Here is a 57,671-nt window from a genome sequence, read left to right on the forward strand (position 1 = left end):
CATAATGCTAGATCTATGCACCTTGTACATTTGGGTGATTTCATTGATTGAATAGGTTCCAATCTCACATGCATTCAAGATTTCTAATTTATCCTCCGCAGAGTAAGTTCTTTTAGGCGAAAAAAATACGCCCCTTTAAAGTAGCAGATTTTATTTTTAAATCTGTCTACCTAAAGGGGAGCATATCAGTATTTCTCGGCGGGTTTAATGATTTTTTGAAGTTATTTCTGTAGAAACAACTCCAGTCTTGAAAATGCTTCATTTAGGGAGTCTTGAGAGCAGGCATAAGAAATTCTTACAAAGCCTTCACCATTCGGATCGAAGGCTGTTCCAGGCACCATTCCAACTCTTGCTTCCTCGGCTGCTTTTACCGCAAAGTCAAATGAGCTTAATGAGGAGGGAATACCCGCAAGAAAATAAAATGCCCCATCTGGTTCGATGGTACGAAAACCAAGGCGGCGGAGATGCTGTCCAGTGATGGCTCTTCTCTTTGCATATTCTTCTCTCATTGGGAATGCATCATTGATTCCCGCTGTATAGGCAGCAAAAGCGGCCATCTGAGACACAGATGAAGCACAGGACACATTATATTGATGCACCTTGATGCATTCCTTAGCAAGCCATTCTGGGGCTAATAATACACCGATACGCCATCCTGTCATGGCATGTGATTTAGACAGTCCGTTGATGACGATGGTCCGATCTTTAATCATCGTCCCGATTGAAACATGTGGTTGATCATAAACAAGCTCACTGTATATTTCATCTGCTATCACGATCAAATCATGTTGAACGGCAAGATCTGCTATCGCTTGAAGCTCCGTTTTATCAAGGCTTACTCCAGTTGGATTTGATGGATACGGCAAAATAATACAGCTGGTAGCTGGTGTTAAATGATCTCTTAGCAAATCCGCAGTAAGCTTAAAATTTAAATTTGTTGTATTGACAAACACAGCCTTGGCCCCACACTGTGAAATAATGGGAGCATAGCCTGGATAGACAGGACTGGGCAGTAATACCTCATCACCTGGATTCAAAACGGTACGAAGAGCAGTATCAATTGCCTGAGATGCGCCATTTGTGACGATGATTTCGTTTGCAGGATTGTATTCAAGCTCATACTTTATCTTCATAAAATGACTGATGGCTTCTCTCAATTCCAAAAAGCCTGCATTATGAGTGTAGGAAGTATAATTATTTTGAATCGCTTGAATGGCTGCTTTTTTTATATGCTCAGGTGTTGCGAAGTCTGGTTGTCCGATCGTCAGTGAAATCATATCGTCAATACCTTGAATTCGGTTGAAAAATTGGCGGATTCCTGAAAGCTGAAGCTGTTTCACTTCATTATTGATTTTAGGTGTCAAAACCGTTCCCTCCATTTCTTATATAAAGGCTATTTTAGCACTTCATTAAGTGAAAGGGCACTTGAAAATCATAAGAAATAATACAATATGGTTAAAAAGAATTAAAATAGGATATATCAATTATACATATTCATTGAGAGAGGACGACCATTTATGATCAGGACGTTAGCCTTGCAGCATGATGGGCATATTGTACAGAACGTGCCTTTACGGGACATAGCGAAAAATGGGTACCACTGGTATTGGATTGATTTTGATGAGCCGACTAAACGTGAGGAAAAAGAGCTTACACGATTTTTTCGTTTTCATCCGCTTGCAGTAGAGGATTGTTTAGAAAATAGTCACCAGCGTCCTAAAATGGATAATTACGGTCATTACATATTTTTATTAGTGCACGCATTAAATAAAGGAACTTTTGATCCGCTGGAACTTGATCTGTTTGTAAATGAGCGCATGCTCGTTACTTTTCATTACAATTCTCTTGTTAGTGTGAATCAGGTATGGAATATAATAGGTGCAGGAGGACAAACTATTCGCTACGATGATCCTGTATCGATTGTTCATATGATTATCGATACAATTGTAGACGAGTACTTTCCTTTTGTTTATGAAATCGAGGATCGTCTAAACCAGATCGAAGAAAAAACAGATGAAAATTCATCGCGAAGTTTAATGGATGAGCTGTTTGATGTGCGTCATGATATGCAAAAATTACGACGATCTCTCATGCCGATGAGAGATCTATTATACCGCGTGCTTAATTCAAATAGAATTTCGTTTGCAAAAGAACAGCAGCATTATTTTCAAGATGTCTATGACCATGTCATGAAGCTAGTAGAGATGCTTGAATCATATAGAGAATTTTCCTCAGATGTGCGTGACAACTATATTTCAATTAGTTCAGATAAAATGAACAATATTATGATGACACTTACGGTAATAACGACGATTTTTATGCCGCTTACGTTTATTGCAGGGCTGTATGGAATGAATTTTATCTATATGCCGGAGCTGCGCCACCCCTATGCCTACTTTATTGTACTGGCTATTATGGCAGCAATTGCCTTCACGATGTTTATGGTGTTTAAAAAAATTGGCTGGCTGACATTCTCCCGTTCAAAAAAGAAAAAAAGAAGACGTATTTTTCTTTCTAAAAAGTTCATGAAATGATGAAAGTCCCATAGTTGGGGCTTTTTTGTTAATGTATTGTAAAAGAGAAGGAAAAAGGTGTTAGAAAATGGAATACCTATGGCATATGGAGGTGTTATCATGCAAAGTCAACCAGTGCAAAATCATCACATGCCAAGAAGTGGATGGAAGCTATACATGTCTTTACCTATTCTTTCTTGGGCTTTTTACGATTTCGCGAATACTATCTTTTCATCCAACATTAATACTGTCTTCTTTCCATTTTATTTAAATGAAACGGTTGGCGGAAGTGAAGTCATGAATCAAGTAGCAAGTACGTTTATTTCCTATGCCAACGCATTTGCCAGTTTTTTATTAGTGATCTTTTCACCGCTCTATGGTGTTTGGATTGATCAGACTGCTCAAAAGAAAAAGTATATCGTATGGTTTGCATCGATTTCAATCGCAGGAACCTTTTTAATGGGGTTCTTCGCAACAATGAAAAGCAATGCAGAAATGTTTGGTCTTCCGCTCAGTTTATTGCTTGTGGTGGTAATGTTTGTCGTAGCCAAATTCTTCTTTAACAGCAGTTTAGTATTTTATGACACGATGATGAGCGATTTGGGTACAAAGGAAGAAATGCCGCTTATTTCAGGGTTTGGGGTAGCGGTAGGATACCTTGGAACCATCGTTGGTCTGTCTGTTTATTTGATCATTCAGGAAGGCAGTTCAGAACAGGCATTTATTCCAACAGCCATTTTATATTTGTTGTTTTCACTGCCATTATTCTTCTTTATAAAAGATCCGCCTAAGAAGATTATCGTAACGAAAAAGCACGGCTTTTTTTCAGGATATAAAGAAATATACGCTACGTTTAAAGATATGAAATCTCATAAAAATGTTTTTACTTTTATGATTGCTTATTTCTTTTTAAACGATGCGATCGCAACTACAATTGCCATGATGGCCATTTATGCCACAGCAGTTGTTGGGTTTGGTACGGGAGAATTTATTCTTCTTTATTTAATTTCTACTATTACAGCTGTATTGGGTTCTTTTATTTTTGGTTATATTACGAAACGGATTGGATCTAAAAAAGCTGTCTCCATTGTAGCCATTATACTGATTATTGCTTTAATTATTGCAGTGCTAGCAACTGCTCAGTGGATGTTTTGGATCGCTGGCAGCTTGATTGGTGTTGCTTTGGGATCGATGTGGGTGACATCAAGAACGCTCATTGTTGAACTGACTCCTGAGGAAAAACGAGGCCAGTTTTTTGGATTATTTGCCTTTTCTGGTAAAGTGTCGTCGATAATCGGCCCCCTTATTTACGGGACAATTACCTATAACTTAGCTAGCTATGGAAATATAGCCAGCAGGATCGCCCTATCTTCATTGATCATAATGACTGTAATTGGTCTAATTATTCATTTACGGGTTAAGCAGCCTGTTATTTCATAAATGTTAACAATAGCAGATACCGATAATTAGCAATTCTGCTATCCGACCGCTTAAAGTCTGACCTCTGCTTTTTCATATGTTGTCTCTTCGATAGGTTTCAGCATACATTAACACATAGCATACTATGTTGTTCTTCATAATTTGAAGAGTATGAGTTGAGCTTAAGGAGGTTGTACAGCATGAAATTAAGAGAAGAAATGCCGGAGCTTGATGGTGCCGTGAACTGGTTAAATCGGAAAGTCACTAAAAATGAACTTGTAGGTGAAAAACCAACTCTTTTTCATTTTTGGTCGGTTAGTTGTCATTTATGTAAAAAGGCATTGTTAGATATCAATAAATTACGTGATGACTATAGAGAGGAATTAAATGTAGTGGCGGTTCACATGCCGCGTATAAAGAGCGATCATGATATCAATGTAATTAAACAAACTTCATGTGATCATGACATTACTCAGCCAATCTATCTCGACGGCAAGTTTATACTAACAGATGCTTTCGGAACTCGAACTGTACCAGCCTATTATATATTTGATAGAAACGGCCAGCTACGCCATTTTCAAGCAGGTGGAAATGGAATGAAGATGCTTCAAACAAGGCTGAGAAGAATATTGGGGAAGGGGTAGAAGCTGGAGGGGACCTTTTGATTAAAATAGCTAATATCATGATAACTATTTAACAGAATGAAAGTTAACCAGCTGTTCTCGAACAGCTGGTTAACTTTTTGTTGTTCATTGCCGATAGTAAGAATAATGATGATTGCTTGCTATTAAATATGAAGAAATCTGAAAGGGTGATTCAAATGCATGAACATAAGGGAATATTGCTTGAAAGTGGTACAAATGAACTTGAAATTGTAGAATTCGAAATAAATGGTAGTTTTTACGGAATAAATGTTATTAAGGTAAAGGAGATTATTCAGCCGATCCCTGTTACAGTAATTCCGCACTCACATTCTAACGTTGAAGGGATTATTCACTTGCGTGGAGAGGTTCTTCCAGTAGTTGATATTAGAAAAGTACTTGGAGCCCCAATTAAAAATGAATCATTTCAAGAAAAATACATAGTAGCGGAATTTAATAAGCTAAAGGTCGTCTTTCATGTAGACAATGTATCTCAAATTCACCGTATTTCCTGGGAGCAAATTGAAAAGCCTTCAGAGCTATATCAGGGAGGAGACAGCCCAGTTGTTGGGGTGGTGAAGCGGGAGAACAATATGCTGTTACTGTTGGATTTTGAACGGATTATCCTTGAGATTAGTCCTGATTCAGGGATCAATGTAGGGAGGTTAAAAAAACTTGGGCAAAGGGAACGCTCTTCAAAAAAATTGATGGTTGCAGAAGACTCACCGCTCCTTCGGAAACTGCTGCTCGATACATTGACAGAGGCTGGATTTGAGCAGGTAGAGTTTTTTGAGAATGGATTCGATGCTTACGCCTATCTTGAAAATATTGTTCAGTCTAATAGGAGTGAAAAGATCGGTGAGCATGTACACCTTTTAATCACAGACATTGAAATGCCAAAAATGGACGGACATCATCTTACACGCAAAGTGAAAGAGCACGCTCAATTAAACAGCCTTCCTATTATCATTTTTTCATCACTAATCACAGATGATTTAAAGCATAAAGGTGAAAAAGTAGGAGCGGATGATCAAATTAGCAAGCCGGAAATTGCAGAACTTGTTCAAAGCATCGATCGGCTCGCCCTTTAAAAAAAGCTATGTTAAAGTCCATTGTTGATTTTAGCAGAGCGTTGATTGGAGCGTCTGCAGTGGAAATCAACAGACACGGTTAACAAAGCCATAAAAAAAAGAGGCTGCTGTTAATACTGATAAGTATTAATCGCAAGCCTCTTAATTTTTATTCCCCTAATCTTTTGAAAATGGGTTTTTGATAGGTTTTTTTCTTGTGTGGGGATTGTTCGGTGGTTATTTCTTTTAATCCCGTATAGGATTGCAGGATTGTTTTAGCTTCGCGAAGACCCATTCGTGTTTTTGGGTTTCTCATTGCTTCTATCATTTTGCCGAGATGTGGAAGATGGGTAAAATCTTCTTTTTGAGGTGGGATATGAAATAAATACTCTCCGCATTTTATTAATACATCTGAACGCTGTTGGCTAAGGCCTGGATTGTTGGAAAACTGCAGACCGATTTTTTTCGCTTTTCCTTCGTTAACCAGCTGTATAAGGGCTTCTTTTTTCAATTGATAAAGAAATTTAGGATTAGAAGCAGTTTTAGCGTGACGATTCACGGTGAAAATTGCCTGTGATAGAGAAGACAAGTGCTCTTGTATCTGTTCCTGATCAGACAATTCAATCACTCCTTTTCTCCATATAATATAAAGTGTAAGTAAATTATAGTCGCTTCAAGCAAATTTGAAAAGGAAAGCCCAATTTTTCATCAAAATTATATTAGTAGTAGAGATTATTTACATAGATTATAATTAAATTACAGTATATTCAGAACTTGGAGATGGGATAATGAAACAAAAAACGGCAGTAATAGATATAGGCTCAAATACTATACGACTTGTCATTTATGACTATGAGCAAGACAAAGGAATGAAAGAAATTGAAAACATTAAGACTGCTGCAAGACTTAGAACCTATTTAGATGCAAATGGAGTGATGGAAAGAGAAGGAATTGAAACGCTGATAACCACCTTACATGCTTTTAAAGAAATTATCGAATATCATCATTTAACTGATATACGAATAGCTGCCACAGCAGCTATTCGCCAGGCAAAGAACCAGCTGGAAATTGTTAAGGAGGTTGAAGAGACAACTGGGTTTCGTGTTACTATTTTGTCAGAAAATGAAGAAGCTTATTATGGTTATCTCGCTGTTGTGCATACTACACCGATCGATTCAGCCGTTACAGTTGATATTGGAGGGGGAAGCACAGAGGTTACTTATTTTGAAAACAAACAGTTAAAATACTCACATAGTTTTGCGTTTGGGGTAGTATCATTGAAAAAAGACTTTATGTCAGGCGAAAAGATGACGGCAGAAGAAAAACAAAATCTTTCGCGTTTTCTTGTTCAGCAATTTTACTTACTACCCTGGTTGAAAAACAAAAATGTGCCAATTATTGCAATAGGGGGGAGTGCGCGAAATATCGCACTTATTGATCAGCATGTTCGTAACTACCCAATTGCAGGCGTTCATCAATATTGGATGACAAGGGAAGCTCTTTTCACTATCAAAGACGAGCTTATTACGATGAACAGAAGTCAGCTAGAAAAGCTTGACGGTTTATCCAGTGATCGAATTGATATTATTGCACCTTCAGCAGAAGTATTTTGTCAGCTGTATGATGTTGTTCAAGCTAAAGGTTTTATGTTTAGCCGAAAAGGCTTGCGAGATGGTTTAATGTTAAAAGAATTAATGAGCCAGTTTGATGCCCCTCTTGATCGAGAGCATGTTTTTCAAAATAGTTTAAAAGAATTATCATTTGAATATTCCGTGGATAAGGAAAGTGCAGAGCAGATGATGTACATCGCTTTGGAGCTTTATGAGCAATTGTCAGAGCTCGGTTTCTTTGATTACAGGGAGGACTTGCTGCTTCTTTTGAAGCGAGGTGCCTACTTGTATTATTTAGGTGAATATATCGACTCCGATTCTGTCAGTCAGCACACCTTTTATTTGATTGCTAACCGTTCAATCGATGGGGTGCTGCATAGAGACCGCATTAAAATTGCTGCCCTTGCTTCTTTTAAGAATAAATCAACGTTAAAGCAGTTTTTGGTACCTTTTACAAGCTGGTTTACAAAAGAAGAAATGCAGCAAATGCGTGAACTTGGAGCACTCCTGAAATTTGCATACAGCTTAAACAGCTCCAAACGAGATATTGTTAAACAACTTGAGGTTGGGAAAAATGATTCTGGATTAACGATTACTGTCTATGCAACAGGTAATACATTGGCAGAGGAATACCAAGCTGAAAAACAAAAGAAACATTTAGAAAAAAGCATTAAAACGACAATTGACCTAGTTTTTATAGATATTCATTAAAACACGGCCTAATTATTCTTTTATAATCTACTAAATAGAAATATCCAAATAATAGCAATAATTATTAAATGATAAGGATGTGTATTTATGTTGCCGCCTTTGATTGGTGATCGTTTAGATTTACCGAACAATTATAATAATCGGGAGCTAAGCTGGCTTGCTTTTAATGAACGGGTATTATACGAATCGCTGGATAATTCAAACCCGCTGTTGGAAAAGTTGAAGTTTTTAGCGATCTTTAGTTCGAATTTGGACGAGTTTTTCATGGTTCGGGTTGCCGGTCTAAAAGATCAGGTGAAGGCAGGCTTTAATAAACCCGAAAACAAAGCAGGAATGACCCCAAAAGAGCAGTTGGAGGAAATTTCAAAATATAATCACCAACTGGTAGAACTTCAGGATGAGACTTTTCTTACTAAACTTCTTCCGGAGCTTGAACGTGAAAGAATCTTTTTTAAGGAAATGGGCGAATTAACGGAAGACCAGCTCATTTATTTAGAAAGGTTTTTTGATGACCAGGTGTTTCCTGTCTTGACTCCAATGGCAGTTGATGCATACAGACCTTTTCCAATGATGTTAAATAAAAGTCTTAATTTAATTATTCGTTTAGAAAATATTGACATAGTCGAGGACGAACATATCGTGAAGGTTGCCTTAGTACAGGTGCCAGCCGTATTAAATAGGTTTATCCGTATTCCTTCTGAAAAGACGGATACATTTGTTTTACTGGAAGATGTCATGATGCATTTTATGTGGAAAATGTTTGTTGGGTATCAGGTGAAATCCATTAGTTTGTTTCGAATAACCCGCAATGCAGACCTAACGATTCATGAGGAAGGTGCTCGAGACCTTTTGTTAGAAATTGAAAAGGAATTAAAGAAAAGAAAATGGGGGTCCGCAGTACGATTAGAACTACAGGATCAAGGCATGGACAGTGACATGCTTGAATATTTGCTGGAAGAGCTAGAAATTCATGAAGGTGATGTCTATTCCGTAAAAGGTCCGTTGGATCTTACGTTTCTTTTTCAGTTTGTTAAAGCTGTTCAGTTGAATAGAGATCATCTATTATTTGAGTCATTTATCCCACAGCCGCCAGAGGATCTTTCATCTCATGAGAATTTATTCGAAAAAGCGCTCCAGCAGGATTTGTTTTTTCATCATCCGTATGAATCCTTTGGTCCGATTGTAGATTTTGTCAGCGATGCAGCAGACGATCCTGACGTTTTAGCGATCAAACAAACGCTATATCGAGTCAGTGGCGGTTCCCCTGTTATTGAAGCACTGAAAAGGGCAGCAGAAAATGGGAAGCAAGTCACAGTTCTCGTAGAGCTGAAGGCTCGGTTTGACGAAGAGAATAATGTCCAATGGGCGAAAGAGCTTGAACAAGCCGGTTGTCACGTGATTTATGGAATGAATTTTTTAAAAACACATAGTAAAATCACGTTAGTTGTTAGAAGAAGAAATGGGAAAATTGAACGTTTTGTTCATTTAGGGACTGGAAATTATAATGATCAAACGGCAAAGTTATATACAGATATGGCGATCATTACAACAAAAAGAAATTTTGGTGTTGATGCAACAAATTTTTTCAATTACTTAAGCGGTTATACAGAAAAACCGAGCTACCACCATCTTGTTGTAGCACCATATAGTATTCGTGATGAATTTTGCAAACTTGTCGATCAAGAGATCAAAAGTCATAAACAATTTGGAAACGGATTAATTATGGCCAAAATGAATTCTCTTACAGATAAGGAATTGATCATGAAATTATATGAAGCATCCTGTGCAGGTGTCAAGGTTAATTTAATCGTTCGTGGGATTTGCTGTCTCCGCCCGGGCATTAAAGGTGTGAGTGAGAACATTCAGGTCCGAAGTATTATTGGGCGTTTTTTAGAGCATAGCAGAATTTATTACTTTTACCACAATGGAGAAGAAAACATCTATTTATCCTCTGCAGATTTAATGACAAGAAATATGGAGAAAAGGGTCGAGATATTATTTCCAATCCATGATGCTATTCATAAAGTAAGATTGTTGTCAATATTAGAGCTTCAAATGAGTGATAATCAGAAAGCGCGCTATCAGGATGCCAATGGACGCTATCATTATGTGGATCAATCATTATCGATCCCTATTCATTCTCAGCAGGTATTATTACGAGAGGCTTATCGATTAAGGGAAGATGAAGAATAAAATTTAATGTCTCATACTATTAGCAAAATTATATACCTTACAGTATTACTAAAGTTCTATTTACATTCATTTCATATTTCAACTTTTGATATAATTGTGGATATGTGTCCATAATAAAGAAGGATCTGGGGACAGTTTCAGGTCTTTCTTTTTAATGTGATAATAGAAATTTCTGGTGTAGATAATAAACGAAAAGGCATTCTTGTAGTGCCAAGACCGCGATTTACATAGATAGAGGTTGGTCGATCACCCTCGATTAAGTCATAGCGTCCTTCTATGTAATTCTCAGCGTAGGGTGGAACAATAAGAGCTCCGAAGAACGGGATTTGTATTTGGCCTCCATGACTATGGCCGCTTAACTGCAGGTCAAATTTCCCTGCCAAGTCTGCCAGATCCGGAGCATGGGATAGAAAAATATGAAAGGGATCATCTTCAATCATATTAAAAATTGAAGTGAAATCGGGTCTTCCCAACATGGGCTCATCAATACCGGAAAGTAAAATGTCATCATTCCCCTTCTTGATTTTTACAAATTCATTTCTCAAAAGGGAAAAACCAGCTTTTTGCATTAATTCAGCATAGAGATCAGTTCCATAGCCCCCATGATCGTGATTACCATATACCGCATATTTCCCTAAAGGTGCAGAAAGAGGAGCCAGCAATGAAGGCAGGTCATGTATTCGACTATATTGATTTGGCTTATCGATCAAATCTCCAGTGAAAACAATCAAGTCAGGTTTATACGACTGAATAATTTGGACATGTTTTTTTAATTGCCGTTTAGAGTAGTGATACCCAATATGAGTATCACTAAATTGTACAATTTTGATTCCGTTAAATCGCAGAGGTACCGCCTCCGATTCAAATGATAGGGCAGATATCGCCAGTCGGTTCGGTTCAATATACCTTGCGTAGACATAACCCCAAAATCCAATTACGATAGATCCAAGAAGGCAAGCAGTGACTTTTTTTAAAAAGGTTCTTCTCGACATCTTTTCGATCATACTTATCATCACCCTTGTCATTTTTCTGGGAATGCAGCTTGCCCTATTATAATCAGGGAACAGCTAATTTGTATATGGATAATAAGGATGATCAAGATTTCCTTTATATTGACATATGGTCAAACCTGATATACGGTATCATTATCGTAGATTTTGAACGAAAAAGACAAAGGGGTTTATAACCGTGAAAAAAGGTATTCAGCTTGACATATTGCGTATTCCCACAGCTCAGGGAACGATTATCGTTTATACAGAAGGCTTTAAGGATGAAGGTTCAAGAGGTCGGGTGTTTGCAGAAATGAACGGTCAATCTGTTTCTTCTGCTGGCCACAATCGTAAACGCACGATTGTTAGGACGATCGCACAGCTTCATCAAAAGCTTTCCATGTCCCAAGATTTATCGCAATAATATCAAAACACCTTATGACTATTATGTCATAAGGTGTTTTGATATTTAGGGAATAAATATGGTACTATTGTGAGTGAATATTCATTCATTAATGATTGGGGGGCTTCATATGGGAGAAAAAGTTATTATTATCACCGGTGGTTCAAATGGGATGGGGAAATACATGGCCAGCCGCTTTGTAAAGGATGGTCACGCTGTTTTAATCACAGGCAGGGATGAAGAAAAACTTGAATCAGCTCAAAAGGAATTACAGAGTGAAAAGGGGAAAATAGAGCATTTTCAAATGGACGTTCGTCAACCTGAAATGGCGGAAGAAATGATTAAGGAAGCTGTGAGGAAGTTTGGTCGTGTAGATGGGCTGGTTAACAATGCAGCAGGAAATTTTATATGCCCAGTTGAAAAGCTATCTCCGAATGGCTGGAAATCAGTCATTGATATTGTGTTAAATGGCACATTTTATTGCTCCAAGGCAACGGGTGCTTATTGGATTGAAAATGGTATTAAAGGGAGCATTATAAATATGGTTGCGACGTATGCCTGGAATGCTGGAGCGGGTGTTGCCCATTCTGCTGCTGCTAAGGCTGGTGTACTATCGTTGACTAGAACGCTGGCTGTTGAATGGGGACATCAATATGGAATTCGAGCAAACGCTATTGCACCTGGTCCAATCGAACGAACAGGGGGAGCTGACAAACTTTGGGAGTCTGAGGAAGCAGCGGAACGAACGCTGGCTTCAGTTCCTCTTGGAAGGCTAGGTACACCTGAAGAGATTGCAGCACTTGCAGCATTTTTATTTTCTGATGAAGCTGGCTATATTAATGGTGACTGTATTACGATGGATGGCGGACAATGGCTAAATCGATTTCCTTTTTAGTTAAATGAATGAAATCATGAAACTAATGCATCCTAACTAGAAAAGGATGTGGTTTGATTGAGCCAGTGGATGATCATATTAGCAATTGTTTTTCTTATAATAAGTGTTATTGCAGCTGTTATGACATTAAAAATAACAGCAGGTCAATCGGATGGGAAAAACGAAAAGGACGATTCAATACCGGAAGGACCTGGGAGACATCGTGTTACATTAAACCCCATTTTCTTAACGTATATTTTTGCAGCCGTATTAAGCTTAGGTTATATTATGTATTGGATGTTTAAAACATAAAAGCCAGCGTAGGAAAGATGTTTACATACATTCTTTCCTACACTGGCTTTTAGATTAGCTGGATATATTTAATTTTAGTGCAAGTTCTTCTAAATTGTATCCGCGAATAATATGTTTATCATCGACAACCACTGTAGGTGTGGAGTAAGAGGATAACTGGTTAATCATGTATTGACGTGAGGAATCATCTGTCTTTATATTTTTTTCCTGAAACTGAATATGGTTAGCGTTTAAAAACCGTTTTACAACTTCACAAGGCGGGCATTCCGGCTGAGTATACAGTACAACCTTTTGCAAGCAGATCACTTCCTGACTATATTAATTTGTTTCCTTTCTTTGTATCTATTAGTTTGTAGTATGTTTGCTTGTGTGTCAAAACATATGCAATTATTCCAATTCATTAACCGCCTGTTATTAATAGTCCGGTGACGGATAGGAGAGCTATTTGGTACAATCATTCAGGTAAACATTCTAATTGGCTGATAGATCATATAGAAAGACTGCAGGAAATTCTCAGATTTTAAAGAATAATAGACTGAATATCAAAAGAGTGTTCACATTTAAAAAGTTATGGTATAGTATTCCTTGTTTTGTGATGATCGGATTAGGGAAACATGAAGATAATTGATTTCAACAGATTACAATTGGTGGCGTGGGACAGATCGGCGGCGTTCACAGATTGATTGTCATCAATTGATGTTACTATCCAAGTGCTGCAACTGACTTTAAAGTGATTTAGATCAGATGAGGTCACAACTCTATATGCGAGCAGCAAATATTAATGGGAAAACAATGATGTGAAATGTCATTTAATTTATTTGGAAGGGAGAATAAACATATGTCTCAGTTAATGGGGATTATTCAACGTTTAAAAACGTTGCAAGAGCAAGATGATAGTGGGGATATACAATCAAGATTCTTCGAAGTTAACGGAAAAAGGATCTGTCAGGTAAAGTACTTTTCTGCTACTGATACGTTTGAGCTTGAAGTTTACAGTAAAGACAAAAAACCTCAAAAATATCCGTTTGATAATATCGACATGACAGCAATTGAAATATATGAACTGCTGCAAGAAGAAAATGAGCTATAGAAGAGAGCCGGTGCTTCCGGTTCTTTTTTTTTGACCACAATTCATATGAAAAGACATGTGTGACGTTCTGCCTTAATGGGTAATGTATGGTATGATGATAGAGGAAAGTATTTGAAAAAAGGGGTATATTGCGATGATTTCAATAGATCATAAAGACTTTTTAGAAATGTCAATTGAACAATTTATTATCCCATCTGAAAAAATTGCGCATGTGCAGATGAGCAATACGCTTGAGCATGCGATATTGCTCTTAACAAAGAGTGGTTATTCAGCGATTCCAGTACTGGACACAGCTTATCATTTAAAGGGATTAGTAAGCTCTCAGCTAATAACAGATTCCATTTTAGGGCTTGAACGTATTGAATTTGAACGACTTGATGAGAAAAAGGTGGAGGATGTTATGCAGACGGATATTCCCCATCTTAAACCAACCGATCAATTTCAATATGCCTTAAATTTATTGGTTAATCATCCATTTTTGTGCGTGATGGATGAAAAAGGGTATTTTGTGGGACTGATGACTAGACGAGTCATGCTTAAACAATTACAACGCCATATACATAGACAAATTCAGCGGTCTTAATTAGTGGGTAACAAGCCATGAACGCAGCAGAAGAAAAACAGAAAAGACTGAAATACCGGCCATTTATTTTAGCCTCCGTCATGCTTGCTATGTTCGTCGGTGCGATTGAAGCGACAATCGTTTCCACTGCAATGCCAGCAATTGCAGCTGACCTTGGAGGATTTCAATTGTACAGCTGGGTATTTGCTTCCTATTTACTGATGAGTACTGTCACTGTATTAATTTATGGCAGACTTTCCGATTTATTCGGCAGAAGACCCGTTATGACATTTGGAATGCTCTTATTTTTAGGCGGCTCCATTTTGTGTGGATTTGCTCCAAACATGGAGTGGCTGATTGCCTTCCGATTTATTCAGGGACTTGGAGCAGGCGCAGTTCTGCCGATCGCAACGACCATTGTTGGGGATATCTATTCAAAAGAAGAAAGAGCAAAAATTCAAGGGTATTTATCTAGTGTTTGGGGTATTTCAGCCGTTATAGGTCCGGTAATTGGTGGTCTATTAGTGGTAACAGCAGGCTGGCAATATGTTTTTTGGGTGAATATTCCACTAGGCCTTCTTTCATTAATTGGATTATGGGTGTTTTTAAAAGAAAATGTTGAAAAGAAAAAGCATCATATTGATTACAAGGGGACGATATTACTTACAGCTGGACTGAGTATTTTACTTTATATACTCGTGGAAGGCGGGGGGGCGGTTTCCTGGACATCATGGATCATTTTTGCACTTTTAGCGGGAGCAGCATTTTTTTTGACATGGTTTATCCATCACGAGCTGCATACGGAAGATCCGATGATGTCTTTTTCCATTTGGAAGAATAGATCTATCTTAATTGCAAATATTGTTTCACTTGCTACCGGTGTGCTACTTATTGGTATTTCAAGCTATTTGCCAGCGTTTGTAACAGGGGTGATGGAACAAAGTGCTAGAGTTGCTGGTTTTACGCTAACAGCGATGTCAATCGGATGGCCGATATCAGCGATCATTGCAGGAAAGATGCTAATACGAATCGGCTATTATCGGACCTCTCTAATCGGTGGCCTTTTTCTTGTATTAGGTACTATTTCATTTGTATTAATGGAGCCAGTTCATGGGCCATTATGGGCTGCCATGTCTTCCTTTTTTGTTGGAGTAGGCATGGGGTTCACTAGCACATCATTTATCGTTTCCATTCAAAGTGCAGTCGCCTGGAATCAAAGAGGTGCAGCTACTGCCGCAAATATTTTTATGCGTAATTTGGGGAGTACGGTTGGTGTCGCTTTGCTTGGGGGCATCTTAAATAATCAATTGCGGTCTTCCTTCGAAGAAAGTTCTATAGATGAGGTTCAATCGTTTGATGTAGATTCAGTAAATGAATTGTTAACGGCTGAAGGCAGAAATAATCTTGCTCCCGATGTACTAGATTCACTGCAGCAGGCCATGATAAGCGGATTAAATGATGTCTATTCAGTAGTATTAGCAGTCGCAGTTCTGAGTTTAGCATTAATTCTTTTTTTGCCAAGAAAAGATAATGAGGAGTTATAGAGGAGGCAGTTGATGAACCGATCAGACTATCGCCTGTTGGTTGTCTTAGCGCAAGAAATGAATATGCGGAAAGCTGCGGAGCGATTGTTTGTGTCACAGCCTGCTCTTTCACAGCGTCTGCAAAGCATTGAAAAAGAATGGCAGCAGCCTCTTTTTCTCCGGTCACAAAAAGGACTTACCATGACACCTGCTGGGGAAACGGTTGTTCAGCTGGCAAAGGAGATGCAGTCAAAAGAAGAACTGGTAAAGGAACAGCTTCAGTCAATGGATACAAAAGTGTATGGAACACTTAAAATCGCCTGTGCTTCTATTGTCGGTCAAAACTGGCTGCCAAAAGTACTTAAACGATTCGTAGAAAAAAACCCACATGCACGAATCTCACTTATTACTGGCTGGAGCAGCGAAATTTTACAGGCAGTGTATGATGGGGATGTACATATTGGAATCATAAGAGGAACACCAGATTGGAAGGGACCGAAGATGCATTTGTTTCAAGATCGATTATTTTTAGTTGATCGTGAAATAAAGGGAATTGAAGATATACACAAAACGTCGAGGCCCTTTATTCAGTTCAAAAGTGACTCAACTTACTATCAGGAAATTCAAGACTGGTGGCATCAGCATTTTCAAAGCACACCCCGTCAAAGCATCTTTGTTGATCAAATAGAAACGTGCAAGCAAATGGCGTTAAATGGAATTGGCTATGCAATCTTACCATCCATAACATTAACTGGGGCAGAAAAAGAAATTAATAAAATCCCGCTTCAAACAGAAGGAGAAACAGCGCTCAAGCGTGATACATGGCTGCTAGGCTATCAATCTGCTTTTGAGCTTCCTCAGGTGGAAGCTTTTGTTCAAGTTGTTCAGCAATATTTAACTGAAATGAAGCTGGAACAATGAGTGTTTTACTTGTTTCAATTGCTGTGTTCTGGTAAAGTAAAAGAGTGTGCTTGCATGAATATTCATATTTTTGAAAGGGGAATACAACATGAAAAAAATGGATGCAAACGAAATTATTTCATACATACAGAATGCGAAAAAATCAACGCCTGTAAAAGTATATGTGAAGGGGGAAGACCTTCAAGGGATTAACTTCGGAGAGACTGCTCAATCATTTGTTTCTGACAATACTGGTGTTGTGTTTGGCGAATGGGCAGAGATCGCTGAAGCTCTTGAAGCAAACAAAGGTAAAATTACAGACTATGTGGTTGAAAATGATCGCAGAAACTCAGCAATTCCATTGCTTGATATGAAAAACATTAAAGCGCGAATTGAGCCAGGCGCAATTATTCGTGACCAAGTTGAAATTGGTGATAATGCTGTAATTATGATGGGTGCATCAATTAATATTGGTGCTGTGATCGGTGAAGGAACAATGATCGATATGAATGTTGTTCTTGGTGGTCGTGCAACAGTAGGGAAAAATTGCCACATTGGAGCAGGCTCTGTTCTTGCTGGTGTAATCGAGCCGCCTTCAGCTAAACCTGTAGTGGTGGAAGATGATGTAGTAATTGGTGCAAATGCAGTAGTATTAGAAGGTGTTACAGTAGGTAAAGGAGCGGTTGTAGCTGCGGGTGCGATTGTTATTGAAGATGTTCCTCCTTATACAGTTGTAGCTGGAACCCCTGCTCGTGTAATTAAAGAAATTGATGAAAAAACAAAATCAAAAACAGAGATCAAACAAGAACTTCGTCAGCTTTAAGAGGGTCTCAAAGCGCAGATTCATTTCTGCGCTTTTTTTGAACATATATTGGAGGGCTAATCGTGAGCACGTTTATTCATATTCGTCGTGATTTGCATAAAATCCCTGAGATTGGTTATCAGGAGTTTAAAACACAAAAATATTTGCTTAACTATATAAAGAGCCTGACGCAGGACCGGATTGAGATAAAGACTTGGAAGACGGGGATTTTTGTTAAGGTTAACGGAACAGCACCTAAAAAAATGATCGGTTATCGCGCGGATATTGATGGATTGCCGATTACTGAACAGAGCGGTGTCCCATTCCCATCAGAGCACCCTGGCTATATGCATGCCTGCGGCCATGATCTGCACATGAGCATTGCTTTAGGTATCCTTACTAACGTAGTTGAACAGCCGATAGAAGATGATGTATTAATGATTTTTCAACCAGCCGAGGAAGGTCCGGGAGGAGCAGAGCAAATGCTTGCTTCTGCTATTATGAAGGAATGGATGCCAAATGTGATAATCGGTCTTCACATTGCACCAGAATATAAGGTCGGAGAGGTTGCGACTAAACCTGGTCTGTTGTTTGCCAACACGACCGAGATTCATATTGAGCTAAAAGGAAAAGGAGGGCATGCAGCCTATCCTCATCATACACGTGATATGATTGTTGCTGGTGCCTCTCTTATTACACAGCTTCAAACCATTGTGGCTCGTAATGTAGACCCGCTAGACAGTGCAGTTGTGACGATTGGGAAACTAGAAGCTGGAACGGTTGGAAACATCATTGCAGAAACAGCTAAGCTTGATGGAACAATGCGTACATTAAATCCAGAAGCGATGGTTGAACTAAGGAGACGTGTTACAGCTATTGTTACAGGAATTGAGCATGCATTTGAATGTGAAGCTTCACTGGACTTTGGTCAGCCGTATTATCAGGTCTATAATGATGAAAAATTGACTAATACGTTTATGAAATATGTAGAGCAATATCCGGATGTTCAATTAATTCACTGTCGTGAATCAATGACAGGAGAGGATTTTGGTTATTTCCTTAAAGATATACCAGGTTTTATGTTTTGGCTGGGAGTAGAGTCTGAATACGGTCTCCACCATGCAAAGCTGAATCCAGATGAAGAATCAATTAATGTTGCGATTGATCTTATTTCGAGCTTCTTACGTTCTAAGCATTATGAAAAAACCGAATAGCCTAGCTATTCGGTTTTTGTTGTCATGCTTCTTTTTTCTCAAGATATACTTGATGAGGAAAAGGAATTTCAATTCCATTCTCTTCTAGCGCTTCCTTTAATGATTTTCGCAGTTCACGCTCAACGCTCCATTGCGCCATATTTTCTGTTTGAGCGATAATTCGTAAAACTACATCTGATGAACCGAGCTGCTGTACACCGATCACATTGGGTCCATCGATAATTTGATGATTATTTGCGGCTGCCTTATCACATGCTTCTTGCAGCACTTTCGTCGCTTGATCAATATCATCATCGTAGGATATACCGATGTCGATGAGTGCCCTCATATTGCCTCTTGAATGATTGCTCATGCTTGTAATTTCTCTGTTGGGTACAAAGTGAAGCGTGCCATCAAATCCTCGTATCTTAGTCTGTCGAAGTCCCACTGACTCGCAAATTCCAGAGAATTCTCCTGTCGTGATATAATCTCCTACATCAATTTGTTTTTCCAGTAAAATAAAAAACCCCGTGACTACATCACTTACAAGACCCTGTGCACCAAATCCTACAGCCAATCCAATGATGCCAGCGCCTGCGATAAGTGCTGTTACATCATAATTAAATACCTGCAGGACGGTGACGATGAGGATAAACAAGAGTGCATATCCAAAAACGTTTTTTGTTAAGCTTTCTAATGTTTTGGCTCTGCCGGGAGACACATTTTTCTTGGATTGATAGTTTGTAAATGTTTGAGACAGTATTCGATTTCCAAGTCCTTTTACCAGCAAATACGCCAAGATAAGTCCAATAATCTTTACCAAGCCAATGCCAAGGGCAATTAATAGGGAACCCCACTCATATTCTATTAATCTTGTACTAATAACGCTAAAATTTACGATCATCATAAAAAAACCACCTTTCTGTTAAATCATTCACCATTCGAGTTGATGGGCACTTTATTTAATTCCCTTGCTGTAAAAGATGAAACGTAAGGAGTGTAATTCATATGAATGAAAATAGATCCGTCGGATGACGGATCTATTTCCTTAAATCGATTTATATACTAGTTATTAGAAAAAAGTGAGTATTTTGTATTCGGGGAAAATTCAAAAAATGGTGGTAATATATTTCGAAACCCGATATATTAAATACTATGCCTTAGCTTTGGGAGGGGGAAAGAAATGGATGTTTTTAAGAAATTAAAGGGGTTTTATTTCCCACATAGGCGCTATTTTATCGTTTCTATCATTTTTTTATTTGTCATGACAGCCATAACTGTTATTTATCCAATCATTCTTCAAATAACAATCGATGAAGTAGTGATGGAAGGAAGGTATGGGTTAGTACCTTATTTAGCTTTTGGCTTTGTCGGAATAATGGCGATTAAGGGAATTGCAACCTATATCTCACAATATAATGGCGATTTGTTTGGAATTGTTTCTGTATACAATTTGCGAAATGAATTATACAGAAAGCTTCAGCGACTTCCTTTTAAATACTATGACAATGCAAAAACCGGTGATCTAATGTCACGATTAACGGCTGATGTAGAAGGATTTCGTTTCTTCTTATCATTTGGCTTCGCCGAGCTCATTCGCCTTGTTCTGCTTCTTGTCGTTACCACAGGGGTCATGCTTTATTATTCGGTCTCTTTAACGATTATAACGATGATATCGATTCCCTTTCTTGCTGTAGTTGTCTATCGCTTTGATAAAAAAGTGCACCCGGCTTTTCGTGGAGTACGTCAATCATTTGGACGGCTGAATACAAATGTGCAAGAAAATATTAGTGGTATTAACACCGTAAAATCTTTATCAAGAGAAGAATATCAAATAAGAAAATTCAATTCATCAAACCGTGATTACAAGGATAAATATATTTTCACTGCAGATATATGGGCTAAATACTTTCCGCTAATGGAGTTTCTGGGAAATTTAAGCATTATTTTAATGCTTGGCTATGGAGGCTACCTCGTTATTAATGAAACATTGACGCATGGAGAGCTTGTAGCATTCTACAGCCTTGTCGGCTTTATTATTTGGCCAATTATGAACCTGGGCTTTACTATCAATCAATTTTCTCAGTCAAAAGCTTCAGGGGAACGTTTATTGGAAGTGCTTGAAGCGGATGAACCAATCCGTGATACAGAAAATTCCGTTCATATGAAAAATATAAAAGGAGAAGTGGTGTTTCAAAACGTTACGCTCCAGTATACGGAAGTGGATGAAAAGGCGTTATATCGTGTATCATTTCGTGCCAAACCAGGAAAGACAATCGGCCTCATTGGACCTACTGGTTCCGGTAAAACAAGTGTCACACAGTTGATGACACGCTTTTATGAGGCGACTGAAGGTAAGGTAACGATCGATGGAGTAGATGTCCAGGATTATACGCTTTCATCCTTAAGAAAAAATGTAGGGTTCGTACTTCAAGAATCGTTCCTATTCTCATCCACAATAAAATCCAATATTGCCTATGGGCGTCCAGATATTCCTTTTGATAAAATTGTCGAATCGGCAAAACATGCTCAAGCACATGATTTTATTATGGAGCTGCCAAATGGGTATGACACGATGCTTGGCGAAAGGGGCCTAGGATTGTCAGGAGGTCAGAAGCAACGAATTGCGATTGCGCGTGCGATTTGTTTAGATCCAAGCATTCTGATCATGGATGATGCAACGAGTGCCGTTGATATGCAAACGGAATTCAAAATTCAACAAGAGCTTCAAAAAGTGATGAAAGGGAGAACCACTTTTATTATTGCGCATAGAATTTCATCATTAAAGCATGCTGATGAGATATTAGTACTGGACAATGGCCGAGTGGTTCAAAAGGGAACCCATCATACTCTAATTAATGAAAAGGGCTTATATAGAAGAATTTATGATATTCAGTTCAGGGATCAAAAACAAATTTTACAGGCACAGCAGGGATGAGGTGAAATCACTAGATGGAAAAGCAATCTGCAAGTAAACGGGTAATGAACCGATTTCAGTATTCTACAGATCAAGTAATTGAAAAACCTTTTAATTGGCAACAGCTTTGGAGGCTTTTAACCTATTTAAAACCATATTCCAAAAAATTATTACCGTTATCAATCGTTATGGTTTTATTAACAACAGCAGTTCGTCTTGTCGTACCGATTTTAATCGGGATCTATGTAATCGATCGGGCTATTGAAAATCAGGACATCAACCTTTTGATGATATTGGTAGGCATGATCACTGCGCTATATTTGACTAATTATGCAGCAAATATTTACCGGATAAAATGGATGAATATCCTGGGTCAGAGCGTTATCTATGATTTAAGAAAGCACTTATTTACCCATGTTCAATGGTTAAGTAATCGCTTTTTTGATCAGCGGTCTGCAGGGTCAATACTTGTCCGAATTATGAATGACATTAATTCGCTGCAAGAGCTTTTTACAAATGGGGTTATCAATCTCCTTATGGACGCTCTCATGCTTGTTGGGATATTTATTATCCTCTTTACCATAAGTCCTGAGCTTGCTCTTGCCGTAATGATCATCTTACCGCTTATGTTTTTGATTTCAACTCAGCTTCGCAGGAAAATTCGCCGCTCTTGGCAAACGGTTCGACTTAAACAATCAAAGCTTAACTCTCATTTAAATGAGAGCTTGCAAGGCATACGCGTCACACAGTCGTTTACACAAGAGCCTGAAAATGCTCAGTTTTTTGATGGGGTTAATACGGAGACCTTTGAAAGCTGGCGTGATGCAACAAAGAAAAATGCTGCATTTAGACCGCTAGTTGAAATGACCAATGCCGTTGGCACAGCCGTATTAATATGGTATGGTGCCACATTGATTCAAAATGGAAGCTTGAATTTAGGAGAATTTGTTGCATTTGCCTTTTATTTAGGCATGTTTTGGGAACCTATTTCCCGTTTAGGTATGGTTTATAATCAGCTTCTAATGGGGATGGCTTCATCAGAACGAATTTTTGAGTTTCTGGATGAGAAGCCAAATGTTGAAGAGAAAAAAAATGCAAAAGAGCTTAAGCAAATTAAAGGAGACATTGCTTTTGACAATGTGGACTTTGCCTATTCAAATGATCGTAAGGCATTAGATGGAATCACGATCAATATTAAAGCAGGAGAAACGATTGCTCTTGTCGGTCACACTGGATCAGGTAAAACAACCATTGCGAATATGATTACTCGTTTTTATGACCCAACAGCAGGAAGCATAAAGATGGACGGAATGGATTTAAGAGACGTTTCGTTAAGAACATTGCGATCGCAGATAAGTATCGTTTTGCAGGATACGTTTATTTTTTCCGGGACAATTAAAGAAAATATTCGTTTCGGTCATCCAAATGCAACAGATAAACAAATTATTGCTGCATCAAAAGCCATTGGTGCAAATACCTTTATTGATAAATTGCCAAATGGCTATGACACAGAAGTAGAGGAACGGGGCAATATTTTATCTGTTGGTGAACGCCAGCTGCTGTCCTTTGTAAGAGCGTTGCTGGCTGATCCACGAATCATTATTTTGGATGAAGCTACAGCATCAATAGATACGGAGACAGAGGTACAAATTCAACGTGCGTTAAATAAACTGCTGCATGGCAGAACTGCGATCATTATTGCTCACCGGTTGTCTACAATACGTGATGCAGATCGCATTTATGTTCTTGATCACGGCAGATTGATGGAATCAGGCAGTCATGATGAGCTGATGAGAAAACGGGGCATTTACCAGAGGTTAGTGAAATCTCAATTTAATATGCTTGAAGCGTTATGATATAAAAAATTAAAACCTTTGTGTCCGGTCTATACGGATCATACACAAAGGTTTTTCTGATTTTTATTAACAAACGCAGTAACGGTACATAGTAAAGCTAGAGAGAGGGATCCATATACGGAATACTTTGTGATGTTTGTCACAAAAAATTCATGTTCAATACATCACAAACTAGCTATTTATTTTATAATATGGTCATTAGAGTGGTATAGTAAAGCTAATATAATTTGTGTTTGATTATTGGGAGGGGATCTCATTGGAATTTGATAGCGTCATGCTCAGTCGCTTGTTGACAGCGACAACCCTTTTATTTCATGTGATATTTGCAACAATTGGGGTTGGAGTGCCGATTATGATCGCAATTGCTGAGTTCTTAGGAATAAAGCGAAAAGACCCGCACTACTTGCTGCTTGCACGAAGATGGGCACGCGGCTATACCATTACAGTTGCCGTTGGAGTTGTCACAGGGACTGCAATAGCACTTCAGCTTTCCCTATTATGGCCTAGCTTTATGCAGGTAGCAGGGCAAGTTATTGCTTTGCCATTATTTATGGAAACATTTGCTTTTTTCTTCGAGGCTATTTTTCTTGGGATTTATTTATATACATGGGATCGTTTTAAAAATCGTTGGATGCATTTTCTTTTAACGATTCCGATCGTACTTGGATCATTTATGTCAGCCTTTTTTATTACGACAGTAAATGCGTTTATGAATACACCTCAAGGTTTTGAAATTGTGAATGGTGAAACAGTTAATATTGATCCATTAGCTGCGATGTTTAATCCTGCAACACCAGTTAAAGTATTTCACGTCGTAGCTTCAAGCTATATGACAATTGCCTTAATTTTAGCAGCAATTGCAGCCTTTACATTATTACGTAATAAAGGGTCGATTTATCATAAAAAAGCGTTGCGGTTAACAATGATCAGTGCACTGATATTCACAGCTGCTACGACATTTGCCGGTGATTTATCTGCTAAATTTCTAGCTGAGAATCAACCAGAAAAACTTGCTGCTGCTGAATGGCATTTTGAAACAGAAACGAATGCGGATCTCGTCATGTTTGGAACGATTGATGAGAATGGAGAAATAAGCAATGCAATTCGGATTCCAAGTGCATTAAGCTTTTTGGCTGGAAACTCATTTGATACGGAAGTAATAGGTTTAAATGAATTTCCAGAGGACGAACGTCCGCCGTTATGGATTCATTATATGTTTGATTTAATGGTGAGCATTGGAATGTACTCACTCTTTATCAGTGGTTTGTTTGTATTATTTATGATAGTGAAGCGATTTAATGAATGGAATAAACCGCTTTTATGGGGAATTGTCGCAAGTGGTCCATTGGCGATGCTTGCAGTTGAGTTCGGATGGATTTATGCGGAAGTTGGAAGGCAGCCGTGGATTTTAAGAGGCTATATGAAGGTCGGAGAAGCAGCAACAACGAGTACGGATGTGGGAGTGGCTCTCGCGCTATTTATTGGATTATATGCGTTCCTCGCGTTCTTCTGTGTAACCGTATTGATAAAAATGTTTAAAAACAAACCAGCTGAAGCCGAGCTGGAGCAACGTTTTCCTAAAGGAACAATCGATTAACATCATTCATAAGGGTGAGGTGATTCCTTACCCTGTGATTTGACAAGGAGGGAAAATGGAATGAGCTTAGAGATAGTAGGAATTACCGTCCTTTGGACTTTTTTATATGGATACCTTATCGTTGCCTCCATTGATTTTGGTGCTGGTTTCTTCGCTTATTATGCAAGAGTATCAAAGCAAGAACACATTATGAGTAAATTGATCAGCCGCTATTTGTCACCTGTTTGGGAAGTAACAAATGTCTTTTTCGTCTTTTTCTTCGTTGGTCTAGTTGGGTTTTATCCGGATACGGCCTACTATTATGGTACGGCATTATTAATACCAGGGAGTATTGCGATTATTCTACTGGCCATTCGAGGATCATTTTATGCTTTTGGCAACTATGGATCAAAAAACAGCTCCTTCTATCTATTTTTATATGGTGCCACAGGGTTGCTAATACCAGCTTCTTTATCGACAGCACTGACGATCTCAGAAGGTGGATTTTTGGATGTGAAAAATGATAACGTTGTGTTCTTAGCACAAGAACTGTTTACAAGTCCTTATTCATGGAGCGTTGTCGTGCTTGCCATTGTTTCGGTTCTTTACATTAGTGCAAGCTTTTTAACGTTTTATGCTGATCGTGCTGAAGACTCACAGTCACGCAGTATTATGCGTAAATTCTCCTTATTCTGGAGTGCTCCGACGATATTGGCCAGTTTAATGGTTTTCGTCGCTTTAAGGGAACATAATCCGGTGCATTTTGAAAAAATGCTAGGTCTTTGGTGGATGTTTGCGTTGTCCTTACTGTTCTTTTTTATCGCAGTATGGTTTGTGTATCAACAGAAAAATTATGGTATTGCATTTATCATGGTAATGCTGCAATTTTTCTTTGCATTCTTTGGTTATGGAGCATCACATTTACCGTATATTTTATACCCGTATATAACAATTCAAGGCAGTGTAGTAAACGAAGCAATGGGTACAGCTCTCGTAATTGTTTTTATTGCAGGTTTTCTCTTGCTCATTCCATCGCTGTTCTTGCTGATGCGTTTATTCCTATTCGATGCGGATTATATCAAAGGAAAAAAATAGCGGATACTACTCGACTATGCGTCATTAAAAATTATGGTGTGGTAAAATAGTGCATAGGATCACTATGATGCAAGTGGAGGTAGCGATGTGAAAAAGGAATTCGTAGTAATCGGCTTAGGGCGTTTCGGTGGGAGTATTGTACGGGAACTGATTGAACAAGGCATGGAAGTAATGGCCATTGATAAATTTGAAGATAAAATCGATGAATTTGCAAACATTGCTACTCATGCAGTAATGGCGGATTCAACGGATGAGTCGGTTTTACGAAGTCTTGGGATTCGAAATTTTGATCATGTGATTGTTGCTATTGGAGACGATATACAAGCAAGTATCCTCACTACCCTGATGCTGAAAGAAATTGGTGTAAAGAAAATCACGGTTAAGGCTCAAAATGACTATCATGAAAAAGTATTAAAACGAATTGGTGCTGATAAAGTTGTTCATCCTGAGCGTGATATGGGCAAAAGAATTGCTCATAACATCGTGTCAAATAATGTCTTGGATTACTTGGAGTTGTCGGATGAACATTCTATAGTAGAGATTGTTGCCAATGATTTATTAATTGGCAATACAATTATTGGATTAGATATTCGGGCTCAATACGGGATAAATATTGTGGCGATTAAAAGGGGAGATGAAATCATCGTTTCTCCGCAGGCAACTGATGAGATCCAAGAAGGAGATATCCTCATCGTTATAGGTGCTGATTCAGATATTAACCGTTTTGAAAAACGTGTCATGCAAAATTCATAAAATCCATCAAAAACCCCCAGCCTATAGGATGGGGGTTTTTGATTATACTTCCATAATAATTGGAAGGATCATAGGACGGCGCTTCGTTTTCTCATATAAGAATGGACCAAGTGTATCGGTAATTTCATTTTTAATTTCAGACCATTGATTGGTCTTTCGATGTAAAACCTTGTTTAAGTGCTTGTGAATTAAGGATTGAGCTTGATTGATCAAATCGCCGGATTCTCGCATGTAAACAAATCCACGGGAGATTAGATCAGGACCTGAAGCTACTTTGTAATCCTTCATATTGATGCTCACAACAACAACGACAAGACCTTCTTCAGATAGAATTCGTCGGTCACGGAGCACAATATTTCCAATATCACCGATCCCGCTTCCATCAATATAAACTGAACCAGAGGGGATTTTACCAGCAATATTGGCACTGTCGCTGCTAAGAGCCAGCACATCTCCATTATCCATTACAAAGCAATTTTCTTCTGGTACGTCACAATCTACAGCTAGACTAGCATGCATTTTTTGCATACGGTATTCACCATGAATCGGGACAAAAAATTTCGGTTGAATGAGTCTCAGCATCAATTTTTGCTCTTCTTGGGATCCATGACCTGATGTGTGAATATCATTTAGCGGACCATGAATAACATCTGCACCAGCACGGTATAGTAGATTGATTGTACGATTTACACTGATTGTATTTCCTGGAATAGGGGAGGATGAAAACACCACAGTATCACCAGGTATAATTTGTATTTGTCGGTGAGTTCCATTGGCAATTCGAGATAAAGCTGCCATGGGCTCTCCTTGGCTTCCTGTACATAAAATAACCACTTTATCAGCTGGCATACGATTTAATGTATAGGCATCAATAAATGTATCTTTAGGAGCTGAAATATAACCGAGTTCATGTCCTATTGAGATAGCTGATTCCATGCTGCGGCCAAATACAGCTACTTTGCGGCCATATTTTACAGCTGCCTCTGTTACCTGCTGCAAACGGTGAATATTAGAGGCAAATGTTGCAAAAATAATCCGTCCGTTCACTTTTCGGAAAACATCTTGAATACTGTCGCCAACTTTACGTTCAGACATCGTGAAATTTGGGACTTCACTGTTAGTGCTGTCAGAGAGTAGAGCCAAGACCCCCTCTTTTCCAATTTCAGCCATCCTTATTAGGTTCGCTGGTTCACCAACAGGGGTAAAATCAAATTTAAAATCTCCTGTATGAACAATGTTGCCAGGAGGGGTCTTTACAACAACACCATAAGAATCAGGAATACTGTGTGTCGTTCTGAAAAAGCTTACAGATGTTTTTCGGAACTTAATTACGTCATCTTCTTCGATGGTATGCAGCTTAGCTGTACGAAGTAATCCATGTTCCTCCAGCTTGTTTTTCAGTAGGCCAATCGCGAGCTTCCCGCCATAAATTGGAATGTTAATTTGACGAAGCAAATAAGGAAGTCCGCCAATATGGTCTTCATGTCCATGAGTGACGAAAAGGCCTTTAATCTTGTCCACATTTTTAATTAAGTATGTGTAATCAGGAATAACATAATCAATACCAAGAAGCTCATCTTCTGGGAATTTAATTCCTCCATCGATCATAATGATTTCATCTTGGAATTGTACACCGTATGTATTTTTCCCGATTTCTCCCAATCCGCCGAGGGCAAACACTGCGGTTTGGTCATTTTTTACAAACTTCATCTATCACACATTCTCCAGCTTGTAATTTTGGTGATTTTGTTCGTATTCGAGATATTTGCCCTCTAGCTTTTGTACAAACTCAATATTGTAGTTTCGATCACGAAGCTTTAATCGCACGTCCGTTTCTGAATCCGCTTCAAGATAAATGGTTTGTGTTTTTTCTCTTACAGGTACTTCCGTTGCACTCACTTGATAATAAACTTTAAAAATCATGAATATCTCTCCTTCAAATAGTTACATCATAATATTTACAATAAAAAAATAGATCACTATGCATTTTCATTTTTCTTCTCTGGCATAGGTTCCATTATATAGAAGTTATCAACCTTTTTGCATTTTTTTATAACCACCTATAAAATAAAGAACAGCCCTCCTGATATGAAGGGCTTACAGGGATTAGGCCATCGTTTTCTTCCGTAGCATCTCTCTCCACTGTCGTGCAAGCTTCTTTCTAAGCTTCTTCAACATTGCGGATCACTCCTTATCATTATAATACCTCCTATAAGGGATTCTGTAAAGACAAGCTTCATGACATTGGGGATTTCAACCAATCTCTATCGTTGACTTTCAGTATTAAGTCAAGTACCGTTGTTTCCAAGGAAAAGGCAGTGAAAGGGAGATTAGATGAAAAGAATTGTTTTTTTTGATATAGATGGAACATTGTTGGATAGCAATAAGCTTTTACCTGAGTCAACAAAGACGGCGATTAACTCGCTAAAAGAATCCGGTGCTTATGTTGCCATTGCAACAGGACGAGCTCCATTTATGTTTAAAGAACTTCGTGAAGAACTGGGCATTTCAACCTTTGTCAGTTTTAACGGTCAATACGTAGTCCTTGAGGGCGAGGTAATAAAAGAAAATAAATTATCTGCTGAAAAATTGAAAGAGCTTGTAATGACAGGTGATCGACAAGGACATCCATTTATTCATATGTCTTCTGAAGAGATGAAAGCAAATGCGAAACAGCATCCTCTGATACTAGAGTCATTCGCCAGCCTTCATTTTGAACATCCCCCCTATGATCCCAATTATTATAAACACCATAAGATTTTACAATCATTATTATTTTGTGAAGAAAAGGATGAAGATCAATACGTCAAACAATTTCCTGAATTTGATTTTGTGAGATGGCATCGTTACTCTACTGATGTATTGCCAAGGGGAGGATCCAAAGCAAATGGTATTCGAGAAATTGTAAATCAATTAGGGTTTTCAATGGAAGAAGTAGTGGCTTTTGGGGATGGTCCAAATGACAAAGAAATGCTGACAGAGGTAGGAACAGGTGTAGTCATGGGGAATGCATCCGATGAAATTAAAAAATGCGGGGCCTTTGTTACAGCACATGTTGATGAGAATGGAGTGGAAAAAGGGCTGAAAAGACTGGGTTGGATATAATTAAAGGAGAGAGACTCTCTCCTTTAACGCTCAAGAGCGACTGAATTCGCTGGTTCAAAATAAGGGTCTTCTTTATTAATATGATCATAAAACATGATCCCGTTAAGATGATCAAGCTCATGTTGAACAGCAATTGAAGCAAGACCTCGGAGTCTCAGTTTGATTTCCTGCCCGTCTAAGTCAAATGCTTTGAGCGTAATCTTTGAATAACGAGGTACGTATCCAGGAATATTTTCATCTACTGATAAGCAGCCTTCGCCAGAAGTGAGAAATGATTTTTCAACTGAATGACTTACAATTTTAGGGTTGAAAAATGCGTAGCTATGCTCACGTTCTTTGTCGTCAGTAAGATGGATTGCAAACATTCTTTTTGAAACATTAATTTGCGGTGCGGCAAGTCCAATACCTGGACGCAATTGATATTTTTCAGCAATTTCTGGATTCTGGCTATTTTTAACGTATTCCATCAAGCTTGTTAATATTTTTTGGTTTTCTTTGGATGGGGGCATTGGGACTTCTTTTGCAACGGCACGTAATGCTGGGTGACCATCGCGAATAATATCCTCCATTGTAATCATATTTGTTCCTCCTGATAATAAATTCACATTTCAATTGGATAAGAAATGACCTAAACCCTTCACCTTTTGTGAAATGTATTGACTAATATGGCTTATCATATCAAAAATCCCAAAATAAAAAAAAGACTTTGTACGTAAACTTCTATCGAATAAGGTTGAAAGAGGTCAAGAAAAATCATTGCGAATTTAATTAATCATCGATATAGTATAAAATGTCAAGAATTCAAGGGGGTACATAGATCGTGAAGACTTATATTATAGCCGTATCACTATTTGTATCGTTATTGTTATCTGGTTGTGTGTTTGGAGCATCTCCAGAAGAAAACATTAGCACAGTGCTTGATACCACTTATGAAAAAGAACAGGGATTTGTTGAGGCACAAGAGCAAATAGTTGAGTTAGAGCAAAATGAAAATACTCTTTTTGGTGAAATTATGGCGTTGAGTATGGAAGAATTTGATCAAATTATAGTGCTTGCAGATGAAGCATTGGTGAATCTGGATGAGCGTGAAACACAGCTAGGTGTGGAAACGGAATCCATGAAAGAAGCAAAGGATGAGTTTCAAGCGATTAATGAGTATACAAGTGATATAAAAGATGAGTCTCTAAAGGAACACGTTGAAGAGATGATTCAATTAATGGACAAGCGCTATACAATACATAGTGATTTATTAACAGCATATGATGCAAGCTTGCAATTGGATCGAGAACTTTATACGATGCTTAAAAACGAAGAACTAACGCTTGATGAATTGGAAGAACAGATTGAAAGCGTGAATGCCAAGTATGCTGAAATTGTTGCAGCGAATGACGAATTCAATGCAATCACAGACCAGTACAATGAAATGAAAAGTGAGTTTTACAATCTTACGGATGTAAATGAAGAGTAGGAAATTCCTGCTCTTTTTTTATTTAGAATTTAAACTCTGTAAACGTGTCTGTTGATTTCCGCTTCAGGCGTTCGCTTTCCGCGGGCGGCTCTGACGCCCCTCGGCGCTTTCCGCCTGTGGGGTCTTCCTTTGACTCGCTTTCCTTAGCGGGAGTCTTACGTTTTACGCTCCAATCAACCTAGTGCCAAAATCAACAATGATTTTTAACATAGCCAAAATTGTAAATGTTCGAAAAAAACAGCCCTATAACAGTTTGTGGAATGAGCTTGAAATGATACAGCTGTTATAATATTACTAGTACAGATACATGTTTTTTTGCATATTTGTAAAATCTTACGTCTTAATCTACCGGCTTCAGTATTTATCCATTGACGTTACGCTTTTTTGTGTTGTAAACTAATTTCGGATGTAGAAATTGTATTAGTTTTTTTTTGAAGACAACTGATACAGAAAAAGAAATTCCATTCAATGATGTTTTTTTATCAGCTGAATGTGGAAAAATATAAAGTATCTCTATCTTGATGCGTAAAAGGATCTTGTTTAATTAAGCAAAATCCCAAATAAATCTTTTAAAAGGAAAGGAAGAGGTGGATTGCATGGCTTCAAAGAAAACAGCCCAGTTTGACGCAGTAAAAACGCTCGCTAATATTGAAGAGCAGTTCGAAATGTTCCAAATTCTAGACGAGGAAGGAAATGTCGTGAATGAGGACGCAATGCCTGAAATTAGTGATGAGGATTTACAAGAACTAATGCACCGCATGGTCTACACTCGAATTTTAGACCAGCGTTCAATTTCTTTAAATCGCCAAGGACGATTAGGTTTCTATGCACCTACCGCTGGACAAGAAGCTTCTCAAATTGCTTCTCATTTTGCATTGGAAAAAGAAGACTGGGTTGTACCTGGTTACCGTGATGTGCCTCAAATTATTTGGCACGGTCTTCCGTTATCACAAGCGTTCCTATTTTCACGTGGACATTTCTTAGGAAACAAATCCCCTGAAGGTGTAAACGTATTACCTCCACAAATTATCATTGGAGCTCAGTATGTACAAACTGCTGGAATTGCGCTTGGTTTAAAGAAACGTGGTAAAAAAGCAGTTGCCGTTACATATACAGGGGACGGCGGTTCTTCACAAGGTGATTTCTATGAAGGAATCAACTTTGCAGGTTCGTATGCAGCGCCGGCTATTTTCATTGTTCAAAACAATCAATTTGCGATCTCTACTCCACGTGATAAGCAAACTGCTGGTAAAACGATCGCTCAAAAGGCCGTGTCTGCAGGTATCCCTGGTATCCTTGTTGATGGTATGGATCCACTTGCAGTTTACGTAGCAACACTTGATGCTCGTGAACGTGCTGTAAACGGAGAAGGTCCAACATTAATTGAAACACTTTGCTACCGATATGGTCCACATACAATGGCTGGTGATGATCCAACTCGCTACCGTACTTCAGAAATGGATACAGAGTGGGAGAAGAAGGATCCTCTAGTCCGTTTCCGTAATTTCCTTGAAGCAAAAGGACTATGGAACGAAGAAAAAGAAAATGAAGTAATCGAAATCGCAAAAGAAGAAATTAAAGAAGCGATCAAGGTAGCTGATGATACAGGGAAACAAAAAGTAACAGACTTAATGGAAATTATGTACGATGAAATGCCGTATAACTTAAAAGAACAGTATGAAATCTACAAAGAGAAGGAGTCGAAATAAGCCATGGCGCAAATGACAATGATTCAAGCAATCACGGACGCTCTACGCACTGAGCTGAAGAACGACGAGAATGTACTCGTCTTTGGTGAAGATGTTGGTCTTAACGGCGGCGTATTCCGTGCGACAGAAGGTCTTCAAAAGGAATTCGGAGAAGATCGTGTTTTTGACACGCCTCTTGCAGAATCTGGTATTGGCGGTCTTGCAATCGGTCTTGCACTTGAAGGCTATCGTCCGGTTCCTGAAATTCAATTCTTTGGTTTCGTATTTGAAGTGATGGACTCCGTGAGTGGACAAATGGCTCGTATGCGTTACCGCAGTGGAGGGAAATATTCTTCTCCAATTACAATCCGTTCACCTTTTGGTGGTGGAGTGCATACCCCAGAGCTTCACGCTGACAGCCTGGAAGGTCTTATGGCGCAACAGCCTGGACTTAAAGTAGTAATTCCATCTACTCCAAAGGATGCAAAGGGACTTTTAATTTCTTCTATTCGTGATAACGACCCAGTTATTTTCCTTGAGCATATGAAACTATATCGTTCATTCCGTGAAGATGTTCCCGAAGAAGAGTACACCATTGAAATTGGTAAAGCAGATGTAAAACGTGAAGGTACAGATTTGTCAATTATCACTTATGGCGCAATGGTTCACGAATCAATTAAAGCAGCTGAAGCACTTGAAAAAGATGGCTATTCTGTTGAAGTAGTTGACCTTCGTACAATTCAGCCATTGGATATCGAAACAATCATTGCATCTGTTGAAAAAACAAATCGTGCAATTGTGGTTCAAGAAGCTCAAAAACAAGCTGGTATTGCAGCTAGTGTAGTAGCTGAAATTAATGATCGTGCTATTCTTAGCCTTGAAGCACCTGTACTTCGAGTGACTGCTGCAGACACAGTTTTCCCATTCTCTCAAGCAGAAACTGTGTGGCTTCCTAATGTTAAGGATATTATTGAAACAGCTAAAAAAGTTCTAGAATTTTAATTTTTAAACGGAAACGGAAGAGAAGATCTTCCGTTTCCCCCTTATAACGAATAAAAAATGATTGAAATCCAGGAGGGTGAATACATTGTCATTTGAATTCAAATTACCGGATATCGGTGAAGGCATTCATGAAGGTGAAATTGTTAAGTGGTTTATTAAACCAGGAGACAAAGTAGAAGAAGATGATATTCTTTGTGAGGTACAAAACGATAAAGCAGTAGTTGAAATTCCATCTCCAGTTGCTGGTACGGTAGAAGATATCCTTGTAGAAGAAGGCGCTGTTGCGATTGTTGGAGACACGTTAATTAAATTTGATGCTCCAGGCTATGAAAACCTTAAATTTAAAGGATCTGACCACGACGAAGAAGCTCCTAAAGAAGAAAAGAAAGAAGCGCCAAAGCAAGAGGCAGCTCCTAAAGAAGAATCTTCTGAACAGGCTGAACAAAAAGCTGCACCAGCTCCTCAAGGAGATGTAGATCCTGATCGCCGAATTATTGCGATGCCATCAGTACGTAAATATGCACGCGAGAAAGATGTAGATATCCGTTTCGTAGCAGGTACTGGTAAAAATGGCCGTGTAAACAAAGAAGATATCGATGCTTATCTAAATGGCGGTACTCAGCCAGCTGCTGAACCGGCTTCAGAAAGTGCAGCGCAAGAAGCACCTGCTGCAGCAGAAAAAGCGGCTCCGTCTGCTCAAGCAGTTCCAGAAGGTCAATACCCTGAAACACGCGAGAAAATGAGTGGTATCCGTAAAGCAATTGCAAAAGCGATGGTTAACTCTAAGCAAACAGCTCCTCACGTAACGTTAATGGATGAAATTGATGTGACTAAGCTGGTTGCTCACCGTAAAAAATTTAAAGAAGTTGCAGCACAAAAGAATATTAAGCTTACGTTCTTGCCTTATGTTGTAAAAGCATTGGTATCCGCTTTACGTGAATATCCAGCTCTTAATACTTCTATTGACGATGCAGCACAAGAAATTATTCAAAAGCATTATTACAACATCGGAATTGCAGCCGACACTGAAAAAGGACTGGTTGTTCCAGTTGTTAAAGATGCTGATCGTAAATCAATTTTCACGATTTCCAATCAAATTAACGAGCTTGCAGCGAAAGCACGCGACGGTAAATTATCAGCAGCTGAAATGAAAGGTGCATCATGCACAATCACGAATATCGGGTCTGCAGGTGGACAATGGTTTACCCCAGTTATTAACCACCCAGAGGTTGCCATTCTTGGAATTGGTCGAATTGCAGAAAAACCTGTAGTTAAAAATGGTGAAATTGTAGCGGCACCTGTGTTAGCATTATCATTGAGCTTTGATCACAGAATTATTGATGGAGCAACTGCTCAAAATGCATTAAATCATATTAAGCGTTTATTGAACGATCCAGAACTTTTACTAATGGAGGCGTAAAACCATGGTAGTTGGAGATTTTCCTATCGAAACAGACACACTGGTTATTGGTGCAGGACCAGGCGGATATGTAGCTGCAATTCGTGCAGCTCAGCTTGGGCAAAAGGTAACGATTGTAGAGAAAGAATACATGGGAGGCGTTTGTTTAAACGTGGGCTGTATCCCATCAAAGGCACTTATCTCGATTGGTCATCGCTTTGAGCAAGCTAAACATTCTGAGGACATGGGAATTGTCGCAGAAAACGTAAAAGTAAACTTTGAAAAAGCGCAGGAATGGAAAGCTGGCGTCGTTAAGAAATTAACAGGCGGTGTTGAAGGCTTATTAAAAGGAAACAATGTTGAAATCGTCCGCGGTGAAGCATATTTCGTTGACGGAGAAACCATTCGAGTAATGGATGAAAACTCCGCTCAAACCTACAAGTTTAAAAATGCAATTATTGCAACGGGCTCGCGTCCAATTGAAATTCCTTCATTCAAATTTTCTAAGCGCGTATTGGATTCTTCAGGTGCATTGGCACTTAAAGACATTCCCAAGAGCCTTGTGGTAATTGGTGGCGGATATATCGGTACTGAGCTCGGAACAGCATATGCTAACTTAGGAGCTGAAGTAACGATTCTTGAAGGGGCTGACGATATCCTTGGCGGATTCGAAAAGCAAATGACATCAATTGTGAAAAAGGGTCTTAAGAAAAAAGGTGTAAATGTTGTTACTAAAGCAATGGCAAAAGGCGTTGAGGAAAGCGACAACGGAGTAGTTGTAACTTACGAAGCAAAAGGCGAAGAAGTAAAAGTGGAAGCTGAATACGTACTAGTTACAGTAGGACGTAGACCTAACACGGACGAGCTTGGCCTTGAGCAAGTAGGTATCGAAATGTCTGATCGCGGTATTATTAAAACTGATAAGCAGACGCGTACAAGTGTCAGCAACATTTTTGCGATCGGCGACATCGTAGATGGTCCACCACTTGCACATAAAGCTTCTTACGAAGGTAAAGTAGCAGCTGAAGTAATTGGCGGAGAGAAATCTGAAGTTGACTATTTGGCAATCCCAGCAGTTTGCTTTACAGATCCTGAGCTTGCTACAGTTGGCTATAATGAAGCACAAGCAAAAGAAGAAGGAATTGAAGTGATTGCTGCTAAATTCCCATTCGCTGCAAATGGACGTGCACTTGCTCTTAATGAAACAGAAGGCTTTGTAAAGATTGTCACTCGTAAAGAAGACGGTCTAATTATCGGCGCGCAAATCGCTGGTAACGGTGCATCTGACATTATTGCAGAGCTTGGTCTTGCGATTGAAGCAGGAATGACAGCTGAAGATGTTGCTATGACGATTCATGCTCATCCAACACTTGGTGAAATTACAATGGAAGCTGCTGAAGTAGCTCTTGGAACACCAATTCACATTATAAAATAATCATTTTATAAATAAGCCCCCTGGACATTGCGCTCCAGGGGTTTTATTATTTATTTTTCATTCTAAACCTTATAACATCTATAATCGTCCATTACAGAGTAAGTCGTCATATGTTAGAATTTATATTGAAGCAAGAAGAAGGGTGAGGACGAAATGAAATATTTATCTGTATTAGCACTTTTCAGTACATTGATGTTGGCTGCTTGCTCAACCGATCAAACAAATGATGAGGAAACTGTTGAACAGGTTAACGCAACAGCTGAAAATGAGTTATCCAAAGATATTGAAGAAGCTGACGAAGAGAGCGTCACAGAAACAGAAATGAGCCAGGAACAGGAGGATTTAGAACAAATAGAGGGATCAGGCGAACCATCATATGAAATAAACAAGGCAATTTGGACGGTTCAGCCAATCTCTGATGCCAATGCGCAAGTAGCATTGATCACAATTGATGATGCGCCAGATCAATATGCAGTCGAAATGGCGGAAAAGCTTCATAGCTTAGATGCACCTGCTATCTTTTTTGTAAATGGCCACTTTTTGGATAAACCAGAGGAAGAAGAAATGTTAAGGAAAATCCATGAACTTGGATTTTCAATTGGGAATCATACATATTCTCATGCAAATCTCAGTGAGCTGACTGTGGAAGAGCAACGAGAGGAAATTATCTCACTTAGTAATCGAGTAGAGGAAATTATTGGTGAAAGACCGGTTTTTTTCAGAGCTCCTTTTGGTGTGAATACTGACTTTACAAAACAACTTGTAAAGGAAGAAGGTATGCTTTTAATGAATTGGACCTACGGATACGATTGGGAAGCTGAGTACCAAGACGGAGCAGCACTTGCTGATATTATGGTAAATACAGAATTCTTATCAAATGGTGCTAACCTGTTAATGCATGATCGTGCTTGGACGAATGATGCGCTTGAAAGGATTGTAAATGGATTGCGGGAAAAGGGTTATGATATTGTTGATCCTGCTGAAATTAGAATTGTTAATGAGTAAACAGTCAAAATTGTTCATGATGAATAAAACTAAAAGTAAAATTTTGTCTTGTTTTGTGTGTGATTTTGGTATATGATATCCCAGGAAGCGCTTACAGACGTTGGGGGATGGAAGTAAGTAGCCAGCGGTTTACAGATCAACGAAATGAACGAAATGAACGAAAGAATAGGGAAGGAAAAGAGGCCATACCCTTGGCCTCTTTTCCTTTGTTATTTAATTGCTTTGTACTCTTTAATTACACGTAAGGCATGTAGAGTGTCATCTTCTGGTCCTTGAACTGGAAGACCAGCCTTAATGTTTTGGTTAATATAGTTCAAGTTTTCTTCTGTAATAATTTCCCCAGGTATGAATATAGGAATTCCGGGTGGATAAACCATGATGAATTCAGCGCATACGCGACCAACTGATTCATTAAAAGGTACAATCTCTGTGTCTGCATAAAAAGCATCACGAGGTGTTAACGCAAGAAGAGGAATGTCAGGAAGCAATACTTTTGGAGCTGAAAATGGACCTTCATGCTTAAAAGAGTTAGCCAGATCTTGCATAGCCTTCACCAAAATATCCGCTTCTTTTTTGCTATCACCAGGTGTGACAATACATAATATATTGTATAAATCAGACAGTTCAACTTCAATGTTATAGTGTTTCCTTAACCACTTTTCCGCTGTATAACCGGTAATGCCAAGTTCTTTGACAGAAATAATAATTTTTGTCGGATCATAATCAAAGGTCGCTTTTGTACCAAGAATTTCTTTACCAACACAATACAATTTATCGATTTTTTGTAAGGAAGAGCGTATTGATTCAGCCAGCCGAATGGATTGCTCAATTAATTCTTTTCCTTCTGTTGCTAATCTTTTTCTTGCTACATCGAGTGATGCAAGCAGTGGATAGGAAGTAGACGTTGTTGTTAACATACTTAGTATGGTTTGAACACGTTTTGCCGAGACAAGACCATCTTTGACATTTAGAATCGAGCTTTGTGTCAAGGATCCGCCGAGCTTATGGACACTTGTAGCAGCCATATCAGCACCTGCCTGCATAGCAGAAGCGGGGAGTGAGTCATGGAAATGAATATGAACCCCATGTGCTTCATCAACGAGTACTGGTACGTTATAGGAATGAGAAATTTCAACAATCTTTCGGAGATCTGCTGATATCCCGAAGTAAGTTGGATTAATAACAAGAACTCCTTTAGCATCAGGATGCTGTTCTAATGCTCTAGCAACTGCATCATTTGTGATTCCATGTGATATTCCTAAGTCACTATCGACATCGGGATGAATGAAAATCGGGACAGCGCCACTGAAGACAATGGCAGACATGACAGATTTATGAACATTTCTAGGAACGATGATTTTATCCCCAGGTCCGCAAACACTCATAACCATGGTCATGATAGCGCCGCTTGTTCCCTGTACAGAGAAGAATGTATGGTCCGCACCAAATGCTTCTGCTGCAAGGTCTTGCGCATCCTTTATCATTCCTTTAGGTTGATGAAGATCGTCTAAAGGGGCAATATTTATTAAGTCTATGGAAAGAATATTCTCTCCAACAAAATCGCGAAAAACAGGGTCCATTCCCTGTCCTTTTTTATGACCTGGTATATGAAATTGTACTGGCTGTTTTGCACTATGCTCTTTCAAGCCAGTAAATAATGGCGTGTCTTGTTGCGTCCATTTATGAACAGAACGATGGGCGTCAAGCGTCACGGAGTTAGATGGTGTTTGTGACAATTCTATTCTCACCTCAATAAAATGTAGTTAATTTAATGACCAAGTTATATGCAAATACGGGTTGTTATCAAAAGATAGACAATAGATGAATTATAGCATTTTCAATCGTGAAAGAAAACGAAAAAAGTCGAAGTTAGACCTACTATCTATGATGCCCATTTGGGAATCGTTAATGATAATCGTTTGCACTTTACAAAATGTGATGTACAATATAAAAAAATATGGAATAGGTGAGTGTATGGAATATCAATATCCACTATCAATTGACTGGACAACAGAAGAAATAATTGACGTAATGAAATTCTTTGAGTCTGTTGAACAAGGATATGAAAAGAGAATTGATCGAGACGGATTTTTAACAGTTTACAAACGCTTTAAAGAAATTGTTCCAAGTAAATCGGAAGAAAAAACGATTGACAAAGAGTTTCAAGAATCCAGTGGTTTTTCAATTTATCAGGTGGTTAAAAAAGCGAAAAACATGTCCTCGGGCGGGTGGATTCAAATGAAATAAGGACAAGGCTGGCTTTTCGCCAGTCCTTGTCCTTAACTATTTTTCCTGAAGAAATAAAGATTCGCGGAATAGCGGGATTAAGGAATCATAGGTATCCTTAATTTCTTGTATTAATACATCAGGATTTGATACGATGGGAGCGTTTGCGTTAAAGCGTTTACCGATAAGCAGCTCCGCTTTTTTGATATTTTGGAATCGTTCAAACGCGTGAAGAACATCTGCATCGTTCATTTCGCTTATTTTTTTAGCTTCATTTTTCATATGATCGGTTGAGATCCACCCATCCTTAGGAAAATGTGACACTACGTGATCAACATTCTCAATAAATGTTTTAGCGATATCTGTTTTATTTGGCAGCTCATAGATATATGCTAACCAGATAAACAAATTGTCTCCCCAAAGCCCCACTTGAAAATGAGGCAGCTTTTTATATCCGCGCTTATTCGGTGAAACTGCCATCCATGTATCTTTAGGCGGATTTACTGAACGTCTGGCGTGCTTTGCTACATGCAAATACATTTCTTGCCCCAGCTGTTGCGAGAGATACGGTACAATCTTTTCTCCGATAGCATGGAATTTTGGTTGAATTAGGGATCGGATCCCTTCCATTCGTTCATCTAATCCTTCAATTGAAAACACATTGAAATCTTGTTGTGAAAATCCTCTTTCCATTACTTTAAAACCCTCCTGTGTTATTGCAAAACAGTTCTCCAGCTCGAAAGTATCATAAAAAAACTTAATCCGTTCGTTTCGATTGTTTAAAAACTGGCTATAATAACAGTAAGAACAGATAAGGCCCTACCGTTAACGATTGCTTGCAACTGAATGATGTACGTATTGTACCATACTTCACTTTTGCACATAAAACATTCGGGCTTGCATAGAATAGGGTAATAACTAACCAAAAAGAAAATAGTCAGAAAAAATAATCTTTTGAGATTATGCTGAGAAGGGGTGCAAGGACATGAAACAGGTCATCCATGTAACGAGAAAGAGAGATCTAAAAACCGAAAGAATGGCAGTCCTGCGGCTGGAACTAGACTATGAATTAGCAGTCTTGTTTGAAGCGATGGAAGAAAAGGATACCCACAGAGTAGGAGAAGCGAAGGAAAAATTATTTACAATTCGCCAAGAGATTCTTGACATTAACGGTAAAATTTCATGATGTGGGAGAGAAATCACATGCGATGGAGAAGATTTATTATTTAAAACGGATGCCCTGTATGAGGTGCATTCGTTTTTTAATGTCTTTAAATGGATTATCCTTGCCTAGCGCCGGGCATTCCGATAGTCTTAATAAAAGAATAAATTGCGATCAGGAGGCTTTTTAATGACAATTAATTGGGATGAAATAGATGCATTTTCAAAAGAGCTTATCTATAAAGCTGGTGAAAAAATTCGTCAGTCTTTTCAAGAGAAATTACAAATAGATACGAAAAGTGATGCGAACGATCTCGTGACCAACATGGATAAAGAGATCGAAAGGTTTTTTGTTGAAGAGGTGAAAAAATTTGATCCCAGCCATCAATTAATAGGGGAAGAAGGTTTTGGTGATCAATTGGATACTTTAAATGGTATTGTATGGATTGTTGATCCTATTGATGGAACGATGAACTTCGTCCACCAGCAGAGAAATTTTGCCGTTTCGGTAGGTATTTATCATGATGGTGTTGGAATGCTTGGGTATGTATATGATGTTGTTTTAGATGAGCTATACCATGCTTATAAAGGGCAAGGTGCGTATTTGAATAACAAAAAACTTCCTCTTCTTAAGCCGGTAGATATTGAACAATCCATTTTAGCCTTGAATACATTGTGGGTTGCACCGCATGAAAGTATCCCGTACGAAGTATTTGCACCATTAGTACATAAGGCAAGAGGGACGCGCTCATATGGTTCAGCAGCACTTGAAATGGCTTATATCGCTGCAGGACGATTGGATGGATACATCACGATGCGATTATCACCATGGGATATTGCGGGGGGCAAGGTGTTAATTGAAGAGGTAGGCGGTGTCGTAACGGATTTATATAACGAACCACACTCTTTATTAGAAAAATCTTCATTTTTAGCGGGTAACCCGTCGATACACAAAGTCATTTTTGAACAGTATATTGAGGGTAAACTGAAAAAAAATTCTAGTACATAATAGACAAAAATTGCCTGTCTCCGTCCGTACGGAGACAGGCAATTCACTTTATAATAAATCTGCTTCCCTAATTTTTTTCTTTGTTTTAAATCCCAAGCCCATAACAATAATTAAAGCAACAATTGAAAGAAATATACCTGCAAGGCTTCTTTCACCTACTGCTATTCCGACAGCAGTCATTGCACCAACTGCTGCAAACGCGTACAATACTAAAATCCATTTGCCATTTTTCACGTGACCAGCCTCCTCACGTTTATTTTACATAATTAATTTTTGTATTTCTACCTTATATGATATAATAGTACAGTTAATAAAGCTTGGAAAAGCATTCAGGAGTGAAATAATGACAAAGTTAAGACAAGATCTTCGAAATATTGCAATCATCGCTCACGTTGACCATGGAAAAACAACATTGGTAGACCAGTTGCTTAAACAATCTGGAATCTTCCGTTCAAACGAACATGTGGACGAACGTGCGATGGATTCGAACGACCTAGAAAGAGAGCGCGGTATTACAATTTTAGCTAAAAATACTGCGATTCAATACAAAGATACACGTATCAATATTTTAGATACGCCAGGACATGCCGATTTCGGTGGAGAAGTAGAGCGTATTATGAAAATGGTTGATGGCGTTTTATTAGTTGTCGATGCATACGAAGGGTGTATGCCGCAAACCCGTTTTGTATTGAAAAAAGCACTTGAACAAAATTTAACCCCAATCGTAGTTGTAAACAAGATTGACCGCGATGCAGCTCGCCCTGCTGGAGTAATTGACGAAGTGCTAAATTTATTTATTGAATTAGATGCTAACGAAGACCAATTGGAATTCCCGGTAATATATGCATCTGCTATTAATGGAACGGCAAGGAACAACAAGATGAAACAATGGAAGCACTTTACGAATCAATCGTTGAGCATATCCCAGCTCCTATTGACAATAGTGAAGACCCACTTCAATTCCAAATCGCATTGCTTGATTACAATGATTATGTAGGACGTATTGGAATTGGGCGCATATTCCGCGGAACCATGGAAGTAGGCCAACAAGTTTCGCTAATGAAGCTTGATGGAAAGGTTAAAAACTTCCGCGTAACTAAAATCTTTGGTTTCCTTGGTCTCAAACGTGTTGAAATCCAAAAAGCACATGCAGGTGACCTAATTGCTGTTTCTGGAATGGAAGATATCAATGTCGGTGAAACGGTATGTCCAATCGACCATCAAGATGCACTTCCTATTCTTCGAATCGATGAGCCAACACTACAAATGACATTCCTTGTGAACAATAGTCCATTTGCAGGTCGTGAGGGTAAATTTGTCACTTCACGCAAAATTGAAGAACGTCTTCGTGCACAACTTGAAACAGATGTAAGTCTTCGTGTTGAAAATACTGATTCTCCAGATGCATGGGTTGTATCAGGTCGTGGAGAACTTCATCTCTCTATCTTGATTGAAAACATGCGGCGTGAAGGATTTGAACTTCAAGTATCTAAGCCTGAGGTAATTGTTAGAGACATCGATGGAGTTCGCAGTGAACCAGTTGAGCGTGTTCAAATTGATATTCCAGAAGAGTATGTGGGTTCTGTTATTGAATCAATGGGAGAGCGAAAAGGCGAGATGCTCGACATGGTTAATAACGGAAATGGGCAAGTTCGATTAGTATTCATGATTCCAGCACGTGGTCTAATTGGATATACAACAGAATTTTTGACCCTTACACGTGGATATGGAATTATCAATCATTCATTCGATAGCTACCAGCCGATGCAAACAGGTCGGGTTGGAGGGCGTCGTGAAGGTGTTCTTGTTTCAATGGATAAAGGTCAAGCTTCACAATATGCAATTTTAGGTGTGGAAGACCGTGGAATCATTTTCTTGGAGCCAGGTACAGAAGTATACGAAGGTATGATCGTTGGTCAGCACACTCGTGACAATGACTTAACAGTAAACGTAACAAAAATTAAAGCAGCAAACAACATTCGTTCAGCAAATAAAGAACAAACAACAACACTTAAAAAAGCTCGTATTATGACACTTGAAGAATCGTTAGAGTATTTGAATGACGATGAGCTTTGTGAAATTACACCTGAATCAATCCGTCTTCGTAAGAAGATTCTTGATAAGAGTGAACGTGAACGCGCTCAAAAAAAGAAAAAAACGGCTGAAAGCAATTAATTAAAGGTTAGGAGTGATTGTACATGGTCAATGTGGAAGAGCGACTTTCTTTTTTTCCATCTCTGTACCGTGTGGATGTCAATCCGGATTTAGGTATGTGGATGCTTTATACCACCATAATCGCATTATCAATATTGGTGTATAAATTAGGCTTTGCAAAAAAGCTGCCACCTTTAAAGTCAGCAGTTATTTACCTATTCTTAATTCTCGGTTGTACAGTATTAACTTTCCTTGCGATTTTCTTACCAGTAACTGAGGGCTTGATCATTGCAGCGTTAATTTTAATTATTTACAAAATTCGTTTGCGTAACGAACAGAGAAATGGGACAATTTAACAGCATAAAAAAGCAGTCTATCATGAATTGATAGGCTGCTTTTTTACTATCCAGTTATGTTAGGTTAATTAACAATAAAAAAGGAATATAAGTCTATTATAAATTAATAATCCTAATGAAAATTTTTGATTATTCGTGTAAGAGTAAGAAAATCATTGAAAATGTACGATAATAACCGTATTTATTATATGTTAGATTAATTTACATATAATAAGGAAGAAACACAAAAAAAATATATAACCTAAAATATGGCAGTTAATCAATTTGGAAATTTTTTTGTCCTTAAAACCTTGATAATACGTGCATGAAAACGGATACAAGGTTATAAAAGATTCAAAATTGATAAAAAATTATAAAAATACTGTTGACGCCTTTGTTTATACGCGTTATGATTGTCAACAATTCAAGCATATCAAGCGTTTAACGCGGTGAAAAAATGTGCAATTTCGAAAGGAAGGAGTGAAAAGGGTGAGTGAGCAATTAATCTTTTTAGATGGTGAGTATGTCTCTAAAGAAAATGCGGTCATTTCAGTATATGACCACGGCTTTTTATACGGAGATGGAGTTTTTGAAGGTATTAGAGCTTATAATGGAAATGTGTTTAGACTCGAAGAACATTTAGTACGGTTGTATGATTCAGCAAAATCAATTTTGCTTGATGTTCCTTACACGAAAGAGGAAATGGCTGATATTGTTGTTGAAACGCTGCGTCGAAACAATTTAACAGATGCATATATTCGATTAGTTGTCTCACGCGGAGTAGGCAATTTGGGTTTGGATCCGTTTACATGTAAGCGTCCAAGCGTAATTATAATTGCTGAGGCCCTGTCATTGTTTCCAAAAGAGCTGTATGACAGCGGAATTGAAATTGTTACAGTAGCAAGCAGAAGAAACCGTTCGGATGTGCTTAGCCCGAAAGTAAAATCACTAAACTATTTAAATAACATCTTAGTGAAAATTGAAGCTGGATTGGCAGGCGTTCCGGAAGCACTGATGCTGAACGACCAAGGGTATGTTGCAGAAGGTTCTGCAGATAACGTCTTTATAATCCGTGACAATAAAATATTAACTCCTCCTGGCTATGTAGGAGCTTTAGAAGGCATTACCCGAAACGCGATTATCGAAGTAGCTAAAGAAAAGGGTTATGACATGCAGGAGGCTGTTTTCACAAGACATGATGTGTACGTTGCCGATGAAGTGTTTTTAACCGGTACGGCTGCAGAAGTTATTGCTGTAGTTAAGGTAGATGGACGTATTATAGGTGATGGAAAACCAGGTTCAGTAACACAAGAGCTGCTGCAGTCATTTAGAATGCTTGTCCAAGAAGATGGAGTGAAAGTATTTGATACGAAGCTAAATGCTGGATGAGAAAGAAGAATGAACGAATAATAAACAGTTAATCTGCAAGTAAAATCTAACGCCGTCTAATGGTAAGCCATTGTCACTTTAAAAAGAAAAGTGGGGGCTTAACGACCTAGACGATGCTAATACACGATCTGATCGAGATTGTTCACGCTCTGTTAAGAAATTTTCACAAATGTTTAACTGAAAATTCAATTAAGTAATAAGGGATTAAGGAAGAGCATATAGTCAATCGGTGAGATATAAAATACTTTAGCCGAACAAAAATGCAAGGTATCATATCATGTTAATCACCATTTTGTTTGAATGAATAAAAGTTGATTTTCAAACTTTATCTTTTCTTCCTTATTTTAAAGAATAAACATCTGACATTGTCAATTCATACAGATGAATATTTATCTGTATTGATCGTTAAATCCATGATGAGGTAAAAGCTGAGGAATCCTACATTTACAGAGAGCCGGTATTGCTGGAAGCCGGTATTGTAGCCTTTAGCGACATCCCCTCGGAGTGGAGCACTGAACGTCATTTCAATTAGGTGCTCCCGGGCGTAACTAGTTATGCCCGTTATCAGTGGACAGCTACGGCTGTTCTTGAGGCAGCTTGTTACGCTGCAAAGTAGGGTGGTACCATGAAAAGTCTTTTCATCCCTATACAAAAGACATTCTTTTTGTATGGGCTGAAAAGGCTTTTTGTTGTTTTGAAATCGAAGCGATCCAGTCAATAGGACTTTAGCAGGTAATAGATAAGGAGGCTCTGCATTATGAGTGTGAAAATTAAGCAAGAAGATGCTGAAAAAATGAGTGGAGAGGTCGTATCAACAAAAATTCAAGGATCAGATATTTTTATTCAATCTTTAAAAAATGAAGGTGTAGAAATTATATTCGGGTATCCCGGAGGTGCTGTTCTCCCCATTTATGATGCGCTGTATAAGAATCCGATCCCTCATATTTTAGCGAGACATGAACAAGGGGCGATTCATGCAGCAGAAGGCTACGCCAGAGTTTCAGGGAAAACAGGTGTGGTTATTGCGACTTCAGGGCCTGGTGCAACAAATCTTGTAACAGGCATTGCTGATGCTATGATGGATTCTTTGCCTTTGGTCATATTTACAGGTCAAGTGGCAAGTGCAGTGATCGGGACAGACGCTTTCCAAGAAGCAGACATAGTAGGGATCACTCAGCCAATTACAAAGCATAATTATCAAGTTAAAAAGCTGGAAGATTTACCTAGAATCATTCACGAAGCATTTCACATCGCATCAACTGGGCGTCCTGGTCCAGTACTAGTGGATATCCCGAAAAATATAGCAACAGAATTTTACAAAGCAGAGGATATAAAAGAAACGGAAATTCATTTGCCTGGTTATCAGCCAACAACGTCGCCGAATTTTCTTCAAATTCAAAAGGTTGGTCAAGCGTTGCAAAAATCAAAAAAGCCGCTTATTTTAGCGGGGGCTGGAATTCTTCACGGAAAAGCAACAAAGGAGTTTGTTGAACTGGTTAATAAAATCGGAATTCCAGTTACAAATACACTTTTAGGTCTAGGGTGTATTCCTGGTAATCACCCTAATTTCTTAGGAATGGCAGGGATGCACGGTACTTATGCAGCAAATATGGCAATATGCGAAGCGGATTTATTGATTAATATTGGTGCAAGATTTGATGACCGTTTAACCGGTAATTTAGAACACTTTGCACCAAATGCAATGGTTGTACACATTGATATTGATCCTGCTGAGATTGGGAAAAACGTACCTACAGATATTCCGATCGTAGCAGATTCCAAGGAAGCGATTCAGGCATTGCTAAAACTTGAAATGGAAGCATTGAATATTCAGCCGTGGGTTAGTTATCTGCAAGAATTGAGTGAAGAATATCCTCTTCAATATCATGAACATGCAGACTCAGATAAAATGCTTCCACAAAAAGTTATAGAGCTTATTCACAAACATACAAAAGGTGATGCAGTTGTCACAACAGATGTGGGACAGCATCAAATGTGGGCAGCTCAATATTATTCCCTTAACAATGCTGATCATTGGGTGACCTCTGGAGGATTAGGGACAATGGGATTCGGTTTTCCTTCAGCAATTGGAGCTCAAATTGCCAAGCCTGATGCGACGGTTGTAGCTATAACGGGTGACGGGGGCTTTCAAATGACTTTACAGGAATTGTCACTTCTTCAAGAGAGTCAGTTGCCTGTTAAGATTATCATTTTAAACAATCAATGCTTAGGAATGGTTAGGCAATGGCAGGAAACATTTTATGAAGAACGATATTCACAGTCTTTAATGCCTAAGCAGCCTGATTTTGTCAAACTTGCTGAGGCATATGAAATTGATGGGTACAAGGTTGAAACATACGAAGAAGCAGAAAAGGTTTTTGCTGAAGTGTTATCGTTAAACAAGCCTGTACTTATCGATTGCCGAGTAGAACAAATGGAGAATGTCTATCCGATGGTAGCACCGGGTAAGGGCCTTCATGAAATGATAGGGGTGAAAGGATGAAACGAGTCATCACGACAACGGTCATAAACCAAAGTGGTGTGCTGAATAGAGTGACCGGGCTTTTGATGAAGCGCCAATTTAACATTGAAAGTATTACAGTAGGCCACACTGAACAGCATGGGATTTCCAAAATGACATTTGTTGTCCATGTAGAGGACGAACGAAAGCTTGAGCAGCTGTTAAAGCAGCTTCAAAAGCAGATTGATGTTCTTAAAGTGACAGATATCACAGACAAATCAATTGTTATAAGAGAATTAGCTCTCATTAAGGTAATCTCTCCGCCGGGAGTTAGAAATGAAATAAATAGCATTATTGAACCTTTCAGGGCAACGATTATTGATATGAGTAAAAATGTTATTACAGTTCAAGTAACAGGTGACCCTGAAAAAATTGAAGCATTTATTGACCTGTTAAAACCTTATGGAATTAAGGAATTAACAAGGACTGGGGTTACTGCCTTTGTTCGAGAAAATCAGAAAGCAACAGCACCACAGCTTTCGATTTTACAATAAAAATACTAAAAAACGCGAAAATAATGGAGGAATTTAATCATGGTAAAAGTTTATTACAATCAGGACATCAACGGATCTCTAGAAGGTAAAAAAATTGCAATTATTGGTTACGGTTCACAAGGACATGCACATGCACAAAACCTTAAAGATACAGGACATGATGTAGTTGTTGGAATTCGCAAAGGAAAATCATGGGATCAGGCTGAACAAGATGGACTTGAAGTAGCAACAGTAAAAGAAGCTTCTGAAGTTGCGGATATCATTATGGTACTGCTGCCCGATGAGCGTCAAACAGCGGTTTACGAAGCAGAAATTAAACCTGCATTAACTGCTGGAAAATCATTAGTATTCGCCCATGGCTTTAATGTTCATTTTAATCAAATTGTTCCTCCTTCAGATGTAGATGTATTCTTAGTGGCTCCTAAAGGACCAGGTCACTTGGTTCGCAGAACCTTTGAATCAGGAGCAGGAGTTCCTGCATTGTTTGCGGTTTATCAAGATGTTTCGGGTCAAGCGACTGACACAGCGCTTGCTTATGCTAAAGGCATTGGAAGTGCACGTGCAGGAGTGTTGGAAACAACATTCAAGGAAGAAACTGAAACAGATCTATTCGGAGAACAAGCCGTTTTATGCGGAGGATTGACTTCTCTTGTAAAGGCAGGCTTTGAAACATTGGTTGAAGCTGGCTATCAGCCGGAACTTGCTTATTTCGAATGCTTGCATGAGTTGAAGCTTATCGTTGATTTGATGTATGAAGATGGAATGTCAGGTATGCGTTATTCCATTTCAGATACAGCACAGTGGGGAGATTTTGTTTCAGGTCCACGTGTAGTAGATGCGGATACAAAAGCTCGTATGAAAGACATTTTGACGGATATCCAAACAGGGAAATTCGCAAAAGGCTGGTTGCTTGAAAATCAATTGAATCGTCCTGAGTTCAGTGCAATTGAGAGACAAGAGGAAGAGCACCAAATTGAAAAAGTGGGCAGGGAACTAAGAAGCATGATGCCATTTGTTAAAGCTGGTAAAAAGGAAAATCAAAAGGAAGTGGTCTCTAGTGCGAAAAATTGATATCTTTGACACTACGTTACGAGACGGAGAGCAATCTGCTGGCATTAATTTAAATACTGCAGAAAAGCTTGAAATTGCGAAACAGCTCGAACGATTTGGAGCAAATGTGATTGAGGCAGGGTTTCCTGCTTCATCACCAGGTGATTTTGAAGCGGTACAAAAAATTGCGAATACTGTTCAGAACTCCATCGTTACCGGCTTGGCACGTGCTGTTAAGACAGATATCGAAACATCATGGGAGGCGTTAAAGGGAGGTGCGGAACCGCACCTCCATATCTTCCTAGCAACGTCACCGATTCATATGACGTATAAATTGAAGAAAACACCTGATCAAGTGGTAGATATTGCCGTTGAATCAGTGAAGTATGCTAAAAAGTTTTTCCCGCTTGTACAATGGTCAGCTGAGGATGCGTTCCGTTCTGATTTTGACTTCTTGGTAAGAATTGTAGAACAGGTGATTAAAGCAGGAGCAACGACGATTAATCTTCCGGATACAGTGGGATACGCTACACCTGCAGAATATGGAGCGATGTTTAAATACTTAAAAGAGAACGCAAAAGGTATTGAAAAAGTAAAACTTTCTGCGCATTGTCATGATGATCTTGGTATGGCTGTTGCGAATACTCTTGCTGCAATTGAAAATGGTGCAGATCAGGTTGAAGGTACGATCAATGGTATTGGAGAGCGTGCAGGAAATGCAGGATTAGAAGAAGTTGCCGTAGCTCTTCATATACGAAAAGATTTTTATAATATTGAAACTGATGTGAAACTTGACGAAATCAAGCGTATAAGTCAGCTAGTAAGTCAGCTGACAGGAATGGTTGTTCCAGCAAATAAAGCTGTGGTTGGGAAAAATGCATTTGCTCATGAATCAGGTATTCATCAGGATGGAGTACTGAAAGAGCGTTCAACGTACGAAATCATCACGCCAGAGTTGATTGGTGAAACATCGAACAGAATGGTACTTGGCAAACATTCCGGGAGACATGCATTTAAGGATAGAGCTGTGTCAATGGGATTTCATCTTAGTGAGGAGAAAATCAATGACGCTTTCCAAGCCTTTAAGCGCCTTGCAGACAAGAAAAAAGAAATTTCTGAAGAAGATCTTTTTGTTATTCTTACAGATCAACAAATTCAGGATAATGAAACGCCAACTTATGAATTAAAAAGTGTTCAAGTTCAATATGGCAGTGATAGTATTCCAACAGCAACAGTATCGGTAACCTCTCCAGATGGAGAATTATTGCAGGAAGCATCTACTGGAGCGGGCAGTGTTGAAGCGATATACAATACGCTTGAACGTCTTGTAAAAGGGAAGGTTCATTTGCTCGATTTCCGTGTCACTTCGATTGGTAAAGGCCGTGATGCTTTAGGAGAAGCGGTTGTTAACCTAACGTATAACGGAAATTCATCGAGTGGACGTGATGTGGCACAGGATGTACTCGAAGCGTCTGCAAAAGCTTATCTTAATGCTATAAATCGACAGCTAGTTAATGAACGTCAACGTACACCAGCAAAAACAGTGGGATAACAACGAGGGGGAAAGAACCATGGAAAAAACAATTGCAGTATTACCAGGTGATGGTATAGGTAAAGAAGTCACAGAGTCAGCGTTAAAGGTATTACAGGCAATAGGCAGAAGATATAATCACCGTTACCATGTTAATACTGGACTAATTGGAGGAGATGCGATTGACCAAAAAGGTCATCCTCTCCCTCAAGACACCATTGATCTGTGTGAAAATAGTGATGCCATTTTACTTGGTGCTGTAGGCGGACTAAAATGGGATCAAAACCCCTCCCACTTAAGACCGGAAAAAGGACTTTTAGCAATCCGGAAGCATTTTGATCTTTTTGCGAATCTCCGTCCAGTCAAGGCGATTCCAGGTATAATCTCTGCTTCTCCACTAAAAGAGGATGTCGTGAAAAGCGTTGATATGATGATCGTTCGTGAGTTAACAGGTGGACTTTATTTTGGGGAACCAAAACGAAAAACGGATAATGGTGCTGTTGATACCCTTGTTTATTCTCGAGAGGAAATCGAGCGTATTGTTGAAAAGGCTTTTGAGCTTGCAAGATTAAGAAGAGGCAAAGTAACCTCTGTTGATAAAGCGAATGTACTAGAATCAAGTAAGCTTTGGCGAGAGGTTGTTGAACAAAAAAAATTGAAGTATCCAGACGTAGAGCTTGATCATTTACTTGTAGATGCTGCGGCAATGAAGCTGATCACAAATCCATCTATGTTCGATGTAGTGGTAACGGAAAATTTATTTGGTGACATTTTAAGTGATGAAGCCTCTGTAATTACAGGATCATTAGGTATGCTTCCTTCCGCCAGTATTCGTGCAGACGGATTTGGTCTTTATGAGCCTGTACATGGATCAGCTCCTGATATTGCAGGTAAAGGACTAGCTAATCCGGCAGCAGCCATACTTTCAGTAGCTATGATGTTAAAGTATTCATTTGGGATGGAAACAGAAGCCTCATCTATTGAAGAAGCTGTCTTTAGTGTATATGAAGATGGATATTGTACGAGTGATATGAAGCAGGACGGATACCGGGTACTGTCAACAAGCGAATTTACTGAAAAAGTAATTGAAGAGCTGGAACGTGAGTCGGTGTCTGACCACATTTTGTCAGCCTACGTGTGATAAGGAGGTTAAAGAATGTCAAAAACGATTATCGAGAAGATTTGGGAACAGCATATAGTATACGAAGAAAAGGGAAAGCCGGATCTGCTTTATATTGATCTTCATTTACTTCACGAGGTTACGTCTCCACAAGCATTTGAGGGGCTGCGAATAAATGGCAGGAAGGTTCGTCGACCAGATTTAAGCTTTGCTACGATGGATCACAATGTTCCAACAAGAAATCGGACGAATATTTCTGATCCTGTTTCAAGAAAGCAAATTAAAACACTTGCTGAAAACTGTCAGGAGTTTGGTGTTCCGCTTGCTCATATGGATCACCCGGATCAAGGGATTGTTCACGTTATTGGTCCTGAGCTCGGATTGACTCAGCCTGGAAAAACAATTGTATGCGGAGACAGCCATACATCAACACACGGTGCATTTGGGGCACTGGCTTTTGGTATCGGCACGAGCGAGGTTGAGCACGTATTATCAACACAGACGCTTTGGCAATCAAAACCGAAAACAATGGAAATTAAAATAGTTGGTGAGCTAGGCTATGGCGTTACATCGAAGGACGTTATTTTAGCGATAATTGCAAAATTCGGTGTAGATGTTGGGACAGGTCATATTGTTGAATATACCGGTGAAGCGATTCGTAATTTCTCAATGGAAGAAAGAATGACGATTTGTAATATGTCAATTGAAGCTGGAGCTAGAGCTGGTTTAATTAGCCCCGATCAAAAAACGGTCGATTATTTAAAAGGTCGCGCACATGTTCCGGATGGAGAAGAGTTTGAAAAGCTAGCAGAAAAATGGACATCGTTTGCATCAGATGAAGATGCAGTGTATGATAAAATGCTTGAAATTCACACATCTGAAATTGAACCTTACGTTACATGGGGAACGAATCCTTCTATGGGTTCCGGAATCACTAAAAGCGTACCATATGCAAAAGACTTGGCAGGTCAATCAGAGAAAGAAGAACTAAAGCAGGCATTAACGTATATGGATCTTGAAGAAGGCATGCCGCTGACATCCATTGAAATTCAGCATGTATTTATTGGCTCATGTACGAACTCCAGAATTAGTGATTTACGTGCTGCTGCTTCTGTGGTGGAAGGAAGAAAGGTTCACGACAGGGTAACAGCAATCGTAGTTCCAGGTTCACGGTCTGTAAAAGCAAAAGCTGAGGCTGAGGGATTAGATAAGGTGTTTATTGAGGCCGGCTTTGAATGGCGTGAATCAGGCTGCAGTATGTGTCTTGCTATGAATGAGGATGTGGTACCAGCTGGTGAGCGCTGTGCATCGACGTCTAATCGGAATTTTGAAGGCAGACAAGGTGCAGGGGCAAGAACGCATCTTGTGAGTCCTGTAATGGCTGCTGCTGCTGCAGTGGAAGGCAGATTTGTTGATGTTAGAAATATGCTGCCGGTATGTGTTTAATTTTAATCAGAACGGAGGAGTAGGATGGAACCAATAAACATAGTGACAAGCGTACTTAGTCCTCTTGATCGAATTAATGTTGATACGGATCAGATTATTCCCAAACAATTTCTAAAAAGAATTGAACGGACAGGATTTGGAAAATATCTTTTCTATGGCTGGCGTTTCAAAGAGGATGGAACGGAAAACCCATCCTTTGTATTAAATAATCCTATATTTAAAGGTTCTACAATATTGGTGGCAAACGACAATTTTGGATGCGGTTCATCAAGAGAACATGCACCTTGGGCATTGATGGATTTTGGGTTTAAAGTAATCATTGCACCAAGCTTTGCAGACATTTTTTATAATAACTGTGTAAAGAATGGGGTCTTGCCAGTCAGATTATCTGAAAAAGCAGTTGAGCAATTACTGAATGCAGGGAAAAATGAAGCGTATGAACTGACTGTTCATCTTGAAGAACAAATCGTTAAAGGCCAAAAAGGAGAATCTTACTCATTTGATATTGATCCTTATTGGAAACAGATGCTCTTGAATGGATGGGACGAGATCGCTCTGACAATACAATATGATCAATATATTGAGGCTTATGAAAAAAGCAGTACGTAAAGTTGTAATATGATTTTGGGGATTTGGCATAACGAGAGGATGATCCGTTTGGGAATTCCTATAATACATGCAAAATTGAAAAGATACGGGATGCAGTAATCTGCTGCATCCCGTATCTTTTGTATTTAATTGGTTTTTATGTGTTGTGTTGATGTTTAACCAACCATATATATAGCGGTGGCAATGTGAAAAAATAAATTAAATGTCCGGAGGTCCATAATAAAAAAGCAGGAAAATCATCTATCTCAGGAACTTCTTTAATGGAAAGTATCGATAAAGGGAAAAATAAAAAAATGGTCGGTAACGTTAGAATAAGTGCAAATAACCATTGTTTTTTGCCTGTATTGTGAAAAAAGTTTAAGCTATAAACATATAAAATACCAATAATGATAGAGACGATTAAATGAAAGAAGAATTCAATCCACTCTGGAAAGCTAACACTTCCCAATAAAGGAATAAAATCAATGTTTAGTAATAAGGTATACACCTTGATGCCGGTAAGCATCTCCATTACTTTTAAATAAAATCCTAGAACAATACCTGACCAAACACCGATCCATAAGCCCTTTAGCAGCACTAAAAATCGTCCTCAATTTCCTGTGAACTTTTGTAAAATTTAAAATTGCCGGTTGCAATTCTCTTTTTTGTTTTTTCTTCAATACGGCTATTGCATTCGTCGCACAAATAGGTATGGATGGGACGATTTCGCAATTTTTTTGCTAATGGACTGAAATCATCGATCGTTTCAATTTTATCGCAAATAAAGCATTTTACTCTCATGGTCTATTCCTCCTATAGCAGCATAATCCAATTTTTATATCCTTAGTATAGCATGGCAGGTCAGTGTGCGTGATAAAGGATGGGATAGTTATTTGGATGATAAAGAGTATAGTGGAAAAGGAAGTGTAAAACGAGTGGTGGTATTGTATAATGCTACCAAAAATGATGTTTTATGGAAAATCTAGTTAACGACCGGTTGACCCCGGCATTTTATGAGGAACTGCTTCATGAACAGTTTGTACTGTTATCCACTATTGATTTTGAAACAGGAGGTTCTAATGTTAGTGCAATCTCATGGGTTCACTCAAAAGATGAGAAAATAATCCTGTTAGCAGTGGATTACCGATCGAGAATTATTAAAAATATAAAAAAGCAGCCATTGGCTACATTAACAATTATTACACATGAAATGACTTTTTCTATCAGCGGAACAGCCAAGGCCAGGGTGACAGCACAATCAACAGGAGATGAGCCAATAAAGTTATCAATTATAGAGCTTTCTATTAATGAAGTGTGTGATGTGATGTTTTATGGCTCGAAAATCATTGCAGAGCCTCAATACAATAAAACACACGATCAAAATGCAGCCGAAAAGCTCGATAATCTGGTTATGCAGGAATTAAAAAAATACGAATAGCAATCATTGTATACGATGATTGCTATTCGTATAGGAAAAAACCTATAAAACAGTAAACCGCTGTACATTTTTTATTGGATCATTTCGGTTGGATCCATCTTTAAATAGTATATGAATGGGTCCGTCCTCATTTAGAGGCTTTCCTTCTTTAGAAAAAGCAAGAATAAACGTTTTGGATTCCTCTAATGAAAAAGTAAACTCTTGGTCTTTTGTTGTAATCAAAAGCTTTGAGGCTTCTTCTTTTGGATTTGTATTTTCAATGAATGGCTTAAGTGGAATCCCAAATGTCCCATTTAAGATCTTTTGCTTTTCGAATTTTTTTTCTGTTTTTAAGGTTGGCGGAAAAGCAGCTCCTTCTTGGATTTCTCTGGACCAATGAGCAGAAACTTTTTTTGTATATTCCTCAAGTTCATTGATCTCTGTTCGTTCCTCTTCAAAGTATGTAAGTAAATCCACCTTTCGATCATCAAAAATCCATACCCCTGGATCGACCGTTATAGGATATTCTACAAGCCCAATTAATGGAATGGTATCATTCATTTCTATGCCCCCTTACTTTCTATCTAACAAAAGTATACAACTGTTCATAAACGAAGTCACATGAAATCGCTTTATCGTAATCTAACTTTATTATTTGACTGATATATGATCTGCATATCCTTTAAAGAAAAAATAAATATTAAATATGCAGATTCCATCTATTGCTGTACTTGATTTTTCATTATTAAACCGCTACACTTTATAGAAACGACTATTGTTTTATAAATCAAATTATATGATCAATTTGAACGTTCAATAGATAAATTTCCATCTTTTAGTATGGAGTGGGGGGATCAATGTGACATCTAAAATCAAAGTAGATCATCGAGAAAAAGCCTATGAGCTTTTGCGCAAAGATGCGGAAAAGATCGCTCAGCTAATAAAAGTCCAAATGGATAACTTAACGATGCCCCAGTGTCCGCTTTATGAAGAGGTATTAGATACGCAAATGTTTGGTTTATCTCGTGAAATTGAGTTTGCTGTGAGGCTTGGGCTTGTGGATGAAATTGATGGAAAAACACTTATGGATTCGTTGGAAAGAGAACTTTCCATGCTTCATGAGGCA

Annotated in this window: 55 protein-coding genes, 1 pseudogene and 1 other annotated feature (1 of these 57 running past the window's edge); of the genes and pseudogenes, 42 read left to right on the forward strand and 14 right to left on the reverse strand. The window is 38.6% G+C overall.

Annotation, left to right across the window (positions count from 1 at the left end; genetic code table 11):
- Nucleotides 1-221: 221 nt before the first annotated feature.
- Nucleotides 222-1,364, reverse strand: a complete 1,143-nt coding sequence (locus tag KP78_RS10430) for an aminotransferase class I/II-fold pyridoxal phosphate-dependent enzyme (protein ID WP_106388559.1) — start codon at nt 1,362-1,364, stop codon at nt 222-224.
- Between the two features lie 153 nt (nt 1,365-1,517).
- Between KP78_RS10430 and corA the strand changes: the two genes are divergently transcribed.
- From corA to KP78_RS10450, 4 genes are all read left to right on the forward strand, one after another.
- Entirely contained in the window at nt 1,518-2,534 is a 1,017-nt protein-coding gene (corA, locus tag KP78_RS10435; protein WP_041088729.1) for a magnesium/cobalt transporter CorA, read from the forward strand.
- A gap of 99 nt (nt 2,535-2,633) precedes the next feature.
- Nucleotides 2,634-3,953, forward strand: coding sequence for an MFS transporter (locus KP78_RS10440; protein ID WP_052474763.1), 1,320 nt, complete (start codon nt 2,634-2,636; stop codon nt 3,951-3,953).
- Nucleotides 3,954-4,132: 179 nt separating this feature from the next.
- Nucleotides 4,133-4,576: a TlpA family protein disulfide reductase gene (locus tag KP78_RS10445; protein ID WP_041088731.1), complete on the forward strand. Its 444-nt coding sequence runs from the start codon at nt 4,133-4,135 to the stop codon at nt 4,574-4,576.
- A gap of 176 nt (nt 4,577-4,752) precedes the next feature.
- Nucleotides 4,753-5,664 carry a chemotaxis protein gene (locus KP78_RS10450; protein WP_041088733.1) on the forward strand — a complete coding sequence of 304 codons (912 nt, stop codon included), beginning with the start codon at nt 4,753-4,755 and terminating at the stop codon, nt 5,662-5,664.
- Nucleotides 5,665-5,812: 148 nt separating this feature from the next.
- Here KP78_RS10450 and KP78_RS10455 read toward each other — a convergent pair whose 3' ends face one another.
- The gene (locus KP78_RS10455; protein WP_041088735.1) at nt 5,813-6,262 is read right to left on the reverse strand and encodes a YkyB family protein; all 450 of its coding nucleotides are present in this window, start codon (nt 6,260-6,262) and stop codon (nt 5,813-5,815) included.
- A 169-nt stretch (nt 6,263-6,431) separates the two neighbouring features.
- Here KP78_RS10455 and KP78_RS10460 point away from each other — a divergent pair, with 169 nt between their 5' ends.
- Both KP78_RS10460 and KP78_RS10465 read left to right on the forward strand, forming a co-directional pair.
- Entirely contained in the window at nt 6,432-7,964 is a 1,533-nt protein-coding gene (locus tag KP78_RS10460) for a Ppx/GppA family phosphatase (protein WP_041088737.1), read from the forward strand.
- 87 nt (nt 7,965-8,051) lie between these two features.
- Nucleotides 8,052-10,157: an RNA degradosome polyphosphate kinase gene (locus KP78_RS10465; RefSeq protein ID WP_041088739.1), complete on the forward strand. Its 2,106-nt coding sequence runs from the start codon at nt 8,052-8,054 to the stop codon at nt 10,155-10,157.
- A gap of 137 nt (nt 10,158-10,294) precedes the next feature.
- Here KP78_RS10465 and KP78_RS10470 read toward each other — a convergent pair whose 3' ends face one another.
- Nucleotides 10,295-11,161: a metallophosphoesterase gene (locus KP78_RS10470; protein ID WP_041088741.1), complete on the reverse strand. Its 867-nt coding sequence runs from the start codon at nt 11,159-11,161 to the stop codon at nt 10,295-10,297.
- Nucleotides 11,162-11,345: 184 nt separating this feature from the next.
- Between KP78_RS10470 and KP78_RS10475 the strand changes: the two genes are divergently transcribed.
- The 3 genes from KP78_RS10475 to KP78_RS10485 all read left to right on the forward strand — a co-directional run bounded on the left by KP78_RS10475 (nt 11,346) and on the right by KP78_RS10485 (nt 12,735).
- Nucleotides 11,346-11,570 carry a hypothetical protein gene (locus tag KP78_RS10475; protein WP_052474765.1) on the forward strand — a complete coding sequence of 75 codons (225 nt, stop codon included), beginning with the start codon at nt 11,346-11,348 and terminating at the stop codon, nt 11,568-11,570.
- Nucleotides 11,571-11,679: 109 nt separating this feature from the next.
- Nucleotides 11,680-12,444, forward strand: coding sequence for a 2,4-dienoyl-CoA reductase (gene fadH / locus KP78_RS10480; RefSeq protein ID WP_041088743.1), 765 nt, complete (start codon nt 11,680-11,682; stop codon nt 12,442-12,444).
- A gap of 57 nt (nt 12,445-12,501) precedes the next feature.
- Nucleotides 12,502-12,735: a hypothetical protein gene (locus tag KP78_RS10485; protein ID WP_041088745.1), complete on the forward strand. Its 234-nt coding sequence runs from the start codon at nt 12,502-12,504 to the stop codon at nt 12,733-12,735.
- Between the two features lie 54 nt (nt 12,736-12,789).
- On the opposite strand, the gene KP78_RS10490 is transcribed toward KP78_RS10485, so the two are convergent.
- Entirely contained in the window at nt 12,790-13,032 is a 243-nt protein-coding gene (locus tag KP78_RS10490; RefSeq protein ID WP_041088747.1) for a glutaredoxin family protein, read from the reverse strand.
- A 541-nt stretch (nt 13,033-13,573) separates the two neighbouring features.
- Between KP78_RS10490 and KP78_RS10495 the strand changes: the two genes are divergently transcribed.
- From KP78_RS10495 to KP78_RS10520, 6 genes are all read left to right on the forward strand, one after another.
- Nucleotides 13,574-13,825 (forward strand): YkuJ family protein, encoded by a 252-nt coding sequence (locus KP78_RS10495; RefSeq protein ID WP_041088748.1) that lies wholly within the window; start codon nt 13,574-13,576, stop codon nt 13,823-13,825.
- Nucleotides 13,826-13,958: 133 nt separating this feature from the next.
- Nucleotides 13,959-14,408, forward strand: coding sequence for a cyclic-di-AMP-binding protein CbpB (gene cbpB, locus KP78_RS10500; protein WP_041088749.1), 450 nt, complete (start codon nt 13,959-13,961; stop codon nt 14,406-14,408).
- Nucleotides 14,409-14,425: 17 nt separating this feature from the next.
- Nucleotides 14,426-15,931 (forward strand): MDR family MFS transporter, encoded by a 1,506-nt coding sequence (locus KP78_RS10505; RefSeq protein WP_041088751.1) that lies wholly within the window; start codon nt 14,426-14,428, stop codon nt 15,929-15,931.
- 12 nt (nt 15,932-15,943) lie between these two features.
- On the forward strand, nt 15,944-16,831 hold the full coding sequence (locus tag KP78_RS10510; RefSeq protein ID WP_041088752.1) for a LysR family transcriptional regulator: 888 nt from the start codon (nt 15,944-15,946) through the stop codon (nt 16,829-16,831).
- 88 nt (nt 16,832-16,919) lie between these two features.
- The gene (gene dapD, locus KP78_RS10515; protein ID WP_041088753.1) at nt 16,920-17,633 is read left to right on the forward strand and encodes a 2,3,4,5-tetrahydropyridine-2,6-dicarboxylate N-acetyltransferase; all 714 of its coding nucleotides are present in this window, start codon (nt 16,920-16,922) and stop codon (nt 17,631-17,633) included.
- 62 nt (nt 17,634-17,695) lie between these two features.
- Nucleotides 17,696-18,826, forward strand: coding sequence for an N-acetyldiaminopimelate deacetylase (locus KP78_RS10520; protein WP_041088755.1), 1,131 nt, complete (start codon nt 17,696-17,698; stop codon nt 18,824-18,826).
- 22 nt (nt 18,827-18,848) lie between these two features.
- Here KP78_RS10520 and KP78_RS10525 read toward each other — a convergent pair whose 3' ends face one another.
- Nucleotides 18,849-19,712: a mechanosensitive ion channel family protein gene (locus tag KP78_RS10525; RefSeq protein WP_327063174.1), complete on the reverse strand. Its 864-nt coding sequence runs from the start codon at nt 19,710-19,712 to the stop codon at nt 18,849-18,851.
- A 276-nt stretch (nt 19,713-19,988) separates the two neighbouring features.
- Here KP78_RS10525 and KP78_RS10530 point away from each other — a divergent pair, with 276 nt between their 5' ends.
- The 5 genes from KP78_RS10530 (at nt 19,989) to KP78_RS10550 (ending at nt 27,002) form a co-directional block, all read left to right on the forward strand.
- Nucleotides 19,989-21,743: an ABC transporter ATP-binding protein gene (locus KP78_RS10530; protein WP_041088757.1), complete on the forward strand. Its 1,755-nt coding sequence runs from the start codon at nt 19,989-19,991 to the stop codon at nt 21,741-21,743.
- A 14-nt stretch (nt 21,744-21,757) separates the two neighbouring features.
- On the forward strand, nt 21,758-23,578 hold the full coding sequence (locus KP78_RS10535) for an ABC transporter ATP-binding protein (protein ID WP_041088759.1): 1,821 nt from the start codon (nt 21,758-21,760) through the stop codon (nt 23,576-23,578).
- A gap of 256 nt (nt 23,579-23,834) precedes the next feature.
- Nucleotides 23,835-25,175 (forward strand): cytochrome ubiquinol oxidase subunit I, encoded by a 1,341-nt coding sequence (locus KP78_RS10540; protein WP_041088761.1) that lies wholly within the window; start codon nt 23,835-23,837, stop codon nt 25,173-25,175.
- Between the two features lie 60 nt (nt 25,176-25,235).
- A complete protein-coding gene (locus tag KP78_RS10545) occupies nt 25,236-26,249 on the forward strand; it encodes a cytochrome d ubiquinol oxidase subunit II (protein WP_041088763.1) in 1,014 nt (337 codons plus the stop codon).
- An 87-nt stretch (nt 26,250-26,336) separates the two neighbouring features.
- A complete protein-coding gene (locus KP78_RS10550) occupies nt 26,337-27,002 on the forward strand; it encodes a potassium channel family protein (protein ID WP_041088765.1) in 666 nt (221 codons plus the stop codon).
- Between the two features lie 42 nt (nt 27,003-27,044).
- On the opposite strand, the gene rnjA is transcribed toward KP78_RS10550, so the two are convergent.
- Nucleotides 27,045-28,712, reverse strand: coding sequence for a ribonuclease J1 (gene rnjA / locus KP78_RS10555; protein WP_041088767.1), 1,668 nt, complete (start codon nt 28,710-28,712; stop codon nt 27,045-27,047).
- 3 nt (nt 28,713-28,715) lie between these two features.
- On the reverse strand, nt 28,716-28,925 hold the full coding sequence (locus KP78_RS10560; RefSeq protein ID WP_041088769.1) for a DNA-dependent RNA polymerase subunit epsilon: 210 nt from the start codon (nt 28,923-28,925) through the stop codon (nt 28,716-28,718).
- A gap of 411 nt (nt 28,926-29,336) precedes the next feature.
- On the opposite strand from KP78_RS10560, the gene KP78_RS10565 reads away from it, so the two are divergent.
- Nucleotides 29,337-30,107 carry a Cof-type HAD-IIB family hydrolase gene (locus tag KP78_RS10565; RefSeq protein WP_041088771.1) on the forward strand — a complete coding sequence of 257 codons (771 nt, stop codon included), beginning with the start codon at nt 29,337-29,339 and terminating at the stop codon, nt 30,105-30,107.
- 23 nt (nt 30,108-30,130) lie between these two features.
- On the opposite strand, the gene def is transcribed toward KP78_RS10565, so the two are convergent.
- Nucleotides 30,131-30,685 (reverse strand): peptide deformylase, encoded by a 555-nt coding sequence (gene def, locus KP78_RS10570; RefSeq protein ID WP_041088773.1) that lies wholly within the window; start codon nt 30,683-30,685, stop codon nt 30,131-30,133.
- A 242-nt stretch (nt 30,686-30,927) separates the two neighbouring features.
- Between def and KP78_RS10575 the strand changes: the two genes are divergently transcribed.
- The 6 genes from KP78_RS10575 to KP78_RS10600 all read left to right on the forward strand — a co-directional run bounded on the left by KP78_RS10575 (nt 30,928) and on the right by KP78_RS10600 (nt 38,104).
- Entirely contained in the window at nt 30,928-31,575 is a 648-nt protein-coding gene (locus KP78_RS10575; RefSeq protein ID WP_041088774.1) for a YkyA family protein, read from the forward strand.
- A 596-nt stretch (nt 31,576-32,171) separates the two neighbouring features.
- Nucleotides 32,172-33,284, forward strand: a complete 1,113-nt coding sequence (pdhA, locus tag KP78_RS10580; protein ID WP_041088776.1) for a pyruvate dehydrogenase (acetyl-transferring) E1 component subunit alpha — start codon at nt 32,172-32,174, stop codon at nt 33,282-33,284.
- A 3-nt stretch (nt 33,285-33,287) separates the two neighbouring features.
- A complete protein-coding gene (locus tag KP78_RS10585; RefSeq protein WP_041088778.1) occupies nt 33,288-34,265 on the forward strand; it encodes an alpha-ketoacid dehydrogenase subunit beta in 978 nt (325 codons plus the stop codon).
- Nucleotides 34,266-34,350: 85 nt separating this feature from the next.
- On the forward strand, nt 34,351-35,685 hold the full coding sequence (locus KP78_RS10590; protein WP_041088780.1) for a dihydrolipoamide acetyltransferase family protein: 1,335 nt from the start codon (nt 34,351-34,353) through the stop codon (nt 35,683-35,685).
- Nucleotides 35,686-35,689: 4 nt separating this feature from the next.
- Nucleotides 35,690-37,099, forward strand: a complete 1,410-nt coding sequence (lpdA, locus tag KP78_RS10595) for a dihydrolipoyl dehydrogenase (protein WP_041088782.1) — start codon at nt 35,690-35,692, stop codon at nt 37,097-37,099.
- A 153-nt stretch (nt 37,100-37,252) separates the two neighbouring features.
- Nucleotides 37,253-38,104 (forward strand): polysaccharide deacetylase family protein, encoded by an 852-nt coding sequence (locus KP78_RS10600; RefSeq protein ID WP_041088784.1) that lies wholly within the window; start codon nt 37,253-37,255, stop codon nt 38,102-38,104.
- A 209-nt stretch (nt 38,105-38,313) separates the two neighbouring features.
- Here the strand turns inward: KP78_RS10600 and KP78_RS10605 are convergent, their stop codons facing one another.
- Nucleotides 38,314-39,816 (reverse strand): aminotransferase class I/II-fold pyridoxal phosphate-dependent enzyme, encoded by a 1,503-nt coding sequence (locus tag KP78_RS10605; protein WP_052474840.1) that lies wholly within the window; start codon nt 39,814-39,816, stop codon nt 38,314-38,316.
- Between the two features lie 262 nt (nt 39,817-40,078).
- Between KP78_RS10605 and KP78_RS10610 the strand changes: the two genes are divergently transcribed.
- Nucleotides 40,079-40,351 (forward strand): UPF0223 family protein, encoded by a 273-nt coding sequence (locus KP78_RS10610; protein WP_041088786.1) that lies wholly within the window; start codon nt 40,079-40,081, stop codon nt 40,349-40,351.
- Nucleotides 40,352-40,387: 36 nt separating this feature from the next.
- Here the strand turns inward: KP78_RS10610 and KP78_RS10615 are convergent, their stop codons facing one another.
- Nucleotides 40,388-41,023, reverse strand: coding sequence for a DUF1054 domain-containing protein (locus tag KP78_RS10615; protein WP_041088788.1), 636 nt, complete (start codon nt 41,021-41,023; stop codon nt 40,388-40,390).
- A gap of 292 nt (nt 41,024-41,315) precedes the next feature.
- On the opposite strand from KP78_RS10615, the gene KP78_RS10620 reads away from it, so the two are divergent.
- Both KP78_RS10620 and KP78_RS10625 read left to right on the forward strand, forming a co-directional pair.
- Nucleotides 41,316-41,516, forward strand: coding sequence for a hypothetical protein (locus KP78_RS10620; protein ID WP_041088790.1), 201 nt, complete (start codon nt 41,316-41,318; stop codon nt 41,514-41,516).
- Nucleotides 41,517-41,681: 165 nt separating this feature from the next.
- On the forward strand, nt 41,682-42,500 hold the full coding sequence (locus KP78_RS10625; RefSeq protein WP_041088792.1) for an inositol monophosphatase family protein: 819 nt from the start codon (nt 41,682-41,684) through the stop codon (nt 42,498-42,500).
- A gap of 48 nt (nt 42,501-42,548) precedes the next feature.
- On the opposite strand, the gene KP78_RS10630 is transcribed toward KP78_RS10625, so the two are convergent.
- Nucleotides 42,549-42,734 carry a YlaF family protein gene (locus KP78_RS10630; protein WP_041088794.1) on the reverse strand — a complete coding sequence of 62 codons (186 nt, stop codon included), beginning with the start codon at nt 42,732-42,734 and terminating at the stop codon, nt 42,549-42,551.
- A 109-nt stretch (nt 42,735-42,843) separates the two neighbouring features.
- Between KP78_RS10630 and typA the strand changes: the two are divergent.
- From typA to leuD, 10 genes and pseudogenes are all read left to right on the forward strand, one after another.
- Nucleotides 42,844-44,675 (forward strand): annotated as a pseudogene (gene typA, locus KP78_RS10635) (translational GTPase TypA).
- 23 nt (nt 44,676-44,698) lie between these two features.
- Complete coding sequence (locus tag KP78_RS10640) at nt 44,699-45,010, forward strand: YlaH-like family protein (RefSeq protein ID WP_041088795.1); 312 nt, start codon at nt 44,699-44,701, stop codon at nt 45,008-45,010.
- 468 nt (nt 45,011-45,478) lie between these two features.
- The gene (gene ilvE, locus KP78_RS10645; protein WP_041088797.1) at nt 45,479-46,378 is read left to right on the forward strand and encodes a branched-chain-amino-acid transaminase; all 900 of its coding nucleotides are present in this window, start codon (nt 45,479-45,481) and stop codon (nt 46,376-46,378) included.
- A gap of 404 nt (nt 46,379-46,782) precedes the next feature.
- Nucleotides 46,783-47,027 (forward strand) — a binding site (T-box leader).
- 144 nt (nt 47,028-47,171) lie between these two features.
- The gene (gene ilvB / locus KP78_RS10650) at nt 47,172-48,881 is read left to right on the forward strand and encodes an acetolactate synthase large subunit (RefSeq protein WP_235420940.1); all 1,710 of its coding nucleotides are present in this window, start codon (nt 47,172-47,174) and stop codon (nt 48,879-48,881) included.
- Nucleotides 48,878-49,393, forward strand: a complete 516-nt coding sequence (gene ilvN, locus KP78_RS10655) for an acetolactate synthase small subunit (RefSeq protein ID WP_041088801.1) — start codon at nt 48,878-48,880, stop codon at nt 49,391-49,393. The genes ilvB and ilvN overlap by 4 nt, the downstream gene beginning before the upstream one ends.
- A 39-nt stretch (nt 49,394-49,432) precedes the next feature.
- The gene (gene ilvC / locus KP78_RS10660; protein ID WP_041088803.1) at nt 49,433-50,464 is read left to right on the forward strand and encodes a ketol-acid reductoisomerase; all 1,032 of its coding nucleotides are present in this window, start codon (nt 49,433-49,435) and stop codon (nt 50,462-50,464) included.
- Nucleotides 50,451-51,995, forward strand: coding sequence for a 2-isopropylmalate synthase (locus KP78_RS10665; protein ID WP_041088805.1), 1,545 nt, complete (start codon nt 50,451-50,453; stop codon nt 51,993-51,995). The genes ilvC and KP78_RS10665 overlap by 14 nt, the downstream gene beginning before the upstream one ends.
- 19 nt (nt 51,996-52,014) lie before the next feature.
- On the forward strand, nt 52,015-53,115 hold the full coding sequence (leuB, locus tag KP78_RS10670) for a 3-isopropylmalate dehydrogenase (protein WP_041088807.1): 1,101 nt from the start codon (nt 52,015-52,017) through the stop codon (nt 53,113-53,115).
- Nucleotides 53,116-53,130: 15 nt separating this feature from the next.
- Entirely contained in the window at nt 53,131-54,540 is a 1,410-nt protein-coding gene (gene leuC / locus KP78_RS10675; RefSeq protein WP_041088809.1) for a 3-isopropylmalate dehydratase large subunit, read from the forward strand.
- Between the two features lie 24 nt (nt 54,541-54,564).
- Entirely contained in the window at nt 54,565-55,149 is a 585-nt protein-coding gene (gene leuD / locus KP78_RS10680; RefSeq protein ID WP_041088810.1) for a 3-isopropylmalate dehydratase small subunit, read from the forward strand.
- Nucleotides 55,150-55,285: 136 nt separating this feature from the next.
- Here leuD and KP78_RS10685 read toward each other — a convergent pair whose 3' ends face one another.
- On the reverse strand, nt 55,286-55,726 hold the full coding sequence (locus KP78_RS10685) for a hypothetical protein (RefSeq protein WP_041088812.1): 441 nt from the start codon (nt 55,724-55,726) through the stop codon (nt 55,286-55,288).
- Entirely contained in the window at nt 55,726-55,929 is a 204-nt protein-coding gene (locus KP78_RS10690) for a YlaI family protein (RefSeq protein WP_041088814.1), read from the reverse strand. The genes KP78_RS10685 and KP78_RS10690 overlap by 1 nt, the downstream gene beginning before the upstream one ends.
- 172 nt (nt 55,930-56,101) lie before the next feature.
- Here KP78_RS10690 and KP78_RS10695 point away from each other — a divergent pair, with 172 nt between their 5' ends.
- Nucleotides 56,102-56,566 carry a pyridoxamine 5'-phosphate oxidase family protein gene (locus KP78_RS10695; RefSeq protein ID WP_041088816.1) on the forward strand — a complete coding sequence of 155 codons (465 nt, stop codon included), beginning with the start codon at nt 56,102-56,104 and terminating at the stop codon, nt 56,564-56,566.
- 42 nt (nt 56,567-56,608) lie between these two features.
- On the opposite strand, the gene KP78_RS10700 is transcribed toward KP78_RS10695, so the two are convergent.
- The gene (locus KP78_RS10700) at nt 56,609-57,106 is read right to left on the reverse strand and encodes a hypothetical protein (protein ID WP_041088818.1); all 498 of its coding nucleotides are present in this window, start codon (nt 57,104-57,106) and stop codon (nt 56,609-56,611) included.
- Nucleotides 57,107-57,404: 298 nt separating this feature from the next.
- On the opposite strand from KP78_RS10700, the gene KP78_RS10705 reads away from it, so the two are divergent.
- Nucleotides 57,405-57,671, forward strand: partial view of an Fpa/YlaN family protein gene (locus KP78_RS10705; protein WP_041088820.1) — the 5' portion only. The gene runs 15 nt beyond the window's last position; only the first 267 of its 282 coding nucleotides appear in the window; it begins with the start codon at nt 57,405-57,407; its stop codon lies off the right edge, out of view.

Origin of the sequence: Jeotgalibacillus soli (genome assembly GCF_000829435.1) — a bacterium.
Lineage (GTDB): Bacteria > Bacillota > Bacilli > Bacillales > Jeotgalibacillaceae > Jeotgalibacillus > Jeotgalibacillus soli.

Bases quoted from the DNA above. Each gene is read 5' to 3' on its own strand.
- KP78_RS10545 (WP_041088763.1), top strand. From the start codon at position 25,236: ATGAGCTTAGAGATAGTAGGAATTACCGTCCTTTGGACTTTTTTATAT.
- ilvC (WP_041088803.1), top strand. From the start codon at position 49,433: ATGGTAAAAGTTTATTACAATCAGGACATCAACGGATCTCTAGAAGGT.
- dapD (WP_041088753.1), top strand. From the start codon at position 16,920: ATGAAAAAAATGGATGCAAACGAAATTATTTCATACATACAGAATGCG.
- KP78_RS10450 (WP_041088733.1), top strand. From the start codon at position 4,753: ATGCATGAACATAAGGGAATATTGCTTGAAAGTGGTACAAATGAACTT.
- ilvN (WP_041088801.1), top strand. From the start codon at position 48,878: ATGAAACGAGTCATCACGACAACGGTCATAAACCAAAGTGGTGTGCTG.
- KP78_RS10565 (WP_041088771.1), top strand. From the start codon at position 29,337: ATGAAAAGAATTGTTTTTTTTGATATAGATGGAACATTGTTGGATAGC.
- KP78_RS10620 (WP_041088790.1), top strand. From the start codon at position 41,316: ATGAAACAGGTCATCCATGTAACGAGAAAGAGAGATCTAAAAACCGAA.
- KP78_RS10560 (WP_041088769.1), bottom strand. From the start codon at position 28,925: ATGATTTTTAAAGTTTATTATCAAGTGAGTGCAACGGAAGTACCTGTA.
- KP78_RS10600 (WP_041088784.1), top strand. From the start codon at position 37,253: ATGAAATATTTATCTGTATTAGCACTTTTCAGTACATTGATGTTGGCT.
- pdhA (WP_041088776.1), top strand. From the start codon at position 32,172: ATGGCTTCAAAGAAAACAGCCCAGTTTGACGCAGTAAAAACGCTCGCT.
- leuC (WP_041088809.1), top strand. From the start codon at position 53,131: ATGTCAAAAACGATTATCGAGAAGATTTGGGAACAGCATATAGTATAC.
- fadH (WP_041088743.1), top strand. From the start codon at position 11,680: ATGGGAGAAAAAGTTATTATTATCACCGGTGGTTCAAATGGGATGGGG.
- KP78_RS10625 (WP_041088792.1), top strand. From the start codon at position 41,682: ATGACAATTAATTGGGATGAAATAGATGCATTTTCAAAAGAGCTTATC.
- KP78_RS10700 (WP_041088818.1), bottom strand. From the start codon at position 57,106: ATGAATGATACCATTCCATTAATTGGGCTTGTAGAATATCCTATAACG.
- leuD (WP_041088810.1), top strand. From the start codon at position 54,565: ATGGAACCAATAAACATAGTGACAAGCGTACTTAGTCCTCTTGATCGA.
- KP78_RS10465 (WP_041088739.1), top strand. From the start codon at position 8,052: ATGTTGCCGCCTTTGATTGGTGATCGTTTAGATTTACCGAACAATTAT.
- cbpB (WP_041088749.1), top strand. From the start codon at position 13,959: ATGATTTCAATAGATCATAAAGACTTTTTAGAAATGTCAATTGAACAA.
- KP78_RS10505 (WP_041088751.1), top strand. From the start codon at position 14,426: ATGAACGCAGCAGAAGAAAAACAGAAAAGACTGAAATACCGGCCATTT.
- leuB (WP_041088807.1), top strand. From the start codon at position 52,015: ATGGAAAAAACAATTGCAGTATTACCAGGTGATGGTATAGGTAAAGAA.
- rnjA (WP_041088767.1), bottom strand. From the start codon at position 28,712: ATGAAGTTTGTAAAAAATGACCAAACCGCAGTGTTTGCCCTCGGCGGA.
- KP78_RS10510 (WP_041088752.1), top strand. From the start codon at position 15,944: ATGAACCGATCAGACTATCGCCTGTTGGTTGTCTTAGCGCAAGAAATG.
- KP78_RS10530 (WP_041088757.1), top strand. From the start codon at position 19,989: ATGGATGTTTTTAAGAAATTAAAGGGGTTTTATTTCCCACATAGGCGC.
- KP78_RS10610 (WP_041088786.1), top strand. From the start codon at position 40,079: ATGGAATATCAATATCCACTATCAATTGACTGGACAACAGAAGAAATA.
- def (WP_041088773.1), bottom strand. From the start codon at position 30,685: ATGATTACAATGGAGGATATTATTCGCGATGGTCACCCAGCATTACGT.
- ilvB (WP_235420940.1), top strand. From the start codon at position 47,172: ATGAGTGGAGAGGTCGTATCAACAAAAATTCAAGGATCAGATATTTTT.
- KP78_RS10640 (WP_041088795.1), top strand. From the start codon at position 44,699: ATGGTCAATGTGGAAGAGCGACTTTCTTTTTTTCCATCTCTGTACCGT.
- KP78_RS10460 (WP_041088737.1), top strand. From the start codon at position 6,432: ATGAAACAAAAAACGGCAGTAATAGATATAGGCTCAAATACTATACGA.
- KP78_RS10615 (WP_041088788.1), bottom strand. From the start codon at position 41,023: ATGGAAAGAGGATTTTCACAACAAGATTTCAATGTGTTTTCAATTGAA.
- corA (WP_041088729.1), top strand. From the start codon at position 1,518: ATGATCAGGACGTTAGCCTTGCAGCATGATGGGCATATTGTACAGAAC.
- KP78_RS10495 (WP_041088748.1), top strand. From the start codon at position 13,574: ATGTCTCAGTTAATGGGGATTATTCAACGTTTAAAAACGTTGCAAGAG.
- KP78_RS10585 (WP_041088778.1), top strand. From the start codon at position 33,288: ATGGCGCAAATGACAATGATTCAAGCAATCACGGACGCTCTACGCACT.
- KP78_RS10445 (WP_041088731.1), top strand. From the start codon at position 4,133: ATGAAATTAAGAGAAGAAATGCCGGAGCTTGATGGTGCCGTGAACTGG.
- lpdA (WP_041088782.1), top strand. From the start codon at position 35,690: ATGGTAGTTGGAGATTTTCCTATCGAAACAGACACACTGGTTATTGGT.
- KP78_RS10470 (WP_041088741.1), bottom strand. From the start codon at position 11,161: ATGATCGAAAAGATGTCGAGAAGAACCTTTTTAAAAAAAGTCACTGCT.
- KP78_RS10525 (WP_327063174.1), bottom strand. From the start codon at position 19,712: ATGATGATCGTAAATTTTAGCGTTATTAGTACAAGATTAATAGAATAT.
- KP78_RS10690 (WP_041088814.1), bottom strand. From the start codon at position 55,929: ATGAGAGTAAAATGCTTTATTTGCGATAAAATTGAAACGATCGATGAT.
- KP78_RS10695 (WP_041088816.1), top strand. From the start codon at position 56,102: ATGGAAAATCTAGTTAACGACCGGTTGACCCCGGCATTTTATGAGGAA.
- KP78_RS10440 (WP_052474763.1), top strand. From the start codon at position 2,634: ATGCAAAGTCAACCAGTGCAAAATCATCACATGCCAAGAAGTGGATGG.
- KP78_RS10535 (WP_041088759.1), top strand. From the start codon at position 21,758: ATGGAAAAGCAATCTGCAAGTAAACGGGTAATGAACCGATTTCAGTAT.